Origin of the sequence: Bradyrhizobium sp. CCBAU 25338, assembly GCF_028128965.1 — a bacterium.
Taxonomy (GTDB): domain Bacteria; phylum Pseudomonadota; class Alphaproteobacteria; order Rhizobiales; family Xanthobacteraceae; genus Bradyrhizobium; species Bradyrhizobium liaoningense.
This window is the reverse complement of the sequence record NZ_LFKY01000002.1, coordinates 507,778-563,363: the sequence shown is the minus strand read 5'-3', so window position 1 is coordinate 563,363 and position 55,586 is coordinate 507,778. Positions and strand designations below refer to the sequence as shown.

Here is a 55,586-nt window from a genome sequence, read left to right as displayed (position 1 = left end):
CGTCCTTTGCCTGGGAATCGACTGCGTTCCCGATGCTCACGGGAACGCTGGTCACGGCCGCCGGCTTCCTCCCCATCGGCTTTGCCAATTCCGCGGTCGGCGAATATGCCGGCAGCATCTTCTGGATCGTGGCGATCGCGCTGGTCGCCTCCTGGTTCGTGGCGGTGATCTTCACGCCCTATATCGGCGTCAAGCTGCTCCCCGACATGAAGGCGCACCACAACCACGATCCGCACGCGGTCTACGAGACCCGCATGTACCGTGGCCTGCGCGCCATCGTGCAATGGTGCGTCAATCATCGCATCACCGTGGTGGTTGCCACCGTCGGCGTCTTCGTCGCCTCGATCATCGGCTTCGGCCATGTGCAGCAGCAGTTCTTCCCGCTGTCGGAGCGGCCCGAGCTGTTCCTCCAGTTGCGCCTGCCCGAGGGCACCGCCTTCAACGTCACCGAGAAGGCGGTGAAGAAGGCCGAAACGCTGCTGAAGGACGACAAGGACATCGAGACCTATACCTCCTATGTCGGCCAGGGCTCGCCGCGCTTCTGGCTCGGCCTCAATCCGCAGCTTCCGAACGAGGCCTTCGCCGAGATCGTCATCGTCGCCAAGGGCGTCGAGGAGCGCGAGCGCATCAAGGCCAAGATCGAGAACGCAGCTGCCGAAGGCTTCCTGACCGAGGCGCGCGTGCGCGTCGATCGTTTCAACTTCGGTCCACCGGTCGGCTTCCCCGTCCAGTTCCGCGTGATCGGCCCCGACGCCAACAAGGTGCGCGAGATCGCCTACCAGGTCCGCGACGTGATGCGGCAGAACAAGAGCGTCAAGGACGTCCAGCTCGACTGGAACGAGCAGTCGCCTTACCTCAAGCTCGTCGTCGATCAGGATCGCGCCCGTGCCATGGGCCTGACCCCGCAGGACGTCTCGCAGGCGCTGGCGATGCTGATCTCGGGCTCGCAGGTCACGACCGTGCGCGACGGGATCGAGAAGGTCGGCGTGGTCGCCCGCGCGGTTCCATCCGAACGCCTCGACCTCGGCGGCGTCGGTGATCTCACCATCACCTCGCGCAATGGCGTTGCCGTGCCGCTGCAGCAGATCGCCAAGATCGAATATGCCCATGAGGAACCGATCATGTGGCGGCGCAACCGCGACATGGCGATCACCGTGCGCTCCGACGTCGTCGACGGCGTGCAGGCACCCGACGTCACCAACCAGATCACGCCTAAGCTGAAGGCGATCAAGGATCACCTCGAGCCGGCCTACCGGATCGAGCCGGGCGGGGCGTTCGAGGAATCCGCCAAGGGCAACGCCTCGATTTTCATCCTCTTCCCGGTGATGGTCATGGTGATGCTGACGCTGCTGATGATCCAGCTTCAGAGCTTCTCGCGCCTGATCCTGGTATTCCTGACCGCCCCGCTCGGCATCGTCGGCGCCTCGCTCGGCCTCAACGTCGCCAATGCCCCGTTCGGCTTCGTGGCGCTGCTTGGCCTGATCGCGCTCGCCGGCATGATCATGCGCAACACGGTCATCCTGGTCGATCAGATAGAGACCGACGTCTCGCACGGCCTGCCTCGGCGCGAGGCGATCGTGGAAGCCACCGTCCGCCGCGCCCGGCCAGTGGTGTTGACGGCGCTCGCCGCCATCCTCGCCATGATCCCGCTGTCACGCTCGGCCTTCTGGGGCCCGATGGCCATCACCATCATGGGCGGCCTGTTCGTCGCGACCTTCCTCACACTCCTGTATCTGCCGGGCCTCTACGCCCTGTGGTTCAGGAAGAGCCTGGATGAGGCAGGTACCCCGGAACAGCCTGCGGCGCCGCAGCATGGGAGCGATGAGCATTCCGCAATTCCGCTTGCTGAGGCGGCTGAATAAGTGAGATGAAGTGCTGACGGATGAGTCCTGACAAATGACACTGGTTGCGGAACATATCGAAGGCGACACCCGGGATCGTATTCTCGAGGTGGCTGAGCGGCTGTTCCGCCAGATCGGCTACCAGAAGACCACGGTTGGGGATATCGCCAAGGAGCTCCGGATGAGCCCCGCCAACGTCTATCGCTTCTTTGAATCAAAGAAGGCGATCCATCAGGCGGTGGCCCGCTCGCTGATGGGCGAGGTCGAGCTCGAGGCCCAGCGGATCGTCGCAAAGCCCGGTCCGGTCAGGGAGCGCTTCCGCGAGCTGCTCACCACCATCCACCGCATGAATACCGAGCGCTATGTCGGCGACAACAAGTTGCACGAGATGGTCGAGATCGCGATGCAGGAGGACTGGCAGGTCTGCGTCAACCATATGGAGTGCATCGCCGGATATGTCGGCCAGATGATCGCGCAAGGCGTCGCCGCCGGCGAGTTCGAGGCGCCGGACCTGCAGCTGGCCGCGCTGTGTGCCTGCACTGCGATGATGCGCTTCTTCCACCCCCAGATGATCGCCCAGTGTGCCACCAAGCCTGGCCCGGCCATCGACCAGATGATCGATTTCGTCATCGCCGGTCTGTCGCCGCGCCACTGACGGGCGGGAAGTTTCTCCTATAACGTCCTTGCCGTCATTCCGGGGCGGTCCGTAGGACCGAACCCGGAATCTCGAGATTCCGGGTTCGATGCTTCGCATCGCCCCGGAATGACGGGCATTGGAGAAGCACCCGCGTGACCGACAAAGACCTGTACTTCTATGAGCCCTCCAAGGGCCACGGCCTCAAGCACGATCCCTTCAACGCCATCATCGCGCCGCGGCCGATCGGCTGGATCTCCTCCCGCGATACCAAGGGCCACGTCAACCTCGCGCCCTACAGCTTCTTCAACGCGTTCTGTTACGTGCCGCCGATCATCGGCTTCTCCTCCACCAACTGGAAGGACACCGTCGAGAACATGCAGCAGACCGGCGAGTTCGTCTGGAATCTGGCCACGATGGATCTGGCTAAGCACATGAACGCGACCGCGGCGCATGTCGCGCCGGAGGTCGACGAGTTCAAGCTTGCGGGGCTCACCGCCGTGCCCGGCAAGCTCGTCAACGTGCCGAGGGTGGGTGAGAGCCCCGTCGCCTTCGAGTGCAAGGTGTCCGACATCGTCCGCCTCAAGGGCGCCGACGGCAAGGAGGCCGACGCCTGGCTGACGTTAGGGGAGGTCGTCGCCGTCCACATCGACAAGACCTTGATCAAGGACGGCGTCTACCAGACCGCCGCCGCCCGCCCGATCGTCCGCGCCGGCCGCCGCGGCGACTATTTCGAGATCAAGCCGGAAAACATGTTCGAGATGATCCGGCCGGATTAGGCCGGCGCCCACCGCTCTCTCCACGCCGTCATTCCGGGGCGACGCGTAGCGTCGAGCCCGGAATCCATACTCCCGATCGTGGTTATGGATTCCGGGCTCACGCTTCGCGTGCCCCGGAATGACGTGGAGAGGCATTCAGCCCCAACCCCGATCCCGGAACTGCCCCCACGCCCCGGCCGTTATGGCCCCGGGGCGGCCGCCCGGCCGCGTCAATTCGCGTCTTTTTGCTCGCGAAGTGTTCTCTTCCGCCCGCCACTTTCCGCTAAAATGCCTGATCACCGCGCCGATGCATGAGGTCTGCCATGAGCTTCCGCCGCGACACCATCACAAAGCCGATCTTTTCCTGGGCGCGCGGCGTGCTGCCGGCGATGTCCGACACCGAGCGCGAGGCCCTGGAGGCGGGTGACGTCTGGTGGGATGCCGATCTCTTCACCGGCAACCCTGATTGGTCGAAGCTGCTGAAGGTGCCGCAGGCGAGGCTGACCGAAGAGGAACGGGCCTTTCTGGACGGTCCCGTCGGCGAACTCTGCACCATGCTCGACGAGTGGAAGATCTTCTGGGAATGGCGCGACCTGCCGCAGGATGTCTGGCATTTCGTCAAGCGCGAGAAGTTCTTCGGCATGATCATCCCGAAGGAGTTCGGCGGCCTCGGCTTCTCGCCTTACGCCCATTCGGAAGTGGTGCGCAAGATCTCGACCCGCTCGATCGCGGCGGCGGTCACCGTGATGGTACCGAACTCGCTCGGCCCGGGCGAGCTCCTGATGCGCTTCGGCACCAGGGAGCAGCAGGAACGCTGGCTGCCACGCCTCGCCGATGGCCGCGACATTCCCTGCTTCGGGCTCACCAGCCCGGAGGCCGGGTCCGATGCGGCCTCGATGGTCGACACCGGCATCATCTGCAAGGGCGAGTTCGAGGGCCGCGAGACCGTCGGCCTCAGGCTCAACTGGCACAAGCGATACATCACGCTCGGCCCCGTCGCGACGCTGCTGGGCCTTGCCTTCAAGGCTTACGACCCGGATCGTCTGGTCGGCGATCGAGAAGAGCTCGGCATCACCGTGGCACTGATCCCGACCAACCTGCCCGGTGTCGAGATCGGCCAGCGCCATTTGCCATCGATGCAGGTGTTCCAGAACGGCCCGAATTGGGGACGCGACGTCTTCATTCCGCTCGACTACGTCATCGGCGGCAAGGAGCGGCTGGGCCAGGGCTGGAAGATGCTGATGACGGCCCTTGCCGCCGGACGCGGCATCTCGCTGCCGTCGCTCTCTGCCGCGGGCGCCGCCTATGCGGCGCGCACCACCGGAGCCTATGCCCGCATCCGCGAGCAGTTCGGCATCTCCATCTCCAAGTTCGAAGGCGTCGAGGAGCCGCTCGCGCGCATCAATGCCACCGCCTACCAGTTAGATGCGGCGCGACGGCTGACCTGCGCGGCGCTGAATGCCGGCATTCATCCCGCCGTCATTTCCGGCATCATGAAGCTGCATGCGACCGAGCGGATGCGCACCGCGATCGATGACGCCATGGACATTCATGGCGGCAAGGCCGTGATCGACGGTCCGCAAAACTATCTCGGCAATCTGCACCGCGCCGTGCCGGTCGGCATCACGGTGGAGGGCGCCAACATCCTGACCCGCAACCTCATCGTGTTCGGGCAAGGTGCCATCCGCGCGCACCCCTATCTGCTCGACGAGATGAATGCGCTCGCCGATTCCGACCGCGAGCGCGGCCTCAGCGCCTTCGACAAGGCGTTCTGGAAGCATGTCGGCCATAGTTTCCGGACATTGTTCCGCGCCTTCGGCCGCAGCTGGACCTTTGGCGCATTCGCACCGGCGCCCGATGCGGGCGATGCCACGCCATTCTATAGTCAGCTCTCGCGCTACTCCGCGGCCTTTGCGCTCTGCGCCGACATGGCGCTGCTGACGCTCGGCGGCGCGCTCAAGCGCAAGGAGATGCTGTCGGCCCGCTTCGGCGACATCCTGTCCGAGCTCTATCTGCTCTCGGCCGCGCTGAAGCGTTGGCAGGACGAGGGCCGGCAGAAGGAGGATTTTGCCGCGCTGGAATGGTGCATGGCGACGGGCTTCCGGACCATCGAGAACCGGCTCGCCGAGATCCTCGCCAATCTGCCCAACCGCTTCGTCGCGGGCTTCCTCAGGCTCGTGGTCCAGCCGTTCGGCGCGCGCATGCTCGGCCCCTCCGACCGCGTCGTGCACCGATGCGCGAGTCTGGCCCTGGAGCCGTCGGCGGCACGCGAGCGCCTCACGCCGGATCTGGCCCGGGTCGACGACGACGGCGGTTTTGCCCGGCTGGAGCGCGCGTTCGAGCTGGTCGCCAGCACGGACGCCATCGCCAGGCGCCTGCGCGCCGCGCATATTCGCGACTGGAAGGAAGCGGTCGCCAAGGGCGTGATCACGCAGGCTGAGGGCGAGCAGCTCGCCGCGGCCCGCGAAGCCGTCACAAAAGTGATAGAGGTCGACGATTTTGCGCCGGAGGCGCTGTCGCCGATTTACAAGAAAACCGTCAATGTGCATCAGTTCTTCCAGGAACTCGGTGAGCAGAGGGCGGCGAGCTGATGGCACGACCGGTATTCATCGTCGACGGCAGCCGGACGCCGTTTCTGAAGGCGCGTTCGGGGCCCGGTCCGTTCACGCCGGTCGATCTCGCCGTGCAGTGCGGCCGGCCGCTGCTGGCGCGCCAGCCGTTCGCGCCTGACAGCTTCGATCAGGTCATCCTCGGTTGCGTCAACGTGATCGCGGACGAGATGAACCCGGCACGTGTCGCCGCGCTCCGGCTCGGCATGGGCGAGGACATGGTCGCCTTCACCGTGCAGATCAATTGCGGCTCCGGCATGCAGTCGATCGACACCGCCTACCGCTACATCCGTGAAGGCCATGCCGACATGATCCTTGCCGGCGGCACCGAGGCGCTGAGCCACGCGCCGCTGGTCTGGCCGAATTCCGGCGTGCGCTGGTTTGCCGGCCTTGCCACCGCCAAGGGCGTTGCCGCGAAGCTCGCTGCGGCGTTCAAGCTGCGGCCGCGCTATCTCAAGCCAATCATCGGCCTCGAGCGCGGGTTGACCGATCCCATCACCGAGCTGAACATGGGCCAGACCGCGGAAGTGGTCGGCCATCTCTTCGGCATCACGCGCGCACAGTCCGATGCTTACGCCGCCGAAAGCCATCGCCGCCTTGCGCATGCGCGAGGCGCGGGATTCCTGAAGGGTGAGGTCGAGACCGCGTTCTCCCGCGACGGCAAGTTCTTCGACCACGACGACGGCGTGAGGCCGGATTCCACGGTCGAGTCACTCGCAAAGCTACGGCCGGTGTTCGAGCGCCCCTGGGGACAGGTCACCGCAGGCAATTCCTCGCAGATCACCGACGGTGCCTCCTGGGTGATCCTGGCGTCCGACGCCGCGGTCGCAAAACACAGGCTGACGCCGAAGGCCGTCATCGTCGACAGCCATTGGGCCGCGCTCGATCCCAGCATCATGGGGCTCGGGCCCGTGATGTCGGCGACGCCGCTGCTCACGCGCAACAATCTCACGATCAAGGACGTCGAGACCTGGGAGCTGAACGAGGCCTTTGCGACGCAGGTGCTCGGTTGCCTCGCCGCCTGGAACGACGACAAATTCTGCCGCGAGATCCTTGGGCTGGACGGCCCCGCCGGCGAGATCGATCGCGACAGGCTCAACGTCGACGGCGGCGCGATCTCGCTCGGCCATCCCGTCGGCACCTCCGGCAACCGCATCGTGCTGCATCTCGTCAACGCGATGAGGCGGCTCGGCACCCGACGTGGCGTTGCCACCGAATGCATCGGCGGCGGGCTCGGCGGCGCCATGCTGATCGAGGCGGTGTGACCATGGATTCGAAGATCATGACCGCGCTGGGCGACCGCCTCCTCACGCTTGGGCCCCCGCCCGCGGCGGACAGTCCATACAGGCATTTCAAGCTGACGCGTGACGCCGATGGTGTCGCCTGGCTGCTGTTCGACCGCACTGATGCAAGCGCCAACACCCTGTCCTCCGACGTGATGGAGGAGTTCGACGCCGTGCTCGCGGCGATCGAGACCGAGCGTCCGGCCGGCCTCGTGATCCGCTCGGCCAAACCTTCAGGCTTCATCGCCGGAGCCGACGTCAACGAATTCCGCGGCGCGTCAGATCCTGCCATGGTCGAGACGCGCATCCGCGCTGCGCATGCGGTGGTCGACCACCTGGAAGCCTTGAGGCTGCCGACGGTCGCGGTCATCCACGGCTTCTGCCTCGGCGGCGGGCTCGAGGTGGCGCTGGCCTGCCAGGCGCGCATCGCCATCGAGGGGGCGCGTTTCGGCTTCCCGGAGGTGATGCTCGGCCTGCATCCCGGTCTCGGCGGCACCGCCCGGTTTACCGCGCTGGTCAACCCGACCCAGTCGATGGCGCTGATGCTGACCGGCCGCACCATCGATGCGCGCCGCGCCAGGGCGCTCGGCCTCGTCGACACCGTGACGCAGGAGCGCCACGTCCACGGCGCGGTGAAGGATGCGCTGTTCGGCCGGCTGAAGCGGGCCAGGCCCGGTCTGCTCACGCGGGCGGCCAATCTCGGGCCGGTGCGTGGCCTGCTGGCCAGGCGCATGCGCGCAGAGGCGGCGAAGGCTGCATCCCGCGAGCATTATCCCGCGCCTTACGCGCTGATCGATCTCTGGGAGACCCATGGCGGCAGCAAGGCCGCGATGCTGAAGGCCGAGCAGGCCTCGTTCGCCAAATTGATGGTGACGCCGACCGCGCAGAATTTGATCCGCGTCTTCTTCCTGCGTGAGCAGATGAAGAAGGCGGCAGGCGCCGGCAGCACGGTGAAGCATGTCCACGTCATCGGGGCCGGCGCCATGGGCGGCGACATCGCGGCCTGGTGTGCAGGGCAGGGCCTTCGCGTCTCGCTCGCCGACATGAAGGCGGAGCCGATCGCAGGCGCGGTGAAGCGCGCAGCCGAGCTCTACGGCAAGATCATCCGCAAACCGACGGAGGTGCGTGACGCGCTCGATCGCCTCATCCCCGACATGGACGGGGAGGGCGTCCGCAACGCCGATCTCATCATCGAAGCGGTGCCCGAAAAGCTCGAGCTGAAGCAGAAGGTCTATGCCGGCCTCGAGCCGCGGATGAAGCCGGGTGCGATCCTTGCGACCAACACGTCGAGCATTCCGCTTCAGGACTTGCGCACCACTCTGGCGCGTCCGGAGCGGCTGGTCGGCTTGCATTTCTTCAATCCGGTGTCGCGCTTGCAGCTGGTCGAGGTCGTCAGTCATGACGGCAACGATCCGCAGGTGCTGAAGGACGCGCTCGCCTTTGTCGGCGCGATCGACCGTCTACCGCTCGCCGTGAAGAGCTCGCCCGGCTTCCTCGTCAACCGCGCGCTGACGCCGTACATGCTGGAAGCGATGGTGATGCTGGACGAGAATATCGACCAGCGCCTGATCGACGCCGCGGCCGAGCAGTTCGGGATGCCGATGGGGCCGATCGAGCTCGCCGATCAGGTCGGGCTCGACATCTGTCTCGACGTCGGCGACATGCTGCGGACCAAATTCGGCGATCTCTTGCCGCCGACGCCGGCCTGGCTGCGCGAGAAGGTCGCAAGAGGCGAACTCGGGCGCAAGACCGGCAAGGGCTTCTACACCTGGAAGGACGGCAAGGCGGAGAAGGCGCCGCTTCCCGAGACCGGCCCGCGCGTCACTGACCAGATGATCGACCGCCTCGTGCTGCCGATGTCCAACGTCTGCATCGCGGCGCTTCGCGAAGGCATCGTCGATGATGCCGATGCGGTCGATGGCGCCATGATCTTCGGCACCGGCTATGCGCCGTTCCGCGGCGGCCCGCTGAACTATGTGCGCACGCGTGGCGTGGATGACGTCGTGTCGACGCTGCGCGCGCTGGCCGAGCGATTCGGCGCGCGCTTTGCGCCTGATCCGGGCTGGGACAGTTTCAAGTGAGAGCGATATGACCGAACAAGCTACGACCGGGCCGAGCGGCGATCTCTGCATCCGCACGCTGGCGATGCCGGCCGACACAAACGCAAACGGCGACATCTTCGGCGGCTGGCTCCTGAGCCAGATGGACGTCGGCGGCGGCGTGTTCGCCTCGAAGGCTGCGAGGTCGCGCACCGTGACGGTCGCGATCGAGGCGATGAATTTTCGCAAGGCGGTCTATGTCGGCGATCTCGTCTCGGTCTACGCCAATCTCGTGCGCGTCGGACGCACCTCGCTGACGGTGCATCTCGAGGCCTGGGCATTGCGGCGCAAGGAGCTTCATCCATTCCTCGTCACCGACGGCAATTTCACCTACGTCTCGATCGACGACCACGGCCGTCCGCAGGAGATCCAGCGAAACGATCCGCCGATCGCGACGTAATCGCGCGCGACGCTCTGCCTCATCCTGCGAAACGTGGCAATCGCTGCAAAACGCGGCGCGGGTGAGTCATCCTCGTCGCGGCTTCGCCAAGAACCAGTCATAAAACGGATGAGGTCCCGGCGTACTCAATGCGTGTCGATTCGGGGTGGAAACGGCCTCAAATGCCTGGGAACCTTTGGGCACGAGTGCCGTTATTTGCCCGCACTGAGGGATCCACGGACCATGCCGGACAGCTACATTATCGAAGTCGATTCGCAGACCGCAGGTATCGTCGTTCGCTCTCAAGGAGGCTACTGCTTCTTCGCCTCGTCCCACCGCTTCAACCGTCTCGAAGGCCAGCTCTTCCGCAACGCCCGCGAAGCCGAACGCGCCGCGCGCAAGCTGGTTAACGGCGATGTGAAGGAAGCGGCGTAGTCGTCAACGCGAGTTGCGCGGTCGGAATTTTTTGCCGACCGCACCGTGCCGTTCCCTTCTCCCTCGCGGAGCCATCCTCTCCCACAAGAAGGAAAGGAAGGGACGTCATCACAACTTCGTCGCAGCCCGCGACAGCAGCTTCCACTCGTCGCCCTGCTTCTGCCAGTTCATCAGGATGTGAAGATTGGTCGATACTTTTTTCCCGTCGGCTGCCATCTCCTGCTCGCCCAGCCAGTGGAAACGCACGATCGCTGCGGGGCCGACCACCTTGATGGTGGGGTCCTTGTATTCGATCGACAGGAATTTCGATTTGCCGTCGGTGGCGTTGGCGATGAAGGTTGCCTTGTCCTCGACCTTGCCGCTGGAATGGCTGTAGCTGAGATCGTCCCAGCACAGCGCAGCGAGCGCTTTCGGATCAGCCGCGATCTGGGCAAGGCGGAAGGCCTCGACCTTCTTCGCCACGGCTTCCTCGTCCGCCGAAGCGGCGAGCGCCGGCGTGGCGAACGCAAGCGCAGAGACGGCGAGAGTGGAGAGAGCCAGATCGCGTCGGTTGATCGTCATCGTTTCCTCCTTTTTGATCTTGCACCGAATGTTGCAGCCGCGCGTGACTTTGTCGAGTGTCGCATTGTCGTCATGTGAATGCGTGATTGCGCGATCGCGGCCGTATTGATACGTCTCGCGCATCGATGGGTCGCGCATTTGGGAAAGTACGGAAATGATCGAGGCCAGTTACGACGCGATGGGCAGGGCGTTGTTGTTCGACATCGACGGCACGCTCGCCGACACCGATCCGCTGCACTTGAAGGCGTTCAATCAGGTGCTCGGTCCGCACGGCCACGTCTTCGACCACGCGCGCTTCTCGAGGGAGCTGCAAGGTTTCGCCAATGTGGCGATCGGCGAGCGCTTTCTGCCCGACGAGGCGCCGGAGCGGCGCGCCCTGATCCTCGATGAGAAGGAGGAGGTCTTCCGCACGCTGGTGGCCGGGCAGATCGCACCGCTGCCGGGCCTGATGGCGCTGCTCGACCGGGCCGACAGCGCCGGCATCCCCATGGTCGCCGTGACCAATGCGCCGCGCCTCAACGCCGAGCTGCTGCTCTCCGGTCTCGGCATCACGCATCGCTTCAAGGCACTCGTGATCGGAGCCGAGCTGCCGCACGGCAAGCCGCATCCGCTGCCCTATCAGGAAGGGCTGCGTTTCGTCGGCGCGAGGCCGGAAACCTCGATCGCATTCGAGGATTCCCGTACCGGCGTGCAATCCGCCACGGCGGCCGGAATTCCGACCGTCGGCATCCGGACCAGCCTCAGCCATGCCGACCTGGTTGCATCAGGCGCGGTCACGTCTGCCAGCGCCTTCGACGATCCGGCGCTGCTCGCGCGCCTTGCGAACGCCATGGCGTGGTGAGGACCTTCATCCTTCAACCGTGATCGGCGTCCGCATTGACCGAGGGCGCAAACCGCCGCACCATGCACCATTCTGATTTGAGGCCTTTGCCGTGACCGGATTGACCCATCGCCAAGCTGAAATCCTCAACATCGCGCGCGCTTCCGGCCGCGTCATGGTCGAGGAGCTCGCGCGTCGCTTCGAAGTCTCGGCGCAGACCATCCGCAAGGATCTCAACGACCTCTGCGAGCGGAGATCGCTGACCCGCATCCATGGCGGCGCCATCATCGCCTCCGGCGTCGAGAACCTCGCCTATGAGGCGCGCCGCTTCGTCGCCGCCGACGAGAAGAAGGCGATTGGCGCGGCGGCCGCTTCGCTGATCCCGAACGGCTGCTCGCTGTTCATCAACATCGGCACCACGACGGAGGAGGTCGCGAGTGCGCTGACCTCGCACGAGGACCTCCTCGTCATCACCAACAATCTCAACGTTGCCATGCTGCTCTACCGCCATCCCCGCATCGAGGTGGTGGTCGCGGGCGGCACGGTGCGGCGCGCCGACGGCGCAGTGGTCGGCTCGACCGCGACGCAGCTGATCGGCCAGTTCAAGGTCGACTATGCCATCATCGGCGCGTCCGCGATCGACGAGGAGGGGGCGCTGCTCGACTTCGACTATCGCGAGGTGCAGGTGGCGCAGGCCATCATCGCCAACGCCCGCAGCGTCATGCTGGTCGCCGATTCCACCAAGCTTCGCCGCAGCGCGCCGGTGCGTATCGCCCACATCACCCAGATCCAGACCTTCGTCACCGACCAGGAGCTCCCCGAACGCCTCGCCACCATCTGCCACAGCAAGGGCATCGAGGTGGTCGAGGCGATGCCGAAGGGCGCGGATATCGACGATTCCCCGGCCGATGCCCAGGATGCCGCGCCGGAAGCCGCGCCAGTGGTGCGGCTGAGATAGGAGCTAAGCGTCGTCCCACGGGTTGAGCAGCGGAACGCCCGTCGGTTTGAAATCCTCTACACTGCACGTAACAACCGTCAAACCATGAACCAGCGCGGTTGCAGCAATGAGCGCGTCGCGTTCAGCGCGCGGGTTGGGAACGTGAAGTTGCGCGCAACGCTGCGCGACAGCCGTATCGATAGGCAGGATCCGACCCTCGAAGCGAGCCAGAATCTGGCTGTTGATCCAGCTGCGCAAGATGGCACCTTGCGCTGCGTCCCTGCGTTCGATCAGGCGTGCGCCAAGTTCGATCTCGAGAATCGAAATGACTGAGATGAAGAAATTTGCTGCTGGATTTGCGCCTGCCCAGGCAATGACGCGCTGATCGGCCTTGTCCGGTCGCCTCAATTCGGAAATGACATTGGTGTCCAGCAGGAACATCAGTCGAGATCAGCAGCCCTGAAGATCCCCTCGTCAACGCGAAGCGGATCGAAATCAAAATCCGCGTTCGTTTGCGCCAGAGCTTCCGCAAGGCTCATGCGTCCGCCGGTCAGGCGCAAGTAATCCTCGATGGTTAGCAGGACATGGGCTGGACGGCCGCGGTCCGTAATGAAAACGGGTCCTTGCGATGCCGCTTTCTTGGCGCCGCTGGTGTCTTGATTGAATTCTCGGCTGGTCCGGGTGGTCACCATCGTCTGAGCCTCTAAGCCGTGGCCATGCTCTGTTTGGGGAATTTATGTAGAAATGTTGCTACATGCAAGCCGGCCGGTTGGCCATGCCGGGCTGCCGTTCAATCGCGCGCCTTGCCGCAACTTTATCCGTCTACCTGCCGATTTGGCGGCCTCATTGCCCACCAGAAAAGTTTCGCTTTCACTTCCTTCCGCCTCTCTTTCATCTTGCTTTCGTTTTTCGGTGTGATCTAATGAAAAGCGAAAGTAGCCGCTCGACGAACGGGCGGTCGCCGGGGGATGCGTCTGTTGGAGCGTATTTTCGATCTCGCCATCATTGGAGGCGGTGTTAACGGCTGCGGCATCGCGCGCGACGCGGTCGGCCGCGGCAACACGGTTTTCCTGTGCGAAATGAACGATCTGGCGAGCGGGACGTCGTCCTGGTCGACCAAGCTGGTGCATGGCGGCCTGCGCTATCTCGAATATTACGAGTTTCGCCTGGTCCGTGAGGCGCTGATCGAGCGCGAGATCCTCTGGGGCATCGCGCCCCACATCATCCGTCCCCTGCGTTTCGTCCTGCCGCACCATGCCGGCCTGCGTCCAGCCTGGCTGCTGCGCTTGGGCCTCTTCCTCTATGACCACATCGGCGGCCGGCATCTGCTGCCCGCCACGCGCTCGGTCGATCTGAGGCGCGACGAGGTCGGCAAGCCGCTGATCCCGAATCGCTATGCCCGCGCATTCGAATATTCCGACTGTTTCGTCGACGACGCCCGCCTCGTCGTGCTCAACGCGCGCGATGCCGCCGACAAGGGCGCCGAGATCCGGACCCGCACCCGCGCCACCGAGATTCGCCAGTCCGGCGGCCTCTGGACCGTCAGCATGGTCAATACGCTGACCGGCCAGCGCTCGCAGGTCCAGGCGCGCGCGCTGGTCAATGCCGGCGGTCCCTGGGTCGAGGACGTGCTCGGCCGCGGCGCCGGCGTCAATGCGAAGGCAAAAGTCCGCCTGGTGCAGGGCTCACATATCGTCGTGAGAAAACTTTACGATCACGACCGTGCCTACATGTTCCAGAATGCCGACGGCCGCATCATTTTCGTCATCCCGTACCAGGACGATTTCACGCTGATCGGCACCACCGATCGCGATTACGACGGCGATCCCGCCAAGGTGAAGGCGACGGCCGAGGAGATCCAGTATCTCTGCACCGCGGCGAGCGAATATCTCGCCAAGCCGGTCACGCCGGATGACGTGGTCTGGACCTATTCCGGCGTGCGGCCGCTCTATGACGACGGCGCGAGCGAAGCCAAGGCCGCAACGCGCGACTACGTGTTCGAGCTCGACACGCCCGGCGGCGTGCCGCTGCTGTCCATCTATGGCGGCAAGATCACGACCTATCGGAGGCTCGCCGAAGAGGCCCTGGAACGCCTTGCGCCCTATCTTCGCAGCGCGAAAGCGCGCGAGGGCTGGACCGGCAAATGGCCGCTGCCCGGCGGCGACATGGATGTGTCGGATATCGACGGGCTGATCGCCGAGCTCCAGCGCGGCTATCACTTCCTCAGTCATGAGCATGCAAGGCGGCTCGCGCGCGCCTATGGCACGCGGGCGATGAAGCTGCTCGGCGATGCGAAATCATTGGCCGATCTCGGCCAGGCCTTCGGCGCGACACTGACCGAGCGCGAGGTTCGCTATCTCATGGCCAATGAATGGGCCGTCACGGCGGAGGACGTGGTCTGGCGCCGTTCCAAGCTCGGCCTGCGACTATCTGCCGACGAGATTGCGGCGCTCGACGACTGGATCAGGACCCACGCCGTGCCGCAAAGTCCCCTGCTGGAAGCGGGAGGACGCTCATGACCGTGACACTCGATCACGTGACCCGGACCGTCGACGGCGTCGCGCACATCCGCGACGTCTCCCTGACGTTCGAGAGCGGTACGCTCAACGTCCTGCTCGGGCCGACGCTGTCGGGCAAGACCTCGATCATGCGGCTGCTCGCCGGTCTCGACAAGCCGACCACGGGCAAGTTGCTGGTCAACGGCAAGGACGTTACCGGCGTCGACGTGCGCCAGCGCTCGGTCGCGATGGTCTATCAGCAGTTCATCAACTACCCCTCGTTCACGGTCTACGAGAACATCGCCTCGCCCCTGCGCGTGCAGGGCAAGCCTCGCGACGAGATCGAGGCGCGCGTGGCGGAGGCGGCAAAGCTGCTGCGGCTCGAGCCGTTCCTGAAGCGGACGCCGCTTCAGCTCTCCGGCGGCCAGCAGCAGCGCACTGCGATCGCACGGGCGCTGGTCAAGGGCGCCGATCTCGTGCTGCTCGACGAGCCGCTCGCCAATCTCGACTACAAGCTGCGCGAGGAGCTGCGCGCCGAATTGCCGCGCATCTTCGAGGCCTCGGGTGCGATCTTCGTCTATGCCACCACAGAGCCGACCGAGGCGCTGCTGCTCGGCGGCAACACGGTGTGCATGTGGGAGGGCCAGGCGCTGCAGATGGGCGAGACCGCCAACGTCTACCGCCGGCCGCAGACCTTGCGCGTCGCTCAGGTGTTCTCCGATCCGCCGCTCAACCTCGTCGGCATCGAGAAGAAGAACGGGCAGGTCGCATATGCCGGCGGCACGGCCTCGCCGGCCACGGGGCTGTATTCGTCGCTCGCGGACGGTGTCTATCGCGTCGGCTTCCGCGCCCACCAGCTTGCGCTTGCCAATGGCGAGGCGGATCGCCACGCCTTCCACGCCACGGTTACGGTGACCGAGATCACCGGTTCGGAGAGCTTTGTGCACTTGACCCGCGACGGATCGAACTGGGTGGCGGTGCTACACGGTGTGCACGAGTTCGAGCCCGGCCAAACGCTCGATGCTGTGCTCGATCCCAATGATGTTTTCGTGTTCGATGCTGCCGACCGTTTGGTCGCGGCTCCCGGTCAAATCTGAGGGAGGTGCGCCATGGCTCGCATTGACCTCGTCGATCTCGCCCATTCCTACGGCGGCAACGCCGCCGCCCCGGAGAGCTTTGCGCTCAAGCCTGTCACCATGACGTGGCGGCAGGGCGGCGCCTATGCGCTGCTCGGCCCGAGCGGTTGCGGCAAGACCACGCTTCTCAACGTCATCTCCGGCATCATCACGCCGTCACGCGGGAAAATCCTGTTCGACGGCAAGGACATCACACCGCTGTCAACCCAGAAACGGAATATCGCCCAGGTGTTCCAGTTTCCGGTGATCTACGACACCATGACGGTGGGCCAGAACCTGGCGTTCCCGCTGAAAAATCGCGGCGTGCCGAAGGCGGAGATCGACAAGCGCGTCGCCGAGATCGGCCGTCTGCTCGACCTCGAACCTTATCTGAACCGCAAGGCCACCCGCCTCACCGCCGATGCCAAGCAGAAGATCTCGCTCGGCCGCGGCCTCGTCCGCTCGGACGTCGCGGCCGTGCTGTTCGACGAGCCGCTGACGGTGATCGATCCCGAACTGAAATGGCAGCTCCGCTCCAAGCTGAAGGCGCTTCATCGTGAGCTCGATCTCACGATGATCTACGTCACCCACGACCAGACCGAAGCGCTGACCTTCGCCGACACCGTCGTCGTCATGCACGACGGCCGCGTCGTGCAGAGCGGCACGCCGGCCGAACTGTTCGACAAGCCGGCGCACACCTTCGTCGGCTATTTCATCGGCTCGCCCGGCATGAACATCCTGCCGGCGGAGGTGCGGGGGCGCGAGGCCAAGATCGGCGGCCACGTCATCGCGCTCGATCGCAGCTACGACAGTCTGCCTTCTGGCGCCAAGATCGAGATCGGCGTCCGTCCCGAATTCGTGGAGGTCGTTGCGCCCGCGCCCGGCCTGCTCGCTGCCAGGATCGAGCGCATCGACGACCTCGGCCGCATCCGCTTCGCGCGCGTGCGCGTCGGCGACGCGAAGCTGGCGGCGCGCGCACCGGCCGGCTTCACCAGCGCGGACGGCAGCGCCGGGCTGAAATTCGATCCGTCGCACGTGCACGTCTATGCCGACAGCCTTCTGGTGGAGGGAGCCGCCTGATGGACAAGACCGTCAACCAAAAAGCCTGGTTCCTGGTACTGCCGGTGTTCCTGGTCGTCGCCTTCTCGGCGGTGCTGCCGCTGATGACGGTGGTGAACTATTCGATGCAGGACACGTTCGGCAACAACCAGTTCTTCTGGAACGGTGTCGGCTGGTTCAAGGAGCTGCTCGATCCCTCGACCGATCTCGGCGGCCGCTTCCTCGCTTCCCTCGGCCGCAACCTGTTCTTCTCGCTGGTGATCCTCGCCATCGAGGTGCCGCTCGGCATCGTCGTCGCGCTGTCGATGCCGCGCGAGGGCTGGACGGTTGCTGCCTGCCTCGTGATTCTCGCTCTGCCGCTTCTGATTCCGTGGAACGTGGTCGGGACGATCTGGCAGATCTTCGGCCGCCCGGACATCGGCCTGCTCGGCTATACCCTCAACGCGATGGGCTTGGACTACAATTACGTCTCCAACGACGTCGACGCCTGGATCACCGTCATCGTGATGGACGTCTGGCACTGGACCAGCCTCGTCGCGCTGCTCTGCTACGCCGGCCTGAAGTCGATTCCCGAGGCCTACTACCAGGCCGCGCAGATCGACGGCGCCTCGCGCTGGGCCGTGTTCAAGGCGATCCAGCTGCCGAAGATGAATCGCGTGCTGCTGATCGCCGTGCTGCTCCGCTTCATGGACAGCTTCATGATCTACACCGAGCCGTTCGTCGTCACCGGCGGCGGGCCCGGCAATTCCACGACCTTCGTGTCCATCGAGCTGGTCAAGATCGCGCTCGGCCAGTTCGATCTCGGCAAGGCCGCCGCGCTGTCGCTGGTCTACAATCTGATCATCCTGATCGTCTGCTGGATCTTCTACACCGTCATGACCAATGCCGGCGTCGAACGCAAAGTCCAGGCTTCGAGCGAGCCGGCGGTGGAGCCCAAGCCTTCGGTCGCGCTCAAGCCAGTGCCCGCACTCAAGCCGAAGGAAGGAGTGGCCTGATGCATTCGATTCCCGGCCGCCGCCTCATCATGGGGCTGTTCCTGGTCTTCCTGCTGCTGCCGATCTACTGGCTCGTCAACATGAGCTTCAAGACCAACAGCGAGATCGTCTCGACGATGACGCTGTGGCCGCACACCCCTACGCTCCAGCACTACAAGCGCATCTTCACGGACGAGAGCTGGTACTCCGGCTATATCAACTCGCTCCAATACGTCATCCTCAACACCGTCATCTCGATCTCGGTGGCGCTGCCCGCGGCTTACGCGTTCTCGCGCTACCGCTTCCTCGGCGACAAGCACCTGTTCTTCTGGCTGCTGTCGAACCGCATGGCGCCGGCCGCGGTCTATGCGCTGCCGTTCTTCAACCTCTATTCGGCGATCGGCCTGTTCGATACGCCGTGGGCGGTCGCGCTGGCGCACTGCATCTTCAACGTGCCGCTGGCGGTGTGGATCCTCGAAGGCTTCGTCTCCGGCGTGCCGCGCGAGATCGACGAGACCGCCTTCCTCGACGGCTATTCCTTCCCGCGCTTCTTCATCAAGATCCTGGTGCCGCTGATCGCGAGCGGCATCGGCGTCGCCGCCTTCTTCTGCTTCATGTTCTCCTGGGTCGAGCTCCTGCTCGCGCGCACGCTGACCTCGGTGTCGGCCAAGCCGATCGCCGCGATCATGACGCGCACGGTGTCGGCCGCCGGCATGGATTGGGGCCTGCTCGCTGCCGCCGGCGTGCTCACCATCATTCCGGGCGCGCTGGTGATCTGGTTCGTCCGCAACTATATCGCGCGCGGTTTCGCGCTCGGCCGGGTGTAACGCGCATGATCCCGAAAAGTGGAAGCCGGTTTTCGGAACAGATCATGCGCAAGGAGTAAGAGCAATGGAGTCTATCGCATGGATGGCCTGGACGCTGCCGACCGCGATCTTCTTCGTCGCGCTTGCCTGCACGCTGGCCGTGATGACCTGGCTCGCCGCGGTCTATCCGGAGGCCGAGCGCGTCGGCGTGCTGCGCATCCCGACCACGCGCGGCGATCGCCTGTTCATCTCGCTGATCGCCGCCGCCGTCATCCACCTCGCGTGGATCGGTCTCGTCGGCACCGACCCCATCGCCACGCTGCCGATCGGAGAGGAGGGTTTCGAGATTTCGAGCCTGTGGCTCGCAAGCGGAATTTCGCTGGTCACGGCCGTGCTCATCTTCCGCACGGTCTGAAACTGGCGAAGGGACGGCCAGATCCGGGACCAACCCGGGCCTGTATAAGAGTTTGTCGCTGCAACGGAGGAACAACATGCGACAGTTTAGGAGAAGGAAAGGTCCATTGACCAAGAATAGTTTTCTGACCATGTCCAGCGCCGCCGCGATCATTGCGGTGTCGTTCGCCATGTCGGCGCCGGTGCGCGCCGCCGACGAGGCCGTGATCCAGAAATGGATCGCGGAATTCCAGCCTTCGACTCTGTCGAAGGAGGACCAGAAGAAGGAGCTGGAGTGGTTCGCCAAGGCCGCCGAGCCTTTCAAGGGCATGGAGATCAACGTCGTCTCCGAGACCATCACCACCCACGAGTACGAGGCGCAGACGCTGGCGAAAGCGTTCTCCGAACTCACCGGCATCAAGCTCAAGCACGACCTCATCCAGGAAGGTGACGTCGTGGAGAAGCTGCAGACCCAGATGCAGTCCGGCAAGAACGTCTATGACGGCTGGATCAACGACTCCGACCTGATCGGCACCCATTTCCGCTACGGCCAGACCATCGCGCTGTCGGACTACATGACCGGCGAGGGCAAGGACGTCACAGACCCCATGCTCGACGTCAACGACTTCATCGGCAAGTCGTTCGGCACCGGGCCGGACGGCAAGCTCTATCAGCTGCCCGACCAGCAGTTCGCCAACCTCTACTGGTTCCGCTACGACTGGTTCACCAATCCCGAGTTCAAGGCCAAGTTCAAGGCCAAGTATGGCTACGAGCTCGGCGTGCCCGTGAACTGGTCCGCCTATGAGGATATCGCCGAGTTCTTCACCAACGACATCAAGGAGATCAACGGCGTCAAGGTCTACGGCCATATGGACTATGGCAAGAAAGACCCCTCGCTCGGCTGGCGCTTCACCGACGCCTGGCTGTCGATGGCCGGCAACGGCGACAAGGGCATTCCGAACGGTCTGCCGGTCGACGAATGGGGCATCCGCATGGAGGGCTGCCGTCCGGTCGGCTCTTCCGTCGAGCGTGGTGGCGACACCAACGGACCGGCGGCGGTCTACTCGATCACCAAATATCTCGAGTGGATGAAGAAGTACGCGCCTCCGCAGGCCCAGGGCATGACTTTCTCCGAGTCCGGCCCCGTGCCGGCGCAGGGCAACATCGCCCAGCAGATGTTCTGGTACACCGCCTTCACCGCCGACATGGTGAAGCCGGGCATCGCCGTGATGAACGCGGACGGTACGCCGAAATGGCGTATGGCTCCGTCGCCGCACGGCTCGTACTGGAAGGAAGGCATGAAGCTCGGCTACCAGGACGCCGGTTCGCTGACGCTGCTGAAGTCGACCCCGCCGGACCGCCGCAAGGCGGCCTGGCTCTATCTCCAGTTCATCGTCTCCAAGTCGGTGAGCTTGAAGAAGAGCCATGTCGGTCTCACATTCATCCGTGAATCCGACATCTGGGACAAGTCGTTCACCGAGCGTGCGCCGAAGCTCGGCGGCCTGATCGAGTTCTACCGCTCGCCCGCGCGCGTGCAGTGGACCCCGACCGGCAACAACGTGCCCGACTATCCGAAGCTCGCACAGCTCTGGTGGCAGAACATCGGCGACGCCTCGTCCGGTGCGAAGACCCCGCAGCAGGCAATGGATGCCCTCGCGGCCGCTCAGGACTCCGTGATGGAGCGCCTGGAGAAGTCCGGCGTGCAGGGTGCCTGCGGTCCGAAGCTCCACAAGAAGGAGAAGCCGGAGTACTGGTTCGCGAAGGCCGAGAAGGACGGCACCGTCGCGCCCCAGCGCAAGCTCGCCAACGAGAAGCCGAAGGGCGAGACGGTCGACTACGACACGCTGATCAAGTCGTGGCCGGCGAGCCCGCCCAAGCGTGCGGAAGCGAAGTAGGCGGCGAATAGCGTTGCAAACAAGAAAGGCCGGGAGCGATCCCGGCCTTTTTCTGTTGTGCTTGTGGTGACGAGCTTGTGGGTCACGCGTCCCACACACTCGCTGTCATTGCCCGCGAAGGCGGGCAATCCAGTATTCCAGAGGCGGTCGTGATTGCATCGAGGGGCCGCGGCGTACTGGATGCCCCGCTTTCGCGGAGCATGACAGCGTCGCAGGTGGATGGTCCCTCACTCCGCCGGCTCGGCGGCCAGCGTCGGATAATCCGTATAGCCCTTCGCCCCGCCGCCGTAGAACGTGTTCTTGTCCCAGTCGTTCAGAGGCGCGCCCTGCTTCAGCCGCTCGACGAGGTCGGGGTTGGAGATGAACGGCTTGCCGAAGGCGATGAGATCGGCCGCGTTCGCGTCCAGCACCTTGGTCGCCAGCTCGAAATCATAGCCGTTGTTGGCGACGTAGGCGCCGGAGAAGCGCTTGCGCAAGGAGGCATAGTCGAACGGCGCGAAGTCGCGCGGCCCGCCGGTGGCGCCCTCCACGACATGGAGATAGACGAGCTTGAGCGCGTTGAGACCGTCGACGATGTGATCGAACAGCGGCTGCGGGTTGCTGTCGGAGATGTCATTGGCCGGTGTCACCGGCGAGATGCGGATTCCGGTGCGATCGGCACCCGCCTCGGCCGCAACGGCCTTGGAGACTTCAAGCATCAGCCGAGCGCGATTCTCGATGGAGCCGCCATAGGCATCGGTGCGCTTGTTGGTGCCGTCCTTGGCGAACTGGTCGAGCAGGTAGCCGTTGGCGCCGTGGATCTCGACGCCGTCGAAGCCGGCCTCCAGCGCGTTCTTCGCCGCGCGCTTGAAGTCGTCGATAATCCCGGGAATTTCGGAGAGCTCGAGCGCGCGCGGCTCGGAGACGTCGGCGAAGGTGCCGTTGACGAAGGTCTTGCCCTTGGCGCGGATCGCGCTCGGTGCCACCGGGGCGGCGCCATTGGCCTGAAGGTCGACATGCGAGATGCGGCCGACATGCCAGAGCTGGATGAAGATCTTGCCGCCGCGCTCATGCACGCGGTCGGTGACCTTGCGCCAGCCGGCGACCTGGTCCTTGCTGTAGATGCCGGGCGTGTCCTGGTAGCCCTGACCCTGCTGCGAGATCTGGCTCGCTTCGGTGATCAGGAGCCCTGCGGAGGCGCGCTGGCCGTAGTAATCGGCCGCAAGCGGGCTCGGCACGAACGTGCCGGGCGCGGCACGGTTGCGTGTCAGCGGCGCCATCACCAGGCGGTTGGCCAGCGTGATGGGGCCGAGCTTGTAGGTCTCGAACAATTTAGTCGAACGGCTCATGAGAAATGCTTCCAGGCGGTGAGAGGTCCCGAACACTTGTGCATCGCGGCATCAGGCGCAAGGGAAGAGCCATACGGAAAGTGCAGGCGAGCTGCGCGGCAGGGCCGCCGTAGCATAATTCATGTGCAATTCCGGCCGCGACAGCATGATCGCGCCATCGCGGCCGTGCGATCCGGCAAGTCAGTTCGTGCCCATGAAATCGCGCTTGCCGATCTCGACGCCGTTGTGACGCAGGATGCCGTGGGCGGTCGTGGCGTGGAAATAGAAGTTCGGCAGCGAGAACGAGCTCAGGAACTGCTGGCCTTTCATGGTGATGGATTTGTCGGGACCGGCCGGGAAGGTGACGTCCCTGGCATCGGCGCCTTCGAACTGCTCGGGCTTGAACGACTTGACGTAGTCGATCGTCTTCGCCAGCCGCTGCTTCAATTCCGCGAAGCTGGTCTCGGTGTCGGGCGTCGTGGGCACTTCGCTGTGAGTGAGCCGGGCGCAGCCTTTGGCAGCGAAATCGCTGACGAGCTGGACCTGCCGCGACAACGGCAACATGTCCGGGAACAGGCGTGAGCCGAGCAGGACGCCGGGATCGATCTTTCTCGCCGCGCAATGCGCCTCAGCTTTGGTGAGCAGCCCGGTCACGCTGTTCAGCATTTGCAGATAGGCGGGGACGACGGCGTCGTAGAAGGACATGTGATGCTCGCTTCAATGGTGGGAAATCTCAGGAGAAAACCTGAGCCACTCACATGGGGGCCTCATGGAAAAATACAATCGCCGAGCGCGGCTTGTGCGATGCGAAAATTCTCTCGCGGGGCATGGCAGCGAGTGGAGGCTACCGAACCGTCGCCTGGGGCTGCGCCTGCGCCGTGCCGCCGCGCATTCGCGCCAGCAGCTCCGCCGTCGGCCAGGAATCGGCCGGCAGGCCGTATTTGATCTGCATTGCCTTCACCGCAGTGCGGCTCTGCTGGCCGAGCACGCCGTCGACCTTGCCGACATTGTAGCCGGCGCGCACCAGCAGCTGCTGCAATTCCTTCAGCTCGTGGAACGGCAATTGCGCGACCGGCGCGGAGGGCTTGCGCATCGGCGCGGCGCCGGCGATGCGCGAGGCGAGATAGCCCGCGGTGGTCGAGTAGATCAGCGAGTTGTTCCATTCGGTGTAGGCCGCGAAATTCGGATAGGCGAGGAAGGCCGGACCAAAGCGGCCCATCGGCAGCAGCACGGACGCCGCAAGATTGTCATTCGGCAGCGGCCGTCCGTCGGCATAGGTGATGCCCAGCAGCGCCCATGTCGAGCGCGGCTCGCGCACCGTGAGATCGGTCTTCTCCCACGGCAGGTTGGGTGGCACCTTGATCTCCTCCAGCCACGGCTCGCCGCGCCGCCACTTCAAACCATTGGCGATGTAGTTCGCGGTCGAGCCGATCACGTCGGCTGGCGACCGCAACAGGTCGCGCCGTCCGTCGCCGTCATAGTCGACCGCGTAGTTGACATAATGCACGGGCAGGAATTGCGTCTGCCCGAGCTCGCCGGCCCAGGAGCCGATCATTTCATCGGGATGCAGATCGCCGCGGTCGATGATCTTCAGTGCGGCGATGGTCTCGCCCACGAACATCTCGGAGCGGCGGCAGTCGTAGGCGAGCGACACCAGCGATTTCAGCGTCGGCAGATTGCCCATGTTGGCACCGAAGTCGCTCTCGAGGCCCCAGAATGCGGCAATCACGGCGGGCGGCACGCCGTATTCCTTTTCGGCGCGTGCAAAGGCCGCGGCGTATCGCTTGATATGCTGCTGTCCGTTCTGCATGCGATAGGGCGCGGCCATGCGGCCGGCGAACTCGGTGAAGAGCTGGCCGAACACGCGCTGGCCGCGGTCGCGGTTGACGATGCCCTGGTCGTAGACGAGATACGGTGAAGCCTCCGCGATCGTGCGCTGCGACACGCCGGCAGCCACCGCCTGTTGCTTCACGTCCGCCAGGAAGCGATCGAAGCTCGCACCATTGTGGCACGAGGCCGCGCGCGGCGAGGGCGCCTTGGGCGCTGCGGGCCTGGCGGGAGGTGGAAGCATCTGGGCGGAAGCGGTGGCGGTGCACGCGAGAAGCGTGACGGCCGCGATCAGAAATCGGGTCTGGACCATGGGAGTTCCGGCGGGGAAAGAACAGGCGTGGATTCGCCTGAAGTTTAGGAGAAGTGACGGCCTCAGGCCATCCTTTCTATGCTCGGCCAACGCAGGGAATGCGGGCGATGTCGACTCGGCCTAGCCGAACAGCCGCATCAGCAGCGCTTTCCCGACCGGCAGCGCCCTCACTCCCCGAAAGGCGCGAACATACTCGCCGGCATAGAATGCCCTGATCGCGTGCACGCGCGTGTCCATGCCTTCCTCGAACCGCACGGCGAATCCGTCGGCGGTCCGCCGCACCACGATGGCCGCGATCGGGCGGCCGTAGATGCGGCATTCGATCGTACTGCCCGGCGCCGGCGGATCGGGATCGATCAGGCGCGCGCCCGTGATGGAGATGTCGCCGAGCCGCGCGAGATGCGACCTGCCGTCGTGGCGCAGCAGGACGGTCTCATTGCGGCTGAACCGCTCCGCCTTTCGCTTGCGCGGCTGCTCGATGCAGACGAAGCAGACCACGGTGAGGATGACCGCGTTGTAGAGGCTCCAGGCCAGGGCCAGTCCGCCATAGGCGATGTTCTCGCCGCGCAGGTGCAGGATGAAGGCATAGGCGATGGCTGCGAGCGTGATGACGAGCGCGCCGCCATAGAGCCGCAGCAGCGGCCATTCGACGAATCGCCTGTTGCGGTCGCCGCCTTTCGCGGTGACCTTGAACTTGTGTCCTGTCGGCTTCAACAGGCCGGCGGCCACCGCCTGGAGCACTGCAGGCGCCGCGATGAGCTGCGAGACGTCCGTCATCATCGCGAGCGAGCGGCCGCGCGACAGCCAGGCCATGCTGAGACCATGCCAGACATAGAAAGGCAGAAAGAAGCGCAACAGCTCGGTGAGGTCGGCCTGAACCGCCTTGATGCCGAACAGCAGGAACAACCAGGGCACGACGAGGCCCGCCACCTTCGACGCGTACACCGCCGACCAGCTCATGAAGGCGTCGGTCAGCGAGAGCCGGTCGATAAAAGCCAGCTTCGAGTCCCGCGACAGTGGCCCGCTACGACCGCGCACGATCTGCATCAAGCCGAGGCACCAGCGGGCGCGCTGGGTGATGTATTCCTTCAGCCCCTCCGGCGCGAGCCCGATCGTCAGGCGCTCGTTGAGATAGATCGTGTTGAGGCCGCATTCCTTGAGGCGCAGCGTGACGAGGTAGTCTTCGGTCACCGAATCGGTTGGAAATCCGCCGATCTGCATCAGCCCGGCATAGCGAATCAGGGACGAGGTGCCGCAGCAAAACGCGACGCCCCAGGCGTCCTTGGCCGGCAGCAGGATGTCGAAGAAGAAGCGCTGCTCGTCGGGCCAGACATCGGTCGCGGCAAGGTTGGTCTGGATCGGGTCTGGATTGATGAAGTGCTGCGGCGTCTGCACTACGCCGACCGACTCGTCGTCCATGAGCGAGATGGTACGCGCAAGGAAATCGGGCCGCGGCACGAAGTCCGCATCGAGAATGGCGACGAATTCCGGTCGCTCCGGCAGCGCGCCGACGTGCCTGAGTGCATGGTTGATGTTGCCGGCCTTGGCGTGGAGGTTGTCGTGCCGCGTGAGATAATGGCAGCCGAGCTCGCCCGAAAGGCGCCGCAGCCAGGGCCGCCGTCCATCGTCCAGTACCCAGACGCGGTAGTGGCCGTAGGCCATCCCGGTCGCGCCGATGATTGTACGCTCGAGGATCGGCCGTTCCTCGTTGTAGGTGCAGATGAAGACGTCGATCAACGGCGCACGCGGATCGGTGGCACGGCCGTCGACCCTCGCTGCGCCGGTGCGGTCGCGCGTCCGGCTCAGGAACAGCAGCGACAACGCGACCGCGACGAGCGAGGCCGCCTCCAGCAGCAGGAATGGGTAGCCGGCCATGGCATCGAGGGTCAGATGCGGCGGCGGGAGCGTCGAGGTGACACGCCAATGGAGATAACGCAGCAGCAGGGCCACCGACACGATGGTCAGGAACGAGCGCGCCATCGTGCTGTCGCGCCTGAGCAGCGGCACGATCGCCATGAAGGCGCCGAGCGCAATCAGGCCGGGCGTCAGCGCCATCATCACGGCGCTGTCTCACGCCGGGCGAATACGACACGGCCGGTGCGTCCCACGGTGCAGGCGCGGGTCGCGGCATCGCGCGATGCCACGGTCACGCGATAGGGCTCCTTGCTCAGCGCATCCGGGTTGATGGCGAGATTGGCGGGTGCACCGGCGGCGCCGGTCAGATTGACCACGATGCCGAAGATCGGCTCGCCGCCGTCATTCGGCTCGAAGGTCGCGCGATCGCCGAGCTGCAGGCGGTTGTAGACGGCCTCGGTGACGTTGGCGGTAATGACGGCGCCGCTGCAATCGAGCACCTTGAGCAGGGGCTGGCCGGCCTGTACGTCCTCGCCGGGCGAGGTCATCATTTCCCAGACGCGCCCCGCGACGGGTGTCGTGATGTTGGCTTCGGACAGGTCGGCGAAGCGGACCTCCTCGACGATGATTTCGTTGGCAAGCCAGGCGATGTCGGTGTCGGTGCGGGCGAGATCGGCTTCGAGGTCGCCGGCGCGCTGACGCATCTCCTCTTCGCGCTGCACCGAGCTCGGCCGGTCGTTATAGCTGTCGCCGAGGAACGAGCCGTTCTGCGCCGCGGCGAGCTCGACCCTGGCGGCATCCAGGCGCTTGCGCGCGCCGAGCTCGGTCTGCTGTGACACGGAGAGCTCGCGCGTCAGCCGCGACAGCTCGACGGTCGAGACATTGCCGGTTTTGGCCAGCGCCGAGGCGCGTTCGACGGCGGCGCTGGCCTCCTCGCGCCGCGCCGCCGCCGCCTCGATCGAGGTCTGGATCTCGGCGATGCGGGCCTCGAGCTGGAGCACGCGTCCGTCGCGGAATTGCGCGGCCTGCCGCGCCAGGTCCTTTTGCGCGGCCTGCGCCGAGGCAAGCTTGGCGGCAAGACTCGGCCGCTCGTTCTCCAGGCGCGATTTCTGCCGCCGGAGATCGTCGAGCAGGGTGCGATCGCCGCGCGAGTTGACGACGCGCAGGACGACGGTTCCGGCATCCAACTTGGTCTGGTCGGTGACGCGCTGGGCGGCCGCGACGCGCCCGCCGATGGGCGTGCGCAACGTGACGAGGCGGGAATTCAGCACCGCCTCGACGCTCGAATTCTCCCAGATCGCGCGCAGCGGCAGCCAGCCGAACACGGCGACGATGGCGAGCCCGATGGCGATCTTGGCACCGCGCCGCAGATACGACCAGCGACGCCCGGATTCCGGCGCCGTCTGCCCGTCCGGCACGGGGCTGGGCTCGTCATGGGCGAACAGCTGCTCGTGCAGCGCTTCCTGCAAGCCCTTCGCGTCAGTCTTGCTCTCGTTAGGGGAGGGAGTGGATGTGGGGTCGACGGAGGCGGCGCGTGAGCGGTCCATCATGACGGTCACCTTGCTGACGAGATGCCAACGGAACCGGCCAATGCACAAGAACCGTGCGACGTACCCGGCAACCGCGGATTAAGCCAATCCTGCGCTTTCCAGGTTGCTAAGTGCCCACGTGTGTTTTTGCGCAAATAACCGTCAAGGTTTAGCGGGAACCGAAAGGCTGGCCGCATGCCATGGATCTGCGGCCCGGCGACGCACGAACCTTGCGGTCGTCGGCGGCATTCATACCTCGTGGATGCCGGCCGAAGGCTTGCCCGCGGCCGCTCCAGGAGACGGCCATGAACTATTTTCGTACCGCAATGCTGCTCGCAGGCCTGACCGCCCTGTTCATGGGCGTCGGCTATCTCATCGGCGGCGCCTCGGGCGCCATGATCGCGCTCGTCATTGCCGCCGCGACCAATCTCTTCACCTACTGGAACTCCGACCGCATGGTGCTCTCGATGTACGGGGCGCATGAGGTCGACCGTTCGACCGCGCCGGAGCTGGTCGGCCTCGTCGCCGAGCTTGCGGGCCGTGCCGGCCTGCCGATGCCGCGCGTGTTCGTGATGGACGAGCTGCAGCCCAACGCGTTCGCGACCGGCCGCAACCCGGAGAACGCCGCAGTTGCCGTCACCACCGGCCTGATGAACCAGCTCAGCCGCGAGGAGCTCGCCGGCGTGATCGCGCACGAGCTCGCGCACATCAAGCATCACGACACGCTTCTGATGACCATCACTGCGACCATCGCGGGCGCGATCTCCATGCTGGCCCAGTTCGGCATGTTCTTCGGCGGCAATCGCGAGAACAACAATGGTCTGGGCATCGTCGGCTCGATCCTGATGATGATCCTCGCTCCGCTCGGCGCCATGCTGGTGCAGATGGCGATCAGCCGCACCCGCGAATACGCCGCCGACAATCTCGGCGCGCGCATCGTCGGACAGCCGATGTGGCTGGCCTCGGCGCTGGTGAAGATCGAGGGCGCCGCGCATCAGGTGCCGAACTACGAGGCCGAGCGGAATCCCGCGACCGCGCACATGTTCATCATCAATCCGCTGTCGGGCCACGGCGTGGACAATCTGTTCACCACTCACCCCTCGACCCAGAACCGTGTCGCTGCCCTCCAACAGCTCGCGTCCGAGCTCGGCGGGCAGGCGGCGCCGTCGGTCGGCGCCAACGAGAACTACCCGCCGCGCGGTCCCTGGGGCCGCTCCTCGTGGCGTGGTTCTTCCCGCGGTCCTTCCCGCGGTCCCTGGGGCTAACGGAACCGGTGAGGATTTGCGGCTTTGTGACCTGGCGCACATAGGGTCATCCCGGCCGGTGCTAACACCTCGACGTGACCATTCCTTCGAAAGGGGATGCGTGACCGGCCCGCTTCCGGCCACCGTCGAAGATGACCAGAGCTGCCGTACTCTTGCTGATCGTTCTTTGCGTGCTCGTCGGCCTGTCCACGCACATGGTCGTCAATTGCGGCGACGAGGACGATCCCGACATCTGCTCGGCCGTGATCGGCTTCTCGCCGCTTCGCGGCTCGCTGATCGCTTTCGCCTATGCGGGGCGCGGGCGGATCGCGCTGCGTCACGGCGACTTCAGGCGGGCGATCGCCGATTTCGACGAGGCCATCCATCTCAATCCCAACCGCGGCTCGCTCTATCGCGACCGGGCGATGGCCCGTCGGCTGAACGGCGATCTCGAGCGTGCCATTGCGGATTATGACGAGGCGATCGCGCATGATCCCAAGCTCGCCGCACCCTATCACCAGCGCGGTCTTGCGCTCGCCGCCATGGGCGATCTCGATCGGGCCATCCTGAGCTACAACACCGCGGTCCGCCTCGATCCCTCCGATGCGCAGGCCCGCCTCGACCGCGGCCTCGCGTTCCTCTCCCGCGGTCAGGCCGACGATGCCCGCGCCGATTTCGAGGCCGCGCTGGCGCTGCCCGCCGGCAAGAACGGCGCCGCGCGAGAGGCAGCGCGCGCCAAGCTCGCCGAGCTCGCCAGCGCCGAGCCGACCGAGGTCTCCGCGCCGCGGCGCTAAGTGGGTTACTTCGCCTTCCTGGCCTTCGCCTTCTTCGCCTTGGCCTTCTTCTCGGGCTTGTCCTTCGCCTTCTTTTCCACCTTCACCGCAATCGGCGCACTGGCGGCCAGGCGCATCGATCGCGCGTAGCTGTCGGCGACGTTGTCGGCGGACATCTGGAGGCGCTTGGCCGCGGCGGTGGCCTGCTCCATGGTGGCCTTGGCCATCATCTTGAAGCGCTCGCCGGTCTCCTTGCCCTTGGCCTTGGCCGCAAGGCCGTTGAAGCGATCCCGCCGCTCCTTGGCGCGGGTCATCAGGCCCGTATGCAGCTGTCTGGCCAGTTGCCGGATCACGACATCCAGGTCTGCGTCCGCCATGTTCTCTCATCCTCTTCGAAAAACGGTATCGATGCGGCGGGACTATGCAGATCGGGCCCCGCCTTGGCAATTCCCGCCAGCGCGTCATCCGCAGCTTCCAGCTTGCGAAGCAAAAAAAGCCGCGCATATTGCGCGGCTTTTTGGCTGGCTTGCTTGGGGAGACGCGTTGTCTGCTTTACTTCAGCGAGGCCACCGGACCGTTCGACGCCGCCGGCTCGGGGTCGAAGCCGAACACGCCGACCAGATACTTGTAATAGTCCGGCATCTTCTCCTTGAGCGCCTCGCGCGACTTCGGGTCGTGGAATTCGCTTTTTCCGGCCAGAAAGATGCTGGCGGTCACGGCAAAGAATTCCATGGGATTCTTCATCGCATAGGCTTCCTTGGGCAACATGTCCTTGGATTTGGCCAGCGCGTAGTAGGCGATCACGCCCTTGTTGGCGTAGCCGTCCGGCAGCAGCCGTGCGTGATAGGCATGGAGAAGCTCGTGCAGCAGCACGGCCTCCTTTTCGTAGCGCATCATGTCCGGCCGCAGCATGATCACGCCGAGCCCCGAGTCGACCGCGAGGTCGACGGCGTTCGGATTGGTCCAGCGCTGCTTGTTGTGGTCCCACACCGTCAGCGTCCGCGGCACGCGGCGCTCGACGTTGGGAGCGACGCGGCCGTAGCAGGCGGTCGCGGCGCCTTCGTCGAGGCAGGCGAGCTCGCTCGCGATGATCGGCACGGTGCGGAAGAACCGCAGCACGCGCGGCGATAGGCCGGCCGCTTCGACGGCGTCGATCTGCTGCTTCAGATTGTCGGTGAGCTTGTCGACGTCCTTGCGGTCGGAGTTCTCCGAGAGGTCGAACATGTAGCCGCGGTAGCCCTGGAAGCCCGGCGGCAGCGACGGCGCTGCGTCGGCATCGAGCGACCCGGCATGAGATGGATTGGCGAAGAGCGCGCCGACGATGGTTGCGGTCAGCAGCAACGCAATGCGCATGATGAACCCCCTGATGTCACTTCGCCCCGGCAGAATGGGCCGCCGTTGTTTGCGAAACGTGAGTGGGGCGAGACTAAGGCGCCGATGTTGAGGCGTGCTTAATCCCTGGTTGCAGATCGCGGAGGCGGATTAGTGCGGGATTAACCAAGCGTGGATTGGCCACGCACTTCGGCGTAACATGAAGCGGGGGCACCAACCCCAATTGCCGGAAGGGAGGATGCCATGTATGCCGCCATCCGTCAGGCCAAGGCGAAAAGCGGGAGTGCGGAAGAGCTGGCGCGCCGCATCAAGGACGGCGCCGTTCCGATCATCAGCGACGTCGATGGCTTTCGCGCCTACTACGTCGTCTATGCCGGCGATGACACCGTCACCGCGATCTCGATCTTCGACAAGTTCGAGCAGGCCGAGGAGGCGAATCGGCGCGCGATCGCCTGGATCGAGAAGGAGCTGGGCCCGCTGCTGGCCGGCGACGCGCGCGCCGTGGCGGGGCCGGTGATCGTGCATACGCTGGCATAGGTCGGAGGCTGTCGCCTCACATTCAACTGTCATCGCCCGCGAAGGCGGGCGAACCAGTACGCCGCGGCAGTCGTTGTGAATCTCGAGGTCTCTGGAATACTGGATGCCCCGCCTGCGCGGGGCATGACAGCTGTTCCTCACAGCTCCCGCGCATTCGAGAACGCAAAGCTCGACACCCGCCGCGTCGTCTCGTCCAGGATCAGCGTGCGCGTGATCGGGGGCTCGGCGCGCTGGGCGCAATTTTCGCGCTCGCACAGACGGCAGTTGACGCCGATCGGCGTGCCCTCGGTTTTCTCCAGGTCGATGCCGGCGGCATAGGTCAGGCGTGCGGCGTGACGGATCTCGCAGCCGAGGCCGATGGCGAAGCGCGGCTGCGGCAGCGGGTGCGGCGCGACGGGGCGGCGCACCATCTGCGCGATCGAGAAATAGCGCGTGCCGTCCGGCAGCTCGATCACTTGCTTGAGCAGGCGGTCCGGCGTGTCGAAGGTCGAATGCACGTTCCACAGCGGGCAGGTGCCGCCGAATTTCGAGAACGGGAAGGTGCCGGAGGAGAAGCGCTTCGAGACGTTGCCGGCATTGTCGACGCGCAAGAGGAAGAACGGAATGCCGCGCGCGTTCGGCCGCTGCAGGGTGGTGAGGCGGTGGCAGACCTGCTCGAAGCCGGAATTGAAGCGTTGCGCCAGCACGTGGATGTCGTAGTTGAGCGCCTCGGCTGCGGCAAGGAAGGCCGGATAGGGCATCATCACCGCCGCTGCGAAGTAGTTACCGAGGGTGATGCGGAACAGGCGGCGCGGCGTGTCGTCCAGCGGGCCGGCGCGGCCGATGATGGTCTCCAGGGCTTGCGCGCATTCGCCGAGGCCGAGCTGAAAGGCGAGCTGGAACGCGCGGCCGGGCGGGTCGACCAGCTCCGAGATCAGGAGCTGGCGGCGATGCCGGTCGAAGCGCCGCAGCGTCTCGCGCATCACGTCGACCGGCATGATGCGGGTCTGGATCGAATGCTTCTCGCGCAGGCGCGCCGCGAGCGCCGCATACAGACCTTCGGCCGGAACGTTCAGCTCATCGCGCAGAGTCTCTGCGGCCTGCTCGAGCTCGGGGAAATAGTTGCGGTTGGCCTCGATCAGCTCGCGCACGCGCTCGACCGGATTGGCCTCATAGCGCGTGCCGACGTCGCGGTCGGCCATTTGCGCGGCGGCCAGCGTCTCGCCTTGGCGCGCCTCGGTATAGGCGGCGTAGAGCCGTTGCAGCGCGTGGGTGACGCCGGGGCAGAGCTCGGCGAGGTCGCGCAGCTCCTGCTTGGGCACGTCGATCTGGCGGAACAGGGGATCGGAGAAGATCTCGTTGAGCTCGGCGAAGAAGCGGTCCTCGTCGGCGGTGGCGAGGTCGCGCAGGTCGAGGTCATAGGTCTCGGCAAGACGTAGCAGGATTTGCGCGGTCACCGGGCGCTGGTTGCGCTCGATCAGGTTGACGTAGCTCGGCGAGATCCCGAGGCCCTCGGCGATCTGGGTCTGCGACAGCCCCAATTGCTGCCGGATCCTCCGGAAGCGCGGGCCGACGAAGAGTTTCTTGCCGGAAACGGCGGGCATGTCTCAGATCCCCAGACACATCAAGGTCAGGTTTACTGACCCATTGATTTACAAAATTTACAAAATAACATCTATTACATGTTCTGATGTTACATGACATCACCAATCAGAAACAAGCCCTCTATCCGAATTTTCCGTTTTCGCGTTTAGCTCCTGACACGCATCTCGCAATGCACTGTCAAGAATGTCGATGGTAGCCATTCGCCATCGTCAGCGAAAGGATCAGGTCCATGAACTACCAGCCCCGCGGCATCAGCCCCCTCCTGCGTCCGGCCTCGTATCAGAGCGAGGTCGAGGCAGCCCAGGCGCTCCTTGCGACCCAGCCGACATGGAACGGGGTGACGGCCGAGGCCGTCGCGCGCATGCGCCTGCAGAACCGCTTCAAGACCGGTCTCGACGTCGCCCGTTACACCGCGGCCTTGATGCGCGCGGACATGGCCGCCTATGACGGCGACCCCACCAAGTACACCCAGTCGCTCGGCTGCTGGCACGGCTTCATCGCCCAGCAGAAGCTGATCTCGGTCAAGAAGCACTTCGGCAAGACCGATCGCACCTACCTCTATCTCTCGGGCTGGATGATCGCCGCGCTGCGCTCCGAGTTCGGTCCGCTGCCCGACCAGTCGATGCACGAGAAGACCTCGGTGCCGGCGCTGATCGAAGAGCTCTACACCTTCCTGCGCCAGGCGGATTCGCGCGAGCTGAACGACATCTTCCGCGCCCTCGACAAGGCGCGCAAGGAAGGCGACAAGACCAGGGAGAAGGAGCTGATCGAGAAGATCGACAACTTCCAGACCCATGTCGTGCCCGTCATCGCAGACATCGACGCCGGCTTCGGCAATGCCGAGGCGACCTATCTGCTCGCCAAGAAGATGATCGAAGCGGGTGCCTGCGCGCTGCAGATCGAGAACCAGGTCTCGGACGAGAAGCAATGCGGTCACCAGGACGGCAAGGTCACCGTGCCGCATGAGGTCTTCCTGGCGAAGATCCGTGCCTGCCGCCACGCCTTCCTCGAACTCGGCGTCGAAGACGGCGTCATCGTGACCCGCACCGACTCGCTCGGTGCCGGCCTGACGCAGCAGATCGCCGTCAGCCACAAGCCCGGCGACATCGGCGACCAGTACAACAGCTTCCTGGATTGCGAGGAAGTCACGGCGGAGAACGCCAGGAACGGCGACGTCATCATCAACCGCAACGGCAAGATGATGCGTCCGAAGCGGCTGCCCTCCAACCTCTACCAGTTCCGCCCGGGCACCGGCGAAGACCGCTGCGTGCTGGACTGCATCACCTCGCTGCAGAACGGCGCCGACCTGCTCTGGATCGAGACGGAGAAGCCGCATATCGAGCAGATCGCGAAGATGGTCGACCGCATCCGCAAGGTGGTTCCGAACGCGAAGCTGGCCTACAACAACTCGCCCTCGTTCAACTGGACCCTCAACTTCCGCTGGCAGGTCTTCGACGCCTGGAAGGAGGCCGGCAAGGACGTCAGCAAGTACAACCGTGCCGAGCTGATGAAGGCGGAGTACGACGACACGCCGCTGGCAAAGGAAGCCGACGAGCGCATCCGCACCTTCCAGGCGGATTCGGCCAAGCGCGCCGGCATCTTCCACCACCTGATCACGTTGCCGACCTATCACACGGCAGCGCTCTCGACCGACAATCTGGCCAGGGAGTATTTCGGCGAGCAGGGCATGCTCGGCTACGTCAAGAACGTCCAGCGCGCCGAGATCCGTCAGGGCATCGCCTGTGTGAAGCATCAGAACATGGCCGGCTCCGACATCGGCGACGACCACAAGGAGTACTTCGCCGGCGAGGCGGCCCTGAAGGCGGGCGGCGCCCACAACACGATGAACCAGTTCGGCTAACGAACCACGCTACTCTCGATAGGAGACTGACAATGACCAAAGGCAGCAATTTCTGGGTGATCGGCGGCGAGTTCGGTTCGATGAACTTCCACAAGCTCGTGGAAGGCTCGGCCCAGGTCAAAGGTCCGTTCAAGTCCCGCAAGGAAGCCGAGGACTGCTGGCGCGAGGTGTCGGAAGAGAGCCGCCACAAGGCCGGCGTCCGCTTCTCGATCGTGGAAGAGCCGCAGCGCGCTCCGGCAGCCTGATCGGCTGCCGGCCTGAACCAAGAAGACGTCCAAGGACGGACGGTCCCATCCAGGCTCTGCCTGGGTGGGATCGTCTGCTTTTGGTACAGGTGAAACGGCTGTGGGCTCTGTAAGTATCTGGAATTGTAGACCTTTGCGGAGGGAGTGGTTGCTGATAGGTTAATGCCGGAAAGTCGAGGACGAGGCCGACAATGTCAGAGCCCGAGACCAGCGGGATCCATCCCGGCCAGCCGCGCCCGGTGCGGCTGCGCGATGCACTGCTGCGCGCACGGATCGAGGCCGCCGACCGGACCGGCGTCGTCGTCGATCTCAGGGACGCCGAGGTGGCGCGGCTCGAGATCCTCAATGACGCGCTCGATCCCCTGTTCGCGCAGGTGCCTGATCAGATCGACCTGTTCGACCGCGGCATCAGCCAGGGCGATACGCCAAGACTCTGGATCGACGTCGTCGCCCACATCGTGATGGGGCGCGACAAGCGGATGTACCGCTTCGTCCAGGACACCCGTTTTGGCCGCATCGTCCTCGCCGAGTCGCACGACACCGCTGTGATCGTCGAGGCCGTCACCGACTATGTCGCGCGCCGCATGGTCGAGCGCGAGCGCGCGATGGTGGTCCCGCCCGAACCGCAAGCACCAGCCACCGAGCCGCCACGCCGCTCGCGCGTCTGGCCGTTCGTGTTCGGGTTCGTGCTCGGCGCCGCGGCGTTGTTCGGGGTCGCGGTGCTGGCGGCTTTGCGGAGCTGGTGAGACTCTCTCCCTCGTCATTCCGGGGCGCGCGAAGCGCGAGCCCGGAATCCATTCATCACCACGGGCTGCGGCCTGATGGATTCCGGGTTCATGCTTCGCATGCCCCGGAATGACAAGGGGTCTAAATCAACCTCGCATGCTTGATCTGCCCGATCTGAAATCCAGCCCCCAGGCTCCGCACCGTCTGCTCGCAGCGCCAGCCGGCATTGTCCTTCTCGATCGTCAGCAGATTGTACGCCGCCGCCGGGTAGCGTCCGTGCGCGAGCGCGGAGGCCGAGGGAACGCCGAGCGCGGGAATGTTTCCGTTGGGACCTTCGACCCATATCGTCGAATGAACGTGGTCGTGCCCGTGCAGGATCAGCTCGACGCCGTGGCGCTTGAGCAGCGCCAGCAGGGCGGGCGCGTCCGTCATCCGCTTCTGGCGGGAATCGGATTTCAGCGGATGATGCACCAGCAGCACGCGGAAGACGTCCTCCGCCGCGAGCCGTTCGAGCACCTGTTCGAGCGACGCGAGCTGATCGGGCCCGAGCGTGCCCGTCGCCATCAGCGGCAGGGTCGGTACCGCCGTGGACAGGCTGATCAGCGCGAGCGGTCCGCGTCGGCGCACGGACGGAAAACCGATGCGGCCGTCGTCGCCGGCAAGATAGGGTGCAAACGTCTCGCCGAAACGATGAAAGGTGGCACGGACATAGGCGTCATGGTTGCCGGGAATCGCGGTCACGCGCTCAGGCGGGCCGACGCTTTCGAGCCAGGCGAGGGCCGGCGCGAATTCCGCCTCCAGCGCGAGGTTGACGAGATCGCCCGTCACCGCGACGTGGTCGGGCGCCTGCGCCCTCATATCGGCGACGAGTGCGTCGAGAACCTCGCGGCGCTGATATTTGTGGCGGTTGCGCGTCCAGTTGACATAGCCGAGCGCGCGCTTGCCCGCGAGCTCGATTAGCCGCGGCTTCGGCAAAGGCGGCAGATGCGGGTCGGACAGATGGGCGAGCGTGAAGGGAGCCATGGGGCGCGATTGCCTCGCTATTGCTCTACCGTAATGGCAAGGTCGCGCCCGACGCGCAAGCAGGGCCTGAAACGGGGCGGCAGGGAAGTCTGATGGGAGAAAGTCTGAATCGTGTCCGACGGAAAGCCGAGCCGCTGCTGCGGCGGCTCTTCCACGCCTATTTCCTGCTCGTCCGCGGCATGACGCTCGGCGTCCGCGCCGTGGTGCTGGATGCCGAGGATCGGGTCTTCCTGGTCAGGCACAGCTACGTCAGCGGCTGGTATCTGCCTGGCGGCGGCGTCGACCACGGCGAGACCATGGAGCAGGCGATGCGGCGCGAGCTCAAGGAGGAGGGCGACATCGATCTCACCGGTGACGCCGTGCTGCACGGCATCTTCCTCAACAGCCACGTCTCCCGCCGCGACCACGTCGCGGTCTACGTCGTCAGGCAGTTCAGGCAGGATCGCCTGCCCGCGCCCAACCGCGAGATCGTCGAATGCGGGTTCTTCGCGATCGCGGCGCTGCCCGAGGGCACCACGCCCGGCACGCGGCTGCGGATCGCGGAAGTGCTCGACGACCGGCCCTTGATTGCGACGTGGCGCTGAGGGGGCCCTGTGCTAAAGCATGATCCGGAAAAGTGCGCAGCGGTTTTCCGAAAAGATCATGCTTAAACAACAACCTGAAGCGCGATGACGATTCGTTCTAATCGCATCGCGCTTTAGTAACCGGCTCGACGCATACCACGGAAACCGGATGAAGATTGCCAAGCCCGCTTTCGGCCTGATCTGCCTTGCGATCCTCGCCAGCAACGTCGTCACGATGGCGCGCTGGAGCGAGCCGCGCTCGCTGCCCCTGCAGGCTGCGCCGCTCGGGCGCGGGCCGACAAGCCTCGGAGTGCCGTCGCGATGACCTCAACGCAACTTCGCATCGCCGTGCTGGTGCCCTGCTACAACGAGGAGGCGGCGGTCGCGACCGTCGTTGCCGATTTCCGCAAGGCGCTGCCCTCGGCGGAAATCTACGTCTACGACAACAATTCGCGCGACCGTACCGCCGCGGTCGCGCGCGAGGCTGGCGCGATCGTGCGCAGCGAGCGCCGGCAGGGCAAGGGCCACGTCGTGCGCCGCATGTTCGCCGACGTCGAGGCCGACGTCTATGTGCTGGTCGACGGCGATGCCACCTATGATGCGCCGAGCGCTCCGGGCATGATCGACAGGCTGCTCGACGATCATCTCGACATGGTGGTCGGCCTTCGCGTCGATCAGGTCCAGGCCGCCTACCGGCTCGGGCACCGCACCGGCAACCGCATGCTGACCGGCTTCCTGTCGTCAACCTTCGGTCATGCCTTCAAGGACATCCTGTCCGGCTACCGGGTGTTCTCGCGCCGCTTCGTCAAATCCTTCCCCGTCCTCTCCGACGGCTTCGAGATCGAGACCGAGCTCGCGGTCTATGCGCTGGAATTGTCGCTGCCGGTCGCCGAGGTCGAGACGCCCTATTACGCGCGCCCTGAAGGCTCGTTCTCGAAGCTCAACACCTGGCGCGACGGCTTCCGCATCCTCGGCACCATGCTGAAGCTCTACCGTTCGGAGCGGCCGTTGCGCTTCTTCATGGTGATCGGAATCCTGCTGGCGCTGGTCTCGATCATCCTCGCGATCCCGATTGTGATCACCTTCTTCGAGACCGGGCTCGTGCCGCGGCTGCCCACCGCCGTGCTGTCGATGGGCCTGATGATCATGGCCCTGCTGTCGGCGTCGTCGGGGCTCGTGCTCGACACGGTCACGCGAGGGCGGCGGGAAATGAAGATGCTGGCCTACCTGTCCCAGCCGTCGTTGAAACGGGACGCAGGTTGAGCCCAAAGCAGGACCGGTGTCGGTGCGGACCAGGCATGCGGTTCACGTGTCCCCGCTGGGGAGAGGTGAAGCCCGGCACTGACACCGCCCATGGACCTTCACAAGCGCAAGTGCTACTCCGCGAATTGATATGAACGATCTCTCAGTGACCATCCTTCCCGAGGCCGCCGGCGACGCTCAGGCGATCGAGCGGCTGCACGAACGTACCTTCGGGCCCGGCCGCTTCGTGCTGAGCGCCTACCGGATTCGCGAGCACGTCGACCATCTGCTCGAGCTGTCCTTCACCGCCCGCATCGGCACGCTGCTGGTCGGCTCGGTCAGGCAATTGCCGATCCTGATCGGCGACACGCCCGCGCTGCTGCTCGGGCCGCTCACCGTCGAGCCGCCGTTCCGCGGTCGCGGTGTCGGCCGTCTGTTGATGGAGCGTGCGCTGGAGGACGCGAAGGCGAAGGGCCATCGCCTCGTGCTGCTGGTCGGTGACGAGCCCTATTACAGCCGTGTCGGCTTCAAGCCTGTCCCCAAGGGCCGCGTCACCATGCCGGGCCCTGTCGACGCCGCTCGCATCCTGGTGTTCGAGCTCGTCGACGGCGCCTTCGAGGGCGTGTCGGGTCCGATCGGCCCCGACTGGAGCAAGGCGCGGGGGTAGGAGTGGCCCGTAGCCCGGATGAGCGAAGCGACATCCGGGAAACCTGTCGCCGCCGATGCACTGCCCCAGATCTCGCTTCGCTCAGCCGGTCTACGACGCTGTGTATTGGGAGTACGACAGCGGCTCCTCATGCTCCTCATTGCGAGCGCAGCGAAGCAATCCGGAATCCTTCCGCAGAGGCAGTCTGGATTTGCTTCGCTGCGCTCGCAATGACCGTGTGTGCCGGGGCCCTTTGGGCCCCGACACAAGCGACGCTCAGAACTTGAAGTTCGCGAACGCCCGCACGCCGATGCCGGGCAGCAGCACCTCGTCCTTGGTGTAGGACACCGAGTTGCGGATGTTCTCGTTGAGCAGGTTGTTGCCGACGAGGCCGACCAACATCTCGCGCGCGCCGAACGGATTCGGCCTGAGCTTGGTCTTGTAGCTGACCTCGGCCTTCAACAGATTGTAGCCCGCCGTCGGCGTTTCCGCGATCGCGGCCACGTCGTTCTGCGCGAAGGCATGCAACAGGTTGATCCGCATCAGCCAGTTGTCATCGCGCCAGAATACACCGCCGCCCACGCGCATGGGCGGAATCCGTGGCACGTTGGTGCCGTCGCTGAAGGTGGCGCGGACGAAGTCGAACTGGTTCTCGATGCCCCAGATGCCGCCCTGGAAGGCGCCGACGTCGAGCTGCGACTGGAATTCGCCGCCGCGGAAGTTCGCGTTCCGCTGCGAGTAGACCGCCTGATTCAGTTCGCCATCGGGCGCACCGCAGGAGGCGAAGTCGTCGTCGCACATGACCCCGGTGAGGCGGCGGTAGATGAAATTGTCGAAATGCGTGTAGTAGACGGTCGCCTCGAAGCGGAACGGTCCGGTCGCCTTGCGTACCCCGAGCTCGACCGATTTTGCGGTCTCGATGGTGAGGTTCGGGTTGCCGATGTCGAAGGTCGCGGTCGCGTCGTGACCGCCGCGGGAAAACAGCTCGGCCGCCTTCGGCGCGCGCTCGACATATTGCGCGGTGATGCTGCCGACCATGCCGCCCGGCAGGTCCTGCAACAGGCCGATGCTGCCGCTCTTCGGCGTGAAGGACGGATTGCGCGCGATCGGCGCCTGCGGCGTGCCGTCGGGCAGGTAATCGGCGGGAAAGTCCGGCGTGGTGCCGTGCAGCTCGACATGCTCGATGCGCCCGGCGATCTGCGCCCGCGTGGTCTCCGTGAACTTGAACTCGTTGAAAGCGTAACCGGCGACGCGCGTGCTGTTGTTAGGGTCCCACAGGCCGTTGAACAGCGTGCCGGGATTGTCCGGGCTCGGCGCGCTCAATTCCTGATGGCCGACCTGGAAGCCCAGCGCGGTCGTCACCTCGGCGAAGCGGGCGTTGAACGGCATCAGCTGCACCTCGGTGCGGATCTCCTGCTCCTTGTTGGTGAAGGTCTGCCTGATGCCGTCGGTGTTGAGGTCGGCGGGATCGGCAAGGCCGATCTCGTTGTGCCGGTAGTCGGTCGCGCCGGCCCAGAAGCGGATCGTGTCGATCGCGGCCGCGTCGGGGCGGTACTCGCCCTTGACGTTGATCTTGGTCTGGTGCGCGTCGATCCGCGTGTTGTGGTCGGCGCCGTCGATGCCGGGGATATGGTAGAGCGAGTCGTTCTGCGTGATCGACGCGCCGATATAGCCGCCCTGGAAGAAGTAGGAGCCGCCGATCGAGGCGCCGTCCGAGCGCGTCGCCGAGTTGGGCTGGCGGCCGTTCACGGGACGCGACTGGTCGGTCAGATAAGGATAGCTCGGGATGTAATAGTCCGAGGTGGTGCGGCCGTAGGCGTCGGCGTGAAAGGCAAAATTGCCGCCGCCGGTATCGAGCAGCACGCCGCTTTCGATACCGCGGTCGACCGAGCTGAAGGCGGTACGCGTCTCGGCGGTGACGCAGGGCGAGGTCGCGGCGCTCGCGAGCGGCGCCTTGGTCGGCAGGCCGTAGCTCTGGAACGACGGCGCGCAGGAGGGCATCGCATCCGGAATCCGGTTGTTGGTGGCGCTGACCACGCCGCCGATCGAGGTCGAGCCGTAGCGCAGCGCCGCTGGCCCGCGCACCACCTCGACCTGGTTGGTCGCGAGCGGATCGATCGGGACGAAATGATCTTCGCCGAGGTCGGAGGCGCCGCCGGCATTGGTGCCGTTCTCGAGGATGCCGACGCGGTTGACGTCGAGACCCCTGATGATGGGCCGGCTGGAGGCGCCGGGCGCGAAGCTCGATCCGGTGATGCCGGGCTTGGAGAACAGGAGATCGCCGAGCTGGCCGCCGCCCTCGCGGCGGATCTCCTCGTTCGGAACCACCGTCACCGTCGCGAACTGATTGGTCACGATAGGCAGCACGCCCTGCTGGGGCGCTGCGGGCGCTTGGGCTGCAGGCGTTGCTTCAGCCGTCTGCTCGCGGCTGCGCACCCGTGCGGTCCGCGCGCCGCGCCCAGGGTTGCGGGACGGCACCACCGCTCTGCGCACGATCGGGCTCGGCGCCGTTACGGTGACGGCAGGGATCTCCGTCGACGATTTGTCCTGCGCCGAGTCTTGAGCGAACGCAGATGTGGCGGCAGCGCCGAGCAGGAGCAGGCTTGCTCCGCCAAGACGTTGCGCGCGTCGCGATTTGAATGACATTGTCCTGATTCCAGTCAGGCGCCGTCCGGATGATGGTCTGCTGATCGGAGGCGGCCTGCCGTCGCGGTGCGACGGAATTCGACTTCAACTTCTCCCGGGCATTCGCCTGAAAGCGGCGAGGCTGGGCGTGATCAAGCGTTGGAAGTCAGGATGCGGGAGGGGCGCGGGGCTGGAATGCCGTGCCGGCCGATCTCAGGTGGATGAATTCGGCATCCGTGGTGCGTCGGAGCAGCTCCATCGCCTGCGGCAGCAGCAGCACGGGAGGCGTTGCGGATACGACGGCACCGGCCATCGCAATGACGGCGCAGATCGCGCAGCTGTCGTCGCCCGGATGCTCGCGGTCAGGACCTGAAGGCGATTGCTTCTGGACCACGGCGTGGTCGATCGCAGCAGCGCCCTTGGTGTTATCGGTCTGCTGCAACGAGGATTGGGCGAGGGGCGCGGCCTGGGCGAACCAGTGGCTGTGGCCGAACGTCAGCGCGACCTGCACCAGCATCGCGAACAACGCGAGCCGAGCGCCGTGCCTGATATTCGACCGGAACCACTTCATCTAGAAACGCCACCCCCACATCGGGGCGTCAATCCCAGGACGCCGCGATGTTATAGTGTAACATCGCCCGATCGCTCCGCGGATGTCAACGGCGGGGGGATCAGCGCATGCAGACCGCCGACCAGATGTGTCGTTCCGGCAACTAGCGTCCTTCGCGGACCCAGGTCGCGGCGAATGCGCCGAGCAGCAGCAACAGGCCGATCAGGCCGGAGAAGATCGGCAGCACGCCGACGCCCTTCACCACGCTGGCGTCGCGCATCCGCACCCCCATCCAGCCGTCGCCGTTGAAGACGCTCGCTGAGCGCACCGGCAGGATGCGCGGCAGCTCGACGCTGGAGCCACTGGCCACGCGCACGGCGTTGCCGCCCGTTGCCTGCGTCAGCGGCTTCAGCGTATCGACCGTGGAGGTGACTTCCGAAAACTCCTTCGGATTGGTCGGGCCGACATTGATCAGCGCCTTCAGCGTGCCGTCGGTGGCCTGCCACAGGCCGAGCTCGTTCGCCGGCAGGCTGGCGCGCCACTCGCCGGGATCGGCGGACGCCAGCGTCAAGTCGTGCGACACGCCCGATGGCGAAGTGACGCTCACCGGCTGGACGCTGTCTGCCATGGTTTGACGCACCACGACGAGGTCCTTGCCCTGCACCTGGAGGCGCAGCGCCTCCTCGTCCAGATCAGGCTGCTTCATCAGCCAGTGCGACATCCGCCTGAGCAGATCGAGATGTGGCCCGCCGCCCTCATAGCCGCGCGCCCACAGCCAGATGTGGTCGGAGAGCAGCAGCGCGACGCGGCCCTCGCCGAAGCGCGACAGGAACAGAAGCGGCTTGCCGTCGACGCCGGTCATGACAGGCGGGTTCACCGCATTGCGGGTATCGACGGTGCGGAAGAACCGGCTCCAGCGCGGCGGCTCGCTGGCGGAGCCCTCGAGGCCACGCGTGACCGGATGGCGTTTGCCGATGTCGGACAGATGCGCATAGAACGGCTTTTCCGTCACGCCGACCGGCTCGGCCGGCAGCACCGAATCCAGCGGCGTGCGCCAGATGCTGGTGTTGGAGGCGTAGTCGGGCCCGGCCGAGACCAGCACCGCGCCGCCCGAGCGGACATAGCGCGCGATGTTGTCGAAATAGGCGATCGGCAGCACGCCCTGACGGGCGTAGCGATCGAAGATGATCAGCTGGAACTCGTTGATCTTCTGCTGGAACAGCTCGCGCGTCGGAAACGCGATCAGCGACAATTCGTTGATCGGCGTGCCGTCCTGCTTCTCCGGCGGGCGCAGGATGGTGAAGTGGACGAGGTCGACGCTGGCGTCGGACTTGAGCAGATTGCGCCAGGTGCGCTCGCCCGAATGCGGCTCGCCCGAGACCAGGAGCACCCGCAGCTTGTCGCGCACGCCGTCGATGGCGACGACGGCGCGGTTGTTCACCGGCGTCAATTCTCGTTCGAGCGGCGAGGCCTCGATCTCGACGATGTTCGGCCCGGCATGCTTGATGTCGACGTCGACGCTTGCGCTCTGGCCGCTTCCCAGCGTGCGCTCGTTGATGACCTCGCCGTCCCGGCGGATCGTGACCCTGGCGCGCTCGCCGGAGACACCCTGGTCGTCGAGGCGATAGTTGATGGTCTGGGTCTGCCCGACGATGCCGAAGCGCGGTGCCGCCGTGATCGCGATGCGGCGGTCGCGCTCGTCTTTCTGCCCCGTGACCAGCGCGTGCACCGGCGCCTGGAAACCGAGCGCGGCGGCGTTCGCCGGAATGTCGTGGACGCGGCCGTCGGTGATCAGGAACGCGCCGGCGACGCGGTCGACGGGGACGTCCGCCAAGGCCGAGGCGAGGGCGCCGAACAGCTTGGTGCCGTCGGTCTCGCCGTCGGCCTGCCCAGCCTCGACGACGCGGACTTCGAGGCCCTTGATCTTCTTCAGGCTGTCGACCAGCGCTTCCTGCGCCTGGGCGGCCTCACGGTTGCGGTTGCCGAAATTCTGGCTCGGGCTCTTGTCGACGACGACGGCCGCCACCGAGGTGAGGGGATCGCGGTCCTCGCGGGTGAAGGAGGGATTGGCGAGCGCCAGCAGGACCAGCGCCAGCGCGGCCACGCGCACCGCGGCGCCGCGCGCGCGTGCCAGCAGCAGCACCAGCGCCATGACGACGATCGCGGCGAGCGCGAGCCACAGCACGATCGCGGGAACAAGTGGCGTGAATGCGATGCCGTAGTTCATGTTTTCGCTCTCTCGGCATCGTCATGCCCGGGCTTGTCCCGGGCATCCACGTTCTTCGCGCCCCGTGGCGACGCGTGGATGGCCGGGCATAGGCGAGCGGAAGCGACGCCGTCCTTTGGACGGCTACGCCCGGCCATGACGGCTTCGTTTTGGCAGGTGTCGAGTTTCAAAAACCGCATCATTGCCCCAGCCGTTCGATCAGGGCCGGTGCGTGCACCTGGTCGGCCTTGTAGTTGCCGGTCAGTGTGTACATCACGATGTTGGCGCCGGCGCGGTAGGCGAATTCGCGCTGGCGGGCGTCGCCGCCGGTCACCGGCAGCATGGCCTGCCCGTCGGGCCGCACGGCCCAGGCGCCGGCGAGATCGTTCGATGTGATGATGATCGGCGAGACGCCGTCGCCGCCGCGCGCCGGCCGCTGCGCGCTGTCCTCGTCCTCCTCGCGCGGTAGTGTCTCGACCCAGGTCTGGCCGGCGGTGAAGCGGCCGGGGAAATCGCGTAGCAGATAGAAGGTCTTTGTCAGCACGTGCTCGCGCGGCACGGGCTCGAGCTCGGGCACGTCGAGCGAGGAGAGTATCTCGCGCAGCGTCTGCATGCCCGGGGTCTGCGACGCCCCGTTCGCGCCGGGCGGTGCCTCGATCGCGTCGCGGGTGTCGAACAGCACGGTGCCGCCCTGCTTCATGTAGGCGTCGATCTTGTTGATGGCGTCCTGCGGAGGCTTCGGCGCGCCCGGCACGATCGGCCAGTAGATCAGCGGGAAGAAGGCGAGCTCGTCGCGCGCGGGATCGATGCCGACGGGATCGCCGGCCTCGAGCGCGGTGCGCTGGGCCAGGAACAGCGTCAGCCCGTTCATGCCCGCCTTGACGATGGAATCGACGTCGGCATTGCCCGTCACGACATAGGCGAGTCGCGTCTGCGACACCGCCTTCATCGCGAACTCGTCCGCGGCGCCGTCGGCGCGCGCCGGCGTCGGCGCAAACGACATCAGGCCCGCGAGCACCAGGGCGAACACGATCATTGCGGGCGCGGCGCGGCGGCGCAGCAGCGCGGCAATCCCGCCGCCGAGCACCGCGACGATGATGGCGTCGATCAGGAACAGCGCGAGCGCGGTGGACAGCAGCCAGCCGCGCAAGTCCCGCGGTTCGGCATTGGTGTAGGTGGCGTGCCGGGCGCGCAGGCCAGCGGTGTTCAGGGCCGCGATGCGGTCGGCGGCAGCAAGCGTGTTCACGGCAAGCGGTCCTTCTGCCGGACCATAGAAGCCCGGCGGATGATCGGGTGTGGCCCGATCGCGATAATCGGCAGGCAGCGGCTTTGCGGTCGCCGGCGGCGGGCCGAACGCGCCGAAACCATCGAGGATGTGCAGCGGCGCCACCGTCTCGGCGGTCGCCTCGCTGGCAACGCCCGCGCCGGGCTTGGCCGTGTAGCCGGACATGTCGACCACCCGCCGCAGCATTTCGACGAAGGTGCCCGACATCGGCAGGTCCGACCAGCGCATGTCGGCGCTGACGTGGAACAGGCTGACGAGGCCCTTGCCGCGATGCTCGCCGGTCACCAGCGGCGTGCCGTCTTCCAGCGAGGCCCAGCTCTTGGTGGCGAGCACGGCGTCGGGCTCGGCCAGCACCTGGCGGCTCACGGTGACGTCCTTGGGGACCACCACGCCGGCAAACGGGCCGTCGGCCGCGAACGAGGCCAGATGCTGGGGCTTCTCCCAGGTCAGGCTGCCGCCGAGCGTCCGACCGCCCTTGCGCAGCTTGACCGGGACGAGGTCGTCCTCGGCCTGTGCCAGCCGGGGACCAGCGAACCGCACCAGCACGCCGCCCTGGTCGACCCAGGCATTGAGGCGCTCGCGGAGTTCAGGGGAGATGGTGCCGACATCGGCGAGGATGATCATCGGCAGCTTCTGGTCCAGAAATTGTGTGATGCCCTGCTGCGGCGAGCCCTTGTCGGCGAGCCGGACGTCGGCGAACGGCGCCAGCGCGCGGGTGAGATAGAAGGTCGGCGCCAGCAGCGGCTGCGCGGTCTCGCTGGTCGAGCCCGAGACGATGCCGATGGCGCGGCGGCGCCAGCGCTTGTCGAGCAGCTGCACCGCGCCGGCGGAGCGCTCCCCGGATATTTCCAGCCGGGTGATGTCGTTGCGCAGCTCGACCGGCAGATCGAACGCGGCTTCGGTCTCCTTGTCCTGCGGGCCGAACGAATAGCGGGCTTCTCCAATCGGCGAGGCCTTCTGGTCGAGCGCGCGCACGGTGCCGACCGCGATGCCGCCGTCGGTGCGCAGCACCTTCACGGTCATCTTCGCCGCGGCGTTCTCGGCCGCGACCAGCGCCAGCGGCGAGGAGGTGCCGCCTTCGAACACGGTCAGGCTGCGATCGCCGATGGTCTTGCCAAGGCCCTGCACGAAGTCCTCGCCGCGGCCGGTGTCGACGCCGTCGGAGAGCCAGGCGATCTCGCAGTCGCCGGTGACTTTGAGGAAGCGGTCGACCGCAGCCAGCGTCTCGACGCGGTCGATCGAATAGGGCTTCGGCGCGAGTTGCCGCAGCGCCACGCGCGCCGCACCCGCCGGCATCAGGGTGATGTCGCGGTTCGGCTCCGACAGCGGCACCAGCGCGATCGCGCGGCTGTCGTTGTCGGCATTGGCGATCAGCTCGTCGGCGGTCCTGATCCTGACGTCCCAGTGCGATGCGGCGCTCCAGCCGTCGTCGAACATGATCATCAGGGGCGCCCTGCTGCCGGCCGCGCCTGTTTGCGGATTCCAGATCGGGCCGGCGGCGGCGAAGATCACCAGCGCGGCGGCGAGCAGGCGGAGCGCCGTCAGCCACCAGGGCGTCCGCGAGGGCGTCTCCTCCCTGGGGGCGATGTCGAACAGCAGGCGCGTCGGCGGAAATTCGATGCGACGCGGCCGCGGCGGCATCACGCGGAGCAGCCACCACAGCACGGGCAGGCTGACGAGGCCGATCAGGAGCAGCGGTTGCGTGAAGGCGAGCGGCAATCCCATCATGCGGCCGGCTCCGCCTTGATCGTCGTGGTGCGGGCGCCCGACTTGCTCACCTGCATGCCGGCATGCAGGAACAGCAGCAGCTCCGCTGCGGAGCGGTCGGTCGCGTGCGTCGTGAACAGCCAGTCCAGCTTGTTGGTCTCGGCGCGGATCTGATCGCGATGCAGGGCGAGCCGCGCGGTATAGTCCTGCGCCCAGCTCTCGGCGCGGCCGGCGGTGATCACGCCGAAGCCTTCGGGCTCGACGAACTCGACGCGGCCGGAATAGGGAAACGACTCCTCGGCGGGATCGACGACCTGCACCATCGTGCCATGCGCGCCGGAGCCGGAGAGCCCTGCCAGCATCGTCCTGATCTCGGAGATCGGTGACCAGAAATCCGACAGCACGATGATCTCGGCCAGAGCCGCGGGCACGAAGGACGGCGGTAGGCTCAGCCGGTCGGCATCGTCATGCAGCATCGCCTGTGCCATCCTGTCGATGACGCTGCGGCTTGCGGTCGGCGCCATCAGCCCGGGAATGCCGACGCGCTCGCCGCCGGAGACGAGCAGCTCGGCCAGCGCGAAGGCGACGATCAGCGTCCGCTCGAGCTTGGATTCGCGCGCGGTCTTCGAGGCGAACGCCATCGAAGGCGAGCGGTCGGGCCAGATCCAGACCGTGTGCGAGGCTTCCCATTCGAGCTCGCGGACATAGAGATGGTCGTCACGCGCCGAGCGGCGCCAGTCGACATTCTGCGACGGCTCGCCGGAGACGAAGCGGCGGTACTGCCAGAAGTTTTCACCGGCGCCGGCGCGTCGCCTGCCATGCAGGCCGTGGATGACGTTGGCGGCGATGCGGCGGGCCTCGAGCACCAGGCGCGGCAGCGAAGCGGCGAGCGTGCGACTTTCGCCATCGGCACGTCGGATCGCCAGTGTCTCCTTCGCTGCGTGCCCGCTCTCAGCTGCCATCAACCGATCCGTGTCTTCAATTGCCGGATCACGTCCGGAATCGTGCGGCCTTCGGCGCGCGCCTGGAACGTCAGCGCCATGCGGTGCTTCAGCACGGGTTCGGCGAGGTCGAGCACGTCGTCGACCGAGGGCGCGAGGCGCCCGTCGATGAGCGCACGTGCGCGTACGGCCAGCATCAGCGATTGGCTGGCGCGCGGGCCGGGTCCCCAGGCGATGAACTTGCCGGCTTCACCGGCGTCCGGACCCGGGCGGGCCGAGCGCACCAGCGACAGGATCGCCTCCACGACGGAATCGCCGACCGGCAGGCGCCGGATCAGGCGCTGCGCGGTGATCAGCGCATCCGCGGTCATCGAGCCCCTGGCGAGCGTCTCCTCCGCGCCGGTGGTCTCGAACAGGATGCGGCGCTCCGCATCGCGATCGGGATAGTCGACGTCGATCTCCATCAGGAAGCGGTCGAGCTGGGCTTCGGGCAGCGGATAGGTGCCTTCCTGTTCCAGCGGGTTTTGGGTCGCGAGCACGTGGAACGGCTTGGGCAGATCGTGCCGCGCGCCGGCAACGGTGATGTGCTGCTCCTGCATCGCCTGCAGGAGCGCCGACTGGGTGCGCGGGCTGGCACGGTTGATCTCGTCGGCCATCAGGAGCTGCGCGAACACGGGACCGGCGATGAAGCGGAAGGCGCGCTTGCCCGCGGTGCTCTCGTCCAGCACCTCGGCGCCGAGAATGTCGGACGGCATCAAATCGGGGGTGAACTGGATGCGCTTGGCGTCGAGACCGAGCGTGACGCCGAGCGTCTCCACCAGCTTGGTCTTGGCGAGGCCCGGCACGCCGATCAGGAGCGCATGGCCGCCGGAGAGAATGGTGACCAGCGTGTTCTCGATGACGCGATCCTGGCCGAAGATGACGGAGGCGATCGCTTCCTTTGCGGCGCGAATCTGGCTCGACACCTGCTCAGCCGAACGGACGATCCCGTCCTCGAGTTTCTCGACACTCTCCGCCATTCGCTCGCTCCTTCAGCCTGCCACGCGGCTTGCTCGCATCGTCACGTCAGCACGTCACGTCGGGTCATCACGTCACGTCATGGGCCCTATGCTAGACTTGCAGGAAGGCCATGTATTCGTTGAATTAACCTATCCCCACCTTATCGGCTTCGGGGTATGTACGGCATCACGAAGTGGCGACCTCCACACCGGACTATTCCGGATGGAACCGCACACCCGAGTACAACGTAGACCTGCACCAATCGTGCCAATCACAGAGTCAGGGCAAACCATGGCGAACCAAGGGCAGAGCGCCGATCGCGGTCTCGAGGGGCTGACTGCGGCCGCCAAAAGCGTTGCCAATACCGAAGGCGCCAAAAAGGGTCTGCCTCCGGTGCATCTGTGGAATCCGCCGTTTTGCGGCGATCTCGACATCCGAATCGCGTCCGATGGTACTTGGTTCTACTTGGGAACGCCAATCGGACGTCCTGCCCTGGTCCGCCTGTTTTCGACCATCCTCAAGCGCGAGGGCGACAAGCATTTCCTGGTCACGCCCGTGGAGAAGGTCGGCATCCGCGTCGATGATGCGCCGTTCATGGCGGTCGAGATGCAGAAGGACGGCGAGGGCCATCATCGCGTGCTGCGCTTCCGCACCAATGTCGATGACTGGGTCACCTGCGATGCCGCGCACCGGCTGCGTTTCGAGCAGGCACCGGATGGCGGGCTGACGCCCTACTTGCACGTCCGCGCCGATCTCTGGGCCAAGGTCACAAGGGCGCTCTATTACGATCTGGTTGACATGGGCGAGGAGCGGATGGTCGATGGCCAGCCGATGTTCGGTGTCGAGTCGGCCGGCGAATTCTTCGCCATGGCCGATGCGGAGCAGGTGAGGGCCGCGCTTTGAATCTGAACAAGCCTATCCTGACGAACGAGCCGGTCGCGATGGGAGCTGAGGATTTCTTCGCCCGTTCGCGGGCGAAGCTCGGCTTCGACGTGCCGCCGGGCCTGTACGATCCGAACATCATCCCGGCCTCGGGCGATCCCGGCACCGACAAGATGCTCGAGATCATCGCGCGCGAGCAGCCGGTGCGGCCGGCGGCGGTCCTGATCGCGGTGGTCGACCATCCCGAGCCCACCATCCTGCTGACGCAGCGATCTGCCCATCTCAACGACCATGCCGGTCAGATCGCGTTTCCCGGCGGCAAGATCGATGCGACCGATTCCTCGCCGCTGGATGCGGCGCTGCGCGAGGCCGAGGAGGAGGTCGGGCTGTCCAGAGACTTCGTCGAGCCGCTCGGCTATCTCGATCTCTACGGCACCGCCTTCGGCTTCCGCATCCTGCCGACGGTCGCGAGGGTCAGGCCCGGATTTTCGCTCACCATCAACCATTCCGAGGTTGATGATGCGTTCGAGGTGCCGCTATCCTTCCTGATGGATCCGGTGAACCACCAGGTGCACAGCAAGGAGTTCCGCGGCATGGCGCGGTCCTATTACGCGATGCCGTTCGCGGAACGCTACATCTGGGGTGCGACGGCCGGAATGTTGCGTGTGCTGTATGAGCGGATCTATTCATCATGATCCGGACGGTTCTGACCGAGATCGGAATCTTCCTCATCCCCTTTGCCGTCTATGCGTTGTTTCTGGCCGCAACGCGGTCCGGCCTGTTCGCGCGATCCTCCTGGCCGGTCGCGATCGTCGCGCGCCTCGCGCTGGTGGCGATCGTGCTTGTCATCGCGGGCCTGATCGGTCTTGCGCATTTCTCCGGCGCACCGCCGGATTCGACCTACGTTCCCGCCCATATCGAGAACGGCAAGCTCGTGCCGGGCACGGAAAAATAGGGGCCGACCGATGAGCGCGGAGCCGTTGCTTGCCCATGCGCCCTGGCTGACCGCAGGCGGGACCGCGCGTGTCCTGCAACTGCTCGGCAGTGATGGCGAGGAGGCACGGGTGGTCGGCGGCGCCGTCCGCAATGCGCTGCTCGGTCTCAAGCCCGGCGACATCGACATCGCGACCACGGCGCTGCCGGACGAGGTGATGCGGCGTGCCACGTCCGCCGGCATCAAGGGCGTGCCGACCGGTATCGACCACGGCACCATCACGCTGGTGATCGACGGGCACCCTTACGAAATCACCACGCTGCGCGAGGACACAGAGACCTTCGGCCGCAAGGCAAGGGTCGCGTTCGGCCGCGACTGGGTGAAGGATGCCGAGCGGCGCGACTTCACCATGAACGGCTTGTCGGTCGATGCTGATGGTGTCGTGTACGACTATGTCGGCGGCATCGCCGATGCGAAAGCCCGCCGCGTGCGCTTCATAGGCGATCCCGACCAGCGTATCGCCGAGGACTATTTGCGTATCCTGCGTTTCTTCCGCATCCACGCCGCTTTTGGTGCCGGCGAGCCCGACCGCGACGGCTATCTCGCTTGCATCCGCGGGCGCGCGGGCCTGGCTAGCCTCTCGGCCGAGCGGGTGCGCATGGAGATGCTGAAATTGCTGGTGGCCGGCGGTGCAGCCGCGGCGGTGCTGGCCATGGCCGAGGGCGGATTGCTGCAGGCGCTGATCGGCGGCGTCGCCTATACCGGTCCTTTTTCGACGATGATCGCGATCGAGCGCGAGCTCGGCCTCACCGCAAGCGGCACGCGGCGCCTGGCCGCGCTGTCGGTCGCCGTCACCGAAGACGCCAAGCGCGTCGCCGCGCGCTTGCGGCTCTCCAACGCCGAAACCAAGGCGCTGGATTCGATGGGGCACCGCTGGTGGCGCTTGGCCACCAAGGACGAAGCCGATGCACGGCGGCTGCTCTACCGGCTCGGCGCCGAGCGCTATCACGATCGCGTGTTGCTGGGCTGGGCCAGGAACGGCGGCGACGTCACCTCGTCGAGCTGGCGCGCGCTCGCCGAGCTGCCGCAGCGCTGGACCGCGCCGAAATTTCCGCTCAAGGCCGCCGACTTCATCGCACGCGGTCTGGCCGAAGGACCCGCGCTCGGACATGTGTTGACGCTCGCCGAGGACGCCTGGCTCGCGGCGGATTTTCCACTCGAGGAAGCCGCGCTCGCGTCCATCGCCGATCGAGCTGCGGCACGAATCCGCCGCACCCAGAAAACGTGACCCGCGGTGCCGATGATCGCGGTCTCCGTATTCTTCGCCTGCGACAGCCGGATGGTCGCCAGGCTCAGCTAGGCAGACCGCCTTCCTGCGCGCACAACGCTGCGGTCTTCCGACCGGGGCGCCCACGGGTCTCCCGAGGGATCGTCACCGAGGCTCTCCGCAAGAAAGTCGATGAAGAGGCGGAGCCGGCTCGGTACGAAACGCCGATGCGGGTACAGGACGTGCACGCCGAGGCTGCCCCAGTCGCAATCCTCCAGGATCGGGACCAGCAGGCCCGCCTCGATGTCCTTGCCGCAGACAAATGACGGAAGCCACGAGACGCCAAGCCCCGCCACCGCCGCCTTGCGCAACGTATCGGCGCTGGTCGAGGCGAGCCGGGCGGTCATCCTGACCTTCCCCTGCATCTCACGTCGGCGCCAGGACCAGTCGAGACGAGGTGCGGGCTGCGAGAAGGTCAGCGCGGGCAAGGCCGAGAGCATCTCGGGCGTGTCGGGAACGCCGTGTCGGGCCAGGAAGTCCGCGCTTGCCACGACGCGAAAGTGGGTTGTCGCGAGCTTGCGTCCGATCAGCGCGGTGTCGAGCGACGGCGCGACGCGGATCGCGATGTCGAAGCCTTCCTGCACGAGATCCACCGGGCGGTTCGTCAGGTCGGCGACGACGGCAATGCCGGGATGCCGCGACATGAAATCGACGAGCAGCGGCGCCAGGTGGTCCTGGCCGAGCTCGACCGGCGCCGTCACCCGGAGCGTCCCGCGCGACTCCCGGTTCTCCGCTCCCACGGTGCCCTCCGCCTCGTCGACGGCCTCGAGGATCGCGAGCACCTTCTCGAGATAGAGCTGCCCCTCCGGCGTCGGCCGGACCGACCGGGTGGTTCTGTCCAGAAGCCGGGCTCCGGTGCGCTCCTCGAGATGACCGACATGCTTGGCCACCATCGCGGCCGACATCGCGCAGGCGCGGGCCGCCGCGTTGAAGCCGCCGAGCTCAACCACCCGCACGAAAACACGCATGCTGCTCAGCGTATCCATGGCCCTATCCCACACTCCCAGTCAGCATCGATCCTACCAAACGGTGAATTCTCGCAAGCGCGACGGCGACGTAGACCGCTGCGCGAGCCCGATCGGGCCGTTGCGAACAAGAGGTACCACATGAGGACATTGCTGCAATTCGACTTCGCGTTTGATGGGCCGTGGGGTCAAGATCTTGAAATCGCCTGCCGTGATCTTGCGGACGACATCGCGGCCCAGCCCGGGCTCATCTGGAAGCTCTGGGGCGAGAACCGCAGCGCGGGCCGCTCGGGGGGCGTCTACTTGTTCGAGACGCCGGAAGCTGCCGCTGCTTATGTGGCCAAGCATCGGCCGCGTCTCGCCGACTTCGGCGTGATCGACCCGGCGATCTCGTCCTTCAGCCTCAATCTGCCGCTGTCTCGCACGACGCGCGCGCCGCTCTGAGAGGGCAAGCGATGTACACGACCATTGCCGAAGTCGAGATCGAGGATCTTGCGCGCTTTCTTTCCGTCTTCGCAACGGACGGCCGGAGCAAGCGGGAGGCGCATGGGAGCCTCGGGGCCGAGGTGCTGTTCGCATCGGATGGCTCGGACAGGGTCATCGTCCTGATCGACTGGCGGGACGAAGCGGCCTGCGACGCCTTTCGATCCGACGCCTCGGTGCCGGCGACGATGGCCAAAGGCGGCGCCAAGGGCCGCCCGCGGTTCACCCCCGTCATCAGGGCGGGCCGGTTCGCCGCATGATGCCGGACGCGGCGGCCGGTTCGGCCGCCTCGGCGGTTGCCTTGCCGCGGATTCTCCACTAGACGAGGCCGTGCCCGCTTCCATCGCAGATCAGGCTGCGGCACGAATCAGCCGCGATCAGAAACATTGACCATCGTCTCAGGCTTCGCCGACATCTCGCTTCTGCAGCTCCTGCTGGTCGCGACGATGGCGTTGTTTGCTTCGATCATCGGTGGTCTCGCCGGCTACGGCACCGGCGCCCTGATGCCGCTGGTGCTGGTGCCGCTGGTCGGCGCCGAGCCCGTGGTGCCGATCATCGCGATCTCCGCGATGTTCACCAATCTCAGCCGCGCCATCGCTTACTTGCGCTACGCCGACCGCCGCCGCGCGCTGATCGTGCTCGCCTGCGCGGCGCTGACGACGGCGCTCGGCGCCTACGGCTACACGCGCCTGACCAATGCGGGCGCGGCGCTCGTGATCGGCACCATGCTGATCCTGAGCGTGCCGCTGCGCCGCGTGCTGCGACGGCGCCAGGTCAGGATCGGCGACAGCGGCCTTGCCGCCGGCTCCGTCGGCTACGGCGTGCTGGTCGGCGGCACCTCGGGGTCCGGCGTGATCCTGCTGTCGCTCTTGATGGCCACTGGGCTCGAAGGCGCCGCCGTGATCGCGACCGATGCGATGATCTCGCTCGGCACCGGCCTCATCAAGATCTCGGTGTTCGGCCTCGCCGGCGCCGTGACG

At 65.8% G+C, this 55,586-nt stretch carries 53 protein-coding genes (2 of these 53 only partly in view); 34 read left to right on the top strand and 19 right to left on the bottom strand.

The window, feature by feature from the left end; genetic code table 11:
* The 8 genes from ACM42_RS04080 to ACM42_RS04045 form a co-directional block, all read left to right on the top strand.
* Window positions 1-1,862, top strand: the 3' portion of a protein-coding gene (locus ACM42_RS04080; protein WP_271526712.1) for an efflux RND transporter permease subunit. It extends 1,276 nt beyond the left edge of the window; only the last 1,862 of its 3,138 coding nucleotides appear in the window; the start codon falls outside the window, past its left edge; the stop codon is at window positions 1,860-1,862.
* 34 nt (window positions 1,863-1,896) lie between these two features.
* Window positions 1,897-2,496: a TetR/AcrR family transcriptional regulator gene (locus ACM42_RS04075; protein ID WP_271526711.1), complete on the top strand. Its 600-nt coding sequence runs from the start codon at window positions 1,897-1,899 to the stop codon at window positions 2,494-2,496.
* A gap of 134 nt (window positions 2,497-2,630) precedes the next feature.
* Window positions 2,631-3,254 (top strand): flavin reductase family protein, encoded by a 624-nt coding sequence (locus tag ACM42_RS04070; RefSeq protein WP_271526710.1) that lies wholly within the window; start codon window positions 2,631-2,633, stop codon window positions 3,252-3,254.
* A 302-nt stretch (window positions 3,255-3,556) separates the two neighbouring features.
* Window positions 3,557-5,824: an acyl-CoA dehydrogenase gene (locus tag ACM42_RS04065; protein ID WP_271526709.1), complete on the top strand. Its 2,268-nt coding sequence runs from the start codon at window positions 3,557-3,559 to the stop codon at window positions 5,822-5,824.
* Window positions 5,824-7,107, top strand: coding sequence for an acetyl-CoA C-acetyltransferase (locus ACM42_RS04060; RefSeq protein WP_271526708.1), 1,284 nt, complete (start codon window positions 5,824-5,826; stop codon window positions 7,105-7,107). Before ACM42_RS04065 ends, ACM42_RS04060 begins: the two co-directional genes overlap by 1 nt.
* 2 nt (window positions 7,108-7,109) lie before the next feature.
* Entirely contained in the window at window positions 7,110-9,206 is a 2,097-nt protein-coding gene (locus ACM42_RS04055; RefSeq protein WP_271526707.1) for a 3-hydroxyacyl-CoA dehydrogenase NAD-binding domain-containing protein, read from the top strand.
* Window positions 9,207-9,213: 7 nt separating this feature from the next.
* Complete coding sequence (locus tag ACM42_RS04050; protein ID WP_271526706.1) at window positions 9,214-9,624, top strand: acyl-CoA thioesterase; 411 nt, start codon at window positions 9,214-9,216, stop codon at window positions 9,622-9,624.
* 222 nt (window positions 9,625-9,846) lie between these two features.
* Window positions 9,847-10,038, top strand: a complete 192-nt coding sequence (locus ACM42_RS04045; protein ID WP_028134810.1) for a hypothetical protein — start codon at window positions 9,847-9,849, stop codon at window positions 10,036-10,038.
* Between the two features lie 108 nt (window positions 10,039-10,146).
* On the opposite strand, the gene ACM42_RS04040 is transcribed toward ACM42_RS04045, so the two are convergent.
* Complete coding sequence (locus ACM42_RS04040) at window positions 10,147-10,599, bottom strand: nuclear transport factor 2 family protein (RefSeq protein WP_271526705.1); 453 nt, start codon at window positions 10,597-10,599, stop codon at window positions 10,147-10,149.
* A 154-nt stretch (window positions 10,600-10,753) separates the two neighbouring features.
* On the opposite strand from ACM42_RS04040, the gene ACM42_RS04035 reads away from it, so the two are divergent.
* Window positions 10,754-11,440 (top strand): HAD family hydrolase, encoded by a 687-nt coding sequence (locus ACM42_RS04035; RefSeq protein WP_271526704.1) that lies wholly within the window; start codon window positions 10,754-10,756, stop codon window positions 11,438-11,440.
* 91 nt (window positions 11,441-11,531) lie between these two features.
* Complete coding sequence (locus ACM42_RS04030) at window positions 11,532-12,377, top strand: DeoR/GlpR family DNA-binding transcription regulator (RefSeq protein ID WP_028179658.1); 846 nt, start codon at window positions 11,532-11,534, stop codon at window positions 12,375-12,377.
* Window positions 12,378-12,380: 3 nt separating this feature from the next.
* On the opposite strand, the gene ACM42_RS04025 is transcribed toward ACM42_RS04030, so the two are convergent.
* Entirely contained in the window at window positions 12,381-12,797 is a 417-nt protein-coding gene (locus ACM42_RS04025) for a type II toxin-antitoxin system VapC family toxin (protein WP_271526703.1), read from the bottom strand.
* The gene (locus ACM42_RS04020) at window positions 12,797-13,048 is read right to left on the bottom strand and encodes a type II toxin-antitoxin system prevent-host-death family antitoxin (protein ID WP_271526702.1); all 252 of its coding nucleotides are present in this window, start codon (window positions 13,046-13,048) and stop codon (window positions 12,797-12,799) included. The genes ACM42_RS04025 and ACM42_RS04020 overlap by 1 nt, the downstream gene beginning before the upstream one ends.
* Before the next feature lie 276 nt (window positions 13,049-13,324).
* Between ACM42_RS04020 and glpD the strand changes: the two genes are divergently transcribed.
* The 7 genes from glpD to ACM42_RS03985 all read left to right on the top strand — a co-directional run bounded on the left by glpD (window position 13,325) and on the right by ACM42_RS03985 (window position 21,096).
* Entirely contained in the window at window positions 13,325-14,875 is a 1,551-nt protein-coding gene (glpD, locus tag ACM42_RS04015) for a glycerol-3-phosphate dehydrogenase (RefSeq protein WP_271526701.1), read from the top strand.
* Window positions 14,872-15,951, top strand: coding sequence for an ABC transporter ATP-binding protein (locus tag ACM42_RS04010; RefSeq protein WP_271526700.1), 1,080 nt, complete (start codon window positions 14,872-14,874; stop codon window positions 15,949-15,951). The genes glpD and ACM42_RS04010 overlap by 4 nt, the downstream gene beginning before the upstream one ends.
* A gap of 12 nt (window positions 15,952-15,963) precedes the next feature.
* On the top strand, window positions 15,964-17,049 hold the full coding sequence (locus ACM42_RS04005) for an ABC transporter ATP-binding protein (RefSeq protein ID WP_271526699.1): 1,086 nt from the start codon (window positions 15,964-15,966) through the stop codon (window positions 17,047-17,049).
* A complete protein-coding gene (locus tag ACM42_RS04000) occupies window positions 17,049-18,023 on the top strand; it encodes a carbohydrate ABC transporter permease (RefSeq protein ID WP_271526698.1) in 975 nt (324 codons plus the stop codon). The genes ACM42_RS04005 and ACM42_RS04000 overlap by 1 nt, the downstream gene beginning before the upstream one ends.
* Window positions 18,023-18,829, top strand: a complete 807-nt coding sequence (locus ACM42_RS03995) for a carbohydrate ABC transporter permease (protein WP_028179651.1) — start codon at window positions 18,023-18,025, stop codon at window positions 18,827-18,829. Before ACM42_RS04000 ends, ACM42_RS03995 begins: the two co-directional genes overlap by 1 nt.
* Window positions 18,830-18,893: 64 nt before the next feature.
* Complete coding sequence (locus ACM42_RS03990) at window positions 18,894-19,223, top strand: DUF2160 domain-containing protein (RefSeq protein WP_028179650.1); 330 nt, start codon at window positions 18,894-18,896, stop codon at window positions 19,221-19,223.
* A 130-nt stretch (window positions 19,224-19,353) separates the two neighbouring features.
* Complete coding sequence (locus tag ACM42_RS03985) at window positions 19,354-21,096, top strand: ABC transporter substrate-binding protein (protein ID WP_271526959.1); 1,743 nt, start codon at window positions 19,354-19,356, stop codon at window positions 21,094-21,096.
* A gap of 227 nt (window positions 21,097-21,323) precedes the next feature.
* On the opposite strand, the gene ACM42_RS03980 is transcribed toward ACM42_RS03985, so the two are convergent.
* The 5 genes from ACM42_RS03980 to ACM42_RS03960 form a co-directional block, all read right to left on the bottom strand.
* Window positions 21,324-22,424 (bottom strand): alkene reductase, encoded by a 1,101-nt coding sequence (locus tag ACM42_RS03980; protein ID WP_271526697.1) that lies wholly within the window; start codon window positions 22,422-22,424, stop codon window positions 21,324-21,326.
* 180 nt (window positions 22,425-22,604) lie between these two features.
* Window positions 22,605-23,108 (bottom strand): DUF1993 domain-containing protein, encoded by a 504-nt coding sequence (locus ACM42_RS03975; RefSeq protein WP_271526696.1) that lies wholly within the window; start codon window positions 23,106-23,108, stop codon window positions 22,605-22,607.
* Window positions 23,109-23,247: 139 nt separating this feature from the next.
* On the bottom strand, window positions 23,248-24,543 hold the full coding sequence (locus tag ACM42_RS03970; RefSeq protein ID WP_271526695.1) for a lytic murein transglycosylase: 1,296 nt from the start codon (window positions 24,541-24,543) through the stop codon (window positions 23,248-23,250).
* A 120-nt stretch (window positions 24,544-24,663) separates the two neighbouring features.
* The gene (locus ACM42_RS03965; protein ID WP_271526957.1) at window positions 24,664-26,601 is read right to left on the bottom strand and encodes a glycosyltransferase; all 1,938 of its coding nucleotides are present in this window, start codon (window positions 26,599-26,601) and stop codon (window positions 24,664-24,666) included.
* Window positions 26,601-27,947 (bottom strand): HlyD family secretion protein, encoded by a 1,347-nt coding sequence (locus tag ACM42_RS03960; protein WP_271526694.1) that lies wholly within the window; start codon window positions 27,945-27,947, stop codon window positions 26,601-26,603. The genes ACM42_RS03965 and ACM42_RS03960 overlap by 1 nt, the downstream gene beginning before the upstream one ends.
* A 284-nt stretch (window positions 27,948-28,231) precedes the next feature.
* Here ACM42_RS03960 and htpX point away from each other — a divergent pair, with 284 nt between their 5' ends.
* Together htpX and ACM42_RS03950 are read left to right on the top strand one after the other, a co-directional pair.
* Complete coding sequence (gene htpX / locus ACM42_RS03955) at window positions 28,232-29,191, top strand: zinc metalloprotease HtpX (RefSeq protein WP_271526693.1); 960 nt, start codon at window positions 28,232-28,234, stop codon at window positions 29,189-29,191.
* Between the two features lie 131 nt (window positions 29,192-29,322).
* Complete coding sequence (locus ACM42_RS03950) at window positions 29,323-29,964, top strand: tetratricopeptide repeat protein (protein WP_271526692.1); 642 nt, start codon at window positions 29,323-29,325, stop codon at window positions 29,962-29,964.
* Window positions 29,965-29,969: 5 nt separating this feature from the next.
* Here the strand turns inward: ACM42_RS03950 and ACM42_RS03945 are convergent, their stop codons facing one another.
* Window positions 29,970-30,320: a hypothetical protein gene (locus ACM42_RS03945; RefSeq protein ID WP_271526691.1), complete on the bottom strand. Its 351-nt coding sequence runs from the start codon at window positions 30,318-30,320 to the stop codon at window positions 29,970-29,972.
* Between the two features lie 175 nt (window positions 30,321-30,495).
* Window positions 30,496-31,296, bottom strand: a complete 801-nt coding sequence (locus ACM42_RS03940) for a hypothetical protein (protein ID WP_271526690.1) — start codon at window positions 31,294-31,296, stop codon at window positions 30,496-30,498.
* Between the two features lie 222 nt (window positions 31,297-31,518).
* On the opposite strand from ACM42_RS03940, the gene ACM42_RS03935 reads away from it, so the two are divergent.
* On the top strand, window positions 31,519-31,812 hold the full coding sequence (locus ACM42_RS03935; protein ID WP_271526689.1) for an antibiotic biosynthesis monooxygenase: 294 nt from the start codon (window positions 31,519-31,521) through the stop codon (window positions 31,810-31,812).
* Between the two features lie 137 nt (window positions 31,813-31,949).
* Here ACM42_RS03935 and ACM42_RS03930 read toward each other — a convergent pair whose 3' ends face one another.
* A complete protein-coding gene (locus tag ACM42_RS03930) occupies window positions 31,950-33,395 on the bottom strand; it encodes a helix-turn-helix domain-containing protein (RefSeq protein WP_028180213.1) in 1,446 nt (481 codons plus the stop codon).
* A 230-nt stretch (window positions 33,396-33,625) separates the two neighbouring features.
* Between ACM42_RS03930 and ACM42_RS03925 the strand changes: the two genes are divergently transcribed.
* The 3 genes from ACM42_RS03925 to ACM42_RS03915 all read left to right on the top strand — a co-directional run bounded on the left by ACM42_RS03925 (window position 33,626) and on the right by ACM42_RS03915 (window position 36,248).
* Window positions 33,626-35,257, top strand: a complete 1,632-nt coding sequence (locus ACM42_RS03925; protein WP_271526688.1) for an isocitrate lyase — start codon at window positions 33,626-33,628, stop codon at window positions 35,255-35,257.
* A gap of 32 nt (window positions 35,258-35,289) precedes the next feature.
* Window positions 35,290-35,502 (top strand): DUF4170 domain-containing protein, encoded by a 213-nt coding sequence (locus tag ACM42_RS03920; RefSeq protein WP_027575539.1) that lies wholly within the window; start codon window positions 35,290-35,292, stop codon window positions 35,500-35,502.
* Window positions 35,503-35,693: 191 nt separating this feature from the next.
* On the top strand, window positions 35,694-36,248 hold the full coding sequence (locus tag ACM42_RS03915; protein WP_271526687.1) for a hypothetical protein: 555 nt from the start codon (window positions 35,694-35,696) through the stop codon (window positions 36,246-36,248).
* A gap of 121 nt (window positions 36,249-36,369) precedes the next feature.
* Here ACM42_RS03915 and ACM42_RS03910 read toward each other — a convergent pair whose 3' ends face one another.
* On the bottom strand, window positions 36,370-37,251 hold the full coding sequence (locus tag ACM42_RS03910) for a metallophosphoesterase family protein (RefSeq protein ID WP_271526686.1): 882 nt from the start codon (window positions 37,249-37,251) through the stop codon (window positions 36,370-36,372).
* Between the two features lie 92 nt (window positions 37,252-37,343).
* Here ACM42_RS03910 and ACM42_RS03905 point away from each other — a divergent pair, with 92 nt between their 5' ends.
* From ACM42_RS03905 to ACM42_RS03890, 4 genes are all read left to right on the top strand, one after another.
* Entirely contained in the window at window positions 37,344-37,835 is a 492-nt protein-coding gene (locus tag ACM42_RS03905) for an NUDIX domain-containing protein (protein ID WP_271526685.1), read from the top strand.
* Between the two features lie 148 nt (window positions 37,836-37,983).
* A complete protein-coding gene (locus ACM42_RS03900) occupies window positions 37,984-38,139 on the top strand; it encodes a hypothetical protein (RefSeq protein WP_271526684.1) in 156 nt (51 codons plus the stop codon).
* Window positions 38,136-39,077, top strand: a complete 942-nt coding sequence (locus tag ACM42_RS03895; protein ID WP_271526683.1) for a glycosyltransferase family 2 protein — start codon at window positions 38,136-38,138, stop codon at window positions 39,075-39,077. The genes ACM42_RS03900 and ACM42_RS03895 overlap by 4 nt, the downstream gene beginning before the upstream one ends.
* A 130-nt stretch (window positions 39,078-39,207) precedes the next feature.
* Window positions 39,208-39,723 carry a GNAT family N-acetyltransferase gene (locus tag ACM42_RS03890; RefSeq protein ID WP_271526682.1) on the top strand — a complete coding sequence of 172 codons (516 nt, stop codon included), beginning with the start codon at window positions 39,208-39,210 and terminating at the stop codon, window positions 39,721-39,723.
* Window positions 39,724-39,978: 255 nt separating this feature from the next.
* Here the strand turns inward: ACM42_RS03890 and ACM42_RS03885 are convergent, their stop codons facing one another.
* From ACM42_RS03885 to ACM42_RS03860, 6 genes are all read right to left on the bottom strand, one after another.
* Window positions 39,979-42,348: a TonB-dependent receptor gene (locus ACM42_RS03885; RefSeq protein WP_271526681.1), complete on the bottom strand. Its 2,370-nt coding sequence runs from the start codon at window positions 42,346-42,348 to the stop codon at window positions 39,979-39,981.
* Window positions 42,349-42,493: 145 nt separating this feature from the next.
* Window positions 42,494-42,898 carry a DUF2946 domain-containing protein gene (locus ACM42_RS03880; protein ID WP_271526680.1) on the bottom strand — a complete coding sequence of 135 codons (405 nt, stop codon included), beginning with the start codon at window positions 42,896-42,898 and terminating at the stop codon, window positions 42,494-42,496.
* Between the two features lie 142 nt (window positions 42,899-43,040).
* Window positions 43,041-45,104 carry a hypothetical protein gene (locus ACM42_RS03875; RefSeq protein ID WP_271526679.1) on the bottom strand — a complete coding sequence of 688 codons (2,064 nt, stop codon included), beginning with the start codon at window positions 45,102-45,104 and terminating at the stop codon, window positions 43,041-43,043.
* 178 nt (window positions 45,105-45,282) lie between these two features.
* Window positions 45,283-48,096 (bottom strand): DUF4159 domain-containing protein, encoded by a 2,814-nt coding sequence (locus ACM42_RS03870; RefSeq protein WP_271526678.1) that lies wholly within the window; start codon window positions 48,094-48,096, stop codon window positions 45,283-45,285.
* On the bottom strand, window positions 48,093-49,037 hold the full coding sequence (locus ACM42_RS03865; RefSeq protein ID WP_271526677.1) for a DUF58 domain-containing protein: 945 nt from the start codon (window positions 49,035-49,037) through the stop codon (window positions 48,093-48,095). Before ACM42_RS03865 ends, ACM42_RS03870 begins: the two co-directional genes overlap by 4 nt.
* Window positions 49,037-50,035 carry an AAA family ATPase gene (locus ACM42_RS03860; protein WP_028181301.1) on the bottom strand — a complete coding sequence of 333 codons (999 nt, stop codon included), beginning with the start codon at window positions 50,033-50,035 and terminating at the stop codon, window positions 49,037-49,039. The genes ACM42_RS03865 and ACM42_RS03860 overlap by 1 nt, the downstream gene beginning before the upstream one ends.
* Before the next feature lie 271 nt (window positions 50,036-50,306).
* On the opposite strand from ACM42_RS03860, the gene ACM42_RS03855 reads away from it, so the two are divergent.
* From ACM42_RS03855 to ACM42_RS03840, 4 genes are read left to right on the top strand one after another with little or no spacing between them, the layout of a single operon-like run.
* Window positions 50,307-50,918 (top strand): DUF1285 domain-containing protein, encoded by a 612-nt coding sequence (locus ACM42_RS03855; RefSeq protein WP_271526676.1) that lies wholly within the window; start codon window positions 50,307-50,309, stop codon window positions 50,916-50,918.
* 38 nt (window positions 50,919-50,956) lie between these two features.
* Complete coding sequence (locus ACM42_RS03850) at window positions 50,957-51,592, top strand: CoA pyrophosphatase (RefSeq protein ID WP_370115329.1); 636 nt, start codon at window positions 50,957-50,959, stop codon at window positions 51,590-51,592.
* On the top strand, window positions 51,589-51,852 hold the full coding sequence (locus ACM42_RS03845; protein WP_124163351.1) for a DUF6111 family protein: 264 nt from the start codon (window positions 51,589-51,591) through the stop codon (window positions 51,850-51,852). Before ACM42_RS03850 ends, ACM42_RS03845 begins: the two co-directional genes overlap by 4 nt.
* 10 nt (window positions 51,853-51,862) lie before the next feature.
* Window positions 51,863-53,119 carry a CCA tRNA nucleotidyltransferase gene (locus ACM42_RS03840; RefSeq protein WP_271526675.1) on the top strand — a complete coding sequence of 419 codons (1,257 nt, stop codon included), beginning with the start codon at window positions 51,863-51,865 and terminating at the stop codon, window positions 53,117-53,119.
* 68 nt (window positions 53,120-53,187) lie between these two features.
* Here the strand turns inward: ACM42_RS03840 and ACM42_RS03835 are convergent, their stop codons facing one another.
* Window positions 53,188-54,144 carry a LysR family transcriptional regulator gene (locus ACM42_RS03835; RefSeq protein WP_271526674.1) on the bottom strand — a complete coding sequence of 319 codons (957 nt, stop codon included), beginning with the start codon at window positions 54,142-54,144 and terminating at the stop codon, window positions 53,188-53,190.
* A 120-nt stretch (window positions 54,145-54,264) separates the two neighbouring features.
* Here ACM42_RS03835 and ACM42_RS03830 point away from each other — a divergent pair, with 120 nt between their 5' ends.
* From ACM42_RS03830 to ACM42_RS03820, 3 genes are all read left to right on the top strand, one after another.
* A complete protein-coding gene (locus ACM42_RS03830) occupies window positions 54,265-54,567 on the top strand; it encodes a monooxygenase (protein ID WP_271526673.1) in 303 nt (100 codons plus the stop codon).
* A gap of 11 nt (window positions 54,568-54,578) precedes the next feature.
* Window positions 54,579-54,866: an antibiotic biosynthesis monooxygenase gene (locus ACM42_RS03825; RefSeq protein WP_271526672.1), complete on the top strand. Its 288-nt coding sequence runs from the start codon at window positions 54,579-54,581 to the stop codon at window positions 54,864-54,866.
* A gap of 126 nt (window positions 54,867-54,992) precedes the next feature.
* A protein-coding gene (locus ACM42_RS03820) for a sulfite exporter TauE/SafE family protein (protein WP_271526671.1) crosses the window boundary here: on the top strand, window positions 54,993-55,586 show its 5' portion. Its footprint extends 177 nt past the window's final position; 594 of the gene's 771 nt are visible here — the first part of the coding sequence; the start codon lies at window positions 54,993-54,995; its stop codon lies off the right edge, out of view.

Excerpts from the sequence above, each read along its gene's own strand:
- ACM42_RS04075 (WP_271526711.1), top strand. The coding sequence starts at position 1,897 with ATGACACTGGTTGCGGAACATATCGAAGGCGACACCCGGGATCGTATT.
- ACM42_RS04065 (WP_271526709.1), top strand. The coding sequence starts at position 3,557 with ATGAGCTTCCGCCGCGACACCATCACAAAGCCGATCTTTTCCTGGGCG.
- ACM42_RS04060 (WP_271526708.1), top strand. The coding sequence starts at position 5,824 with ATGGCACGACCGGTATTCATCGTCGACGGCAGCCGGACGCCGTTTCTG.
- ACM42_RS04055 (WP_271526707.1), top strand. The coding sequence starts at position 7,110 with ATGGATTCGAAGATCATGACCGCGCTGGGCGACCGCCTCCTCACGCTT.
- ACM42_RS04050 (WP_271526706.1), top strand. The coding sequence starts at position 9,214 with ATGACCGAACAAGCTACGACCGGGCCGAGCGGCGATCTCTGCATCCGC.
- ACM42_RS04045 (WP_028134810.1), top strand. The coding sequence starts at position 9,847 with ATGCCGGACAGCTACATTATCGAAGTCGATTCGCAGACCGCAGGTATC.
- ACM42_RS04040 (WP_271526705.1), bottom strand. The coding sequence starts at position 10,599 with ATGACGATCAACCGACGCGATCTGGCTCTCTCCACTCTCGCCGTCTCT.
- ACM42_RS04035 (WP_271526704.1), top strand. The coding sequence starts at position 10,754 with ATGATCGAGGCCAGTTACGACGCGATGGGCAGGGCGTTGTTGTTCGAC.
- ACM42_RS04025 (WP_271526703.1), bottom strand. The coding sequence starts at position 12,797 with ATGTTCCTGCTGGACACCAATGTCATTTCCGAATTGAGGCGACCGGAC.
- ACM42_RS04020 (WP_271526702.1), bottom strand. The coding sequence starts at position 13,048 with ATGGTGACCACCCGGACCAGCCGAGAATTCAATCAAGACACCAGCGGC.
- glpD (WP_271526701.1), top strand. The coding sequence starts at position 13,325 with ATGCGTCTGTTGGAGCGTATTTTCGATCTCGCCATCATTGGAGGCGGT.
- ACM42_RS04010 (WP_271526700.1), top strand. The coding sequence starts at position 14,872 with ATGACCGTGACACTCGATCACGTGACCCGGACCGTCGACGGCGTCGCG.
- ACM42_RS04005 (WP_271526699.1), top strand. The coding sequence starts at position 15,964 with ATGGCTCGCATTGACCTCGTCGATCTCGCCCATTCCTACGGCGGCAAC.
- ACM42_RS04000 (WP_271526698.1), top strand. The coding sequence starts at position 17,049 with ATGGACAAGACCGTCAACCAAAAAGCCTGGTTCCTGGTACTGCCGGTG.
- ACM42_RS03995 (WP_028179651.1), top strand. The coding sequence starts at position 18,023 with ATGCATTCGATTCCCGGCCGCCGCCTCATCATGGGGCTGTTCCTGGTC.
- ACM42_RS03990 (WP_028179650.1), top strand. The coding sequence starts at position 18,894 with ATGGAGTCTATCGCATGGATGGCCTGGACGCTGCCGACCGCGATCTTC.
- ACM42_RS03985 (WP_271526959.1), top strand. The coding sequence starts at position 19,354 with ATGTCCAGCGCCGCCGCGATCATTGCGGTGTCGTTCGCCATGTCGGCG.
- ACM42_RS03980 (WP_271526697.1), bottom strand. The coding sequence starts at position 22,424 with ATGAGCCGTTCGACTAAATTGTTCGAGACCTACAAGCTCGGCCCCATC.
- ACM42_RS03975 (WP_271526696.1), bottom strand. The coding sequence starts at position 23,108 with ATGTCCTTCTACGACGCCGTCGTCCCCGCCTATCTGCAAATGCTGAAC.
- ACM42_RS03970 (WP_271526695.1), bottom strand. The coding sequence starts at position 24,543 with ATGGTCCAGACCCGATTTCTGATCGCGGCCGTCACGCTTCTCGCGTGC.
- ACM42_RS03965 (WP_271526957.1), bottom strand. The coding sequence starts at position 26,601 with ATGATGGCGCTGACGCCCGGCCTGATTGCGCTCGGCGCCTTCATGGCG.
- ACM42_RS03960 (WP_271526694.1), bottom strand. The coding sequence starts at position 27,947 with ATGATGGACCGCTCACGCGCCGCCTCCGTCGACCCCACATCCACTCCC.
- htpX (WP_271526693.1), top strand. The coding sequence starts at position 28,232 with ATGAACTATTTTCGTACCGCAATGCTGCTCGCAGGCCTGACCGCCCTG.
- ACM42_RS03950 (WP_271526692.1), top strand. The coding sequence starts at position 29,323 with ATGACCAGAGCTGCCGTACTCTTGCTGATCGTTCTTTGCGTGCTCGTC.
- ACM42_RS03945 (WP_271526691.1), bottom strand. The coding sequence starts at position 30,320 with ATGGCGGACGCAGACCTGGATGTCGTGATCCGGCAACTGGCCAGACAG.
- ACM42_RS03940 (WP_271526690.1), bottom strand. The coding sequence starts at position 31,296 with ATGCGCATTGCGTTGCTGCTGACCGCAACCATCGTCGGCGCGCTCTTC.
- ACM42_RS03935 (WP_271526689.1), top strand. The coding sequence starts at position 31,519 with ATGTATGCCGCCATCCGTCAGGCCAAGGCGAAAAGCGGGAGTGCGGAA.
- ACM42_RS03930 (WP_028180213.1), bottom strand. The coding sequence starts at position 33,395 with ATGCCCGCCGTTTCCGGCAAGAAACTCTTCGTCGGCCCGCGCTTCCGG.
- ACM42_RS03925 (WP_271526688.1), top strand. The coding sequence starts at position 33,626 with ATGAACTACCAGCCCCGCGGCATCAGCCCCCTCCTGCGTCCGGCCTCG.
- ACM42_RS03920 (WP_027575539.1), top strand. The coding sequence starts at position 35,290 with ATGACCAAAGGCAGCAATTTCTGGGTGATCGGCGGCGAGTTCGGTTCG.
- ACM42_RS03915 (WP_271526687.1), top strand. The coding sequence starts at position 35,694 with ATGTCAGAGCCCGAGACCAGCGGGATCCATCCCGGCCAGCCGCGCCCG.
- ACM42_RS03910 (WP_271526686.1), bottom strand. The coding sequence starts at position 37,251 with ATGGCTCCCTTCACGCTCGCCCATCTGTCCGACCCGCATCTGCCGCCT.
- ACM42_RS03905 (WP_271526685.1), top strand. The coding sequence starts at position 37,344 with ATGGGAGAAAGTCTGAATCGTGTCCGACGGAAAGCCGAGCCGCTGCTG.
- ACM42_RS03900 (WP_271526684.1), top strand. The coding sequence starts at position 37,984 with ATGAAGATTGCCAAGCCCGCTTTCGGCCTGATCTGCCTTGCGATCCTC.
- ACM42_RS03895 (WP_271526683.1), top strand. The coding sequence starts at position 38,136 with ATGACCTCAACGCAACTTCGCATCGCCGTGCTGGTGCCCTGCTACAAC.
- ACM42_RS03890 (WP_271526682.1), top strand. The coding sequence starts at position 39,208 with ATGAACGATCTCTCAGTGACCATCCTTCCCGAGGCCGCCGGCGACGCT.
- ACM42_RS03885 (WP_271526681.1), bottom strand. The coding sequence starts at position 42,348 with ATGTCATTCAAATCGCGACGCGCGCAACGTCTTGGCGGAGCAAGCCTG.
- ACM42_RS03880 (WP_271526680.1), bottom strand. The coding sequence starts at position 42,898 with ATGAAGTGGTTCCGGTCGAATATCAGGCACGGCGCTCGGCTCGCGTTG.
- ACM42_RS03875 (WP_271526679.1), bottom strand. The coding sequence starts at position 45,104 with ATGAACTACGGCATCGCATTCACGCCACTTGTTCCCGCGATCGTGCTG.
- ACM42_RS03870 (WP_271526678.1), bottom strand. The coding sequence starts at position 48,096 with ATGATGGGATTGCCGCTCGCCTTCACGCAACCGCTGCTCCTGATCGGC.
- ACM42_RS03865 (WP_271526677.1), bottom strand. The coding sequence starts at position 49,037 with ATGGCAGCTGAGAGCGGGCACGCAGCGAAGGAGACACTGGCGATCCGA.
- ACM42_RS03860 (WP_028181301.1), bottom strand. The coding sequence starts at position 50,035 with ATGGCGGAGAGTGTCGAGAAACTCGAGGACGGGATCGTCCGTTCGGCT.
- ACM42_RS03855 (WP_271526676.1), top strand. The coding sequence starts at position 50,307 with ATGGCGAACCAAGGGCAGAGCGCCGATCGCGGTCTCGAGGGGCTGACT.
- ACM42_RS03850 (WP_370115329.1), top strand. The coding sequence starts at position 50,957 with ATGGGAGCTGAGGATTTCTTCGCCCGTTCGCGGGCGAAGCTCGGCTTC.
- ACM42_RS03845 (WP_124163351.1), top strand. The coding sequence starts at position 51,589 with ATGATCCGGACGGTTCTGACCGAGATCGGAATCTTCCTCATCCCCTTT.
- ACM42_RS03840 (WP_271526675.1), top strand. The coding sequence starts at position 51,863 with ATGAGCGCGGAGCCGTTGCTTGCCCATGCGCCCTGGCTGACCGCAGGC.
- ACM42_RS03835 (WP_271526674.1), bottom strand. The coding sequence starts at position 54,144 with ATGGATACGCTGAGCAGCATGCGTGTTTTCGTGCGGGTGGTTGAGCTC.
- ACM42_RS03830 (WP_271526673.1), top strand. The coding sequence starts at position 54,265 with ATGAGGACATTGCTGCAATTCGACTTCGCGTTTGATGGGCCGTGGGGT.
- ACM42_RS03825 (WP_271526672.1), top strand. The coding sequence starts at position 54,579 with ATGTACACGACCATTGCCGAAGTCGAGATCGAGGATCTTGCGCGCTTT.